Below are 48,208 nucleotides of genomic sequence, written 5' to 3' on the forward strand. Positions count from 1 at the left end.
GAAGATATGGTAAACGGTTATGGTTCGTATTTCTCTCATGAAAATGAAGTAAGCAAACCGGGATATTACAGCGTTTTATTGGATAAATATAAAGTTAAAGCAGAATTAACGGCAAGTGAAAGAGTTGGTTTTCATAAATATACCTTCAATTCAACGACAGATAATCATGTTTTATTAGATCTTGCCGATGGTGTGGGTTGGGATAAACCGGTTAAAACCTTCATCAAAAAAATAAACGAAAACACACTTGTCGGATATCGTTTTTCTGCAGGTTGGGCTGCTGATCAGCGTGTTTATTTTGCTATCGAATTTTCTGAACCAATTTCAAATATTGCATTATATGATGATAAAACTGCAGTTACAGGAAACGAAGGCGAGGGTTTAAAAATGAAAGCTGTTTTAGATTTTACAACTTTAAAAAATAAACAAGTTTTAGTAAAAGTCGGAATTTCTCCGGTAAGTTATGAGAATGCTTCAGCAAACATAAAGGCCGAAATTCCGAATTGGGATTTTGATCAAACAGTAAAAACTGCGACTTCAAAATGGAACAAGGAATTAAATAAAATTCAAATTAAAGCAAACGATAAAACAATGAAAGTTTTTTATACTTCATTGTATCATACGATGTTTGCACCATCTATTTTTAATGATGCAAACGGAGATTATCTGGGAACAGATAAAAAAGTGTATAAAAAAGCAAACTTTACAAACTACACAACTTTCTCACTTTGGGATACGTATCGCGGTTTACATCCTTTGTACACGATAACGCAGCCCGAGAAAATTAATGATATTGTAAAATCATTTTTAGCAATTTACGAACAACAAGGCAGATTACCGGTTTGGCATCTAATGGGTAATGAAACCAATACGATGAACGGAAATCATTCAATTGCCGTAATTGTTGACGCTTATTTAAAAGGATATAGAGATTACGATACAGCATTAGCTTACGAAGCGATCAAAAAAACAGCAATGCAAACCCGCGACGGAATGGATTATGTTCAGAAATTTGAATATATTCCTGCAGATAAAATGCTGGAAACCGTTGGTAACGCTTTAGAATACGCCATTGATGATTATTGTGTAGCCCAAATGGCAAAAGCATTAAACAAAACTGAAGATTATACTTATTTCACGAAAAGAGCCAATTTATATAAACTTTATTTTGATAAAGAAACCACTTTTATGCGTGGTAAATTAACCGATGGAAATTGGAGAACACCATTTAATCCGCTTTCATCAGCACATCGCAAAGACGATTATGTAGAAGGAAATGCATGGCAATATACATGGTTAGTGCCACAAGATCCGTACGGTTTAATTGATTTATTTGGAAGCGAAAAGAAATTTACAGACAAATTAGATTCTCTTTTCTTACTAACAGATAAAGTTGAAGGCGAAGAAATTTCACCGGACATTAGCGGTTTAATCGGACAATATGCACAAGGAAACGAGCCAAATCATCATATTCCATATTTATACGCCTTTGCAGGACAACCTTGGAAAACAGCAAAATTAATCCGTGAAATTGACGATAAATTTTATTCTACAAAACCGGACGGATTATGTGGAAATGAAGATTTAGGTCAAATGTCAGCTTGGTATGTATTGTCTTCAATGGGATTTTATTCTGTAAATCCTGCTAACGGCGTTTATGTATTAGGAAGTCCGTTAGTAAATACAGCTACGATTCATCACAAAAAAGACGTTTCATTTACCTTAAATGCAATAGACAACAGCGCAACAAATATCTATATTCAAAAAGCTGAATATAACGGAAAACCTTATACAAAATCATATATCACACAAGATATGATTGTAAAAGGCGGAGAGTTAAAATTGTTTATGGGAAGCAAACCATCGACAACTTTTGGAGTAAAGAAAGAAGACAGACCTCAATGATTTTAGATTTAAAATTGTTGATTTTAGATTTAAGAAATTAGAATTCAGTTTTCGATTTCCTGCAAGGTTTTCAAAACCTTGTAGGTATTATTATCAATACGAAATACCTAACAGGTTTTTAAAACCTGTTAGGATAACAACACAGAAGATGAAATTAAAAAGTTTAATTTTTTTAGGAGTATTACAATTTTGCATTTTTGTAAATGCACAAGTTAAAACTTTAGATCCGGCAGATTATGTAAACCCGTTAATGGGAACACAATCGCTGCACAGTCTTTCTAACGGAAATACATATCCGGCGATTTGCAGACCTTGGGGAATGAATTTCTGGACGCCGCAAACCGGTAAAATGGGAGATGGATGGGCATATATTTATACTGCCGAAAAAATTAGAGGATTTAAGCAAACGCATCAGCCTTCGCCGTGGATGAATGATTACGGACAGTTTTCGATTATGCCGGTAACAGGAAAATTGGTTTTTGACGAAGCTGAAAGAGCAAGTTGGTTCAGTCATAAAGCAGAGGTTTCAAAACCATATTATTACAGCGTATATCTGGCAGATTATGATGTTACAACAGAAATTACGGCGACAGAAAGAGCTGCACATTTTCAAATTACATTTCCTGAAAACGAGAAATCTTCAATAGTTGTCGATGCTTTTGATAAAGGATCATATATCAAAATTATTCCATCAGAAAATAAAATTATAGGTTATACAACCCGAAATAGTGGTGGAGTTCCAAGTAATTTCAAAAACTATTTTGTTTTAGTGTTCGATAAACCATTTTCATCAAATCATACGTGGCATGATAAAACTTTAGAAAAAGATAAATTAGAAAAAACAAATAGCCATGTTGGTGCAGTAGTTGGTTTTAAAACTAAAAAAGGAGAAATAATAAATGTAAAAGTAGCATCGTCATTTATTAGCGCAGAACAAGCTGAATTGAATTTAAAAAACGAATTAGGAACAGCAACTTTTCAGGAAACTGTAGAAGCTTCTAAAAAAGAATGGAATAAAGTTTTAGGAAAAGTAACTGCTGAAGGCGGAAGTGAAGAACAGCTAAAAACATTCTATTCTTGTTTATATCGCGCAACTTGTTTTCCCCAAAAACAATATGAAATAAATGCTAACGGAGATATTGTACATTACAGTCCGTACAACGGCAAAACTTTGCCGGGTTATATGTACGCCGGAACAGGTTTTTGGGACACTTTTCGTGCTTTATATCCGTTGCTAAATTTGGTTTATCCTTCTATAAACAAAGAAATGCAGGAAGGTTTAATCAACGATTATAAAGAAGGCGGATTCTTGCCGGAATGGTCAAGCCCTGGTTTTAGAGATGTAATGGTTGGAAATAATTCAGCATCAGTAGTTTCTGATGCTTATGCAAAAGGATTACGCGGTTACGATATCAATACATTATACGAAGCTTTACTTCACGGAGCCAATAACGAAGGACCTTTAGAGGCCGTTGGAAGGAAAGGAGTTTCCTATTACAACACTTTAGGTTATGTTCCTTATGATGTGAGCATCAACGAAAATGCTGCAAGAACACTAGAATATGCTTACGATGATTTTGCCATTTGGAAATTAGCAAAAGCTTTAGATCGTCCAAATAAAGAAATCAAATTATTCGAAAAAAGAATGATGAATTATAAAAACCTTTATAATTCGGAAATTGGTTTTATGAGCGGTCGAAATAAAGACGGAAGTTTTCCGAAAAATTTTAATCCGTTAAAATGGGGAGATGCTTTTACAGAAGGAAATGCCATGCATTATAGCTGGAGCGTTTTTCATGACATACAAGGTTTGATTGATTTAATGGGCGGAGAGAAAAATTTTACGGCAAAATTAGATGCTGTTTTTACAACACCTCCGGTTTTTGATGACAGTTATTACGGATCTGTAATACATGAAATCCGCGAAATGCAAATTATGAATATGGGGCAATATGCACACGGAAACCAGCCAATTCAGCATATGATTTACTTGTATAATTATGCAGGAGAACCTTGGAAAACACAATATTGGTCAAGAGAAGTTATGAACCGTTTGTACAAACCAACTCCGGATGGTTATTGTGGAGATGAAGATAACGGACAAACTTCGGCCTGGTATATTTTCTCTGCAATGGGATTTTATCCTGTTTGTCCCGCAACAGACGAATATGTTTTGGGTGCGCCGTTATTTAAAAAAGTAACACTACAATTAGAAAACGGAAAACAGTTTATAATCAACGCTCCGGATAATTCAGAAATAAATAAATATGTTCAGGAATTAAAATGGGATAATTCAAAATATTCAAACAATTACATTAATCATTTTGACATCTTAAAAGGCGGTGAATTAAATTTTGATATGACCAGTTCGCCAAATTTACAAAGAGGAACTTCAAAAAAAGATTATCCATATTCTTACTCAACTTCAAAATAATAGTATGCAGTCACGTAGAAAATTCATAAAAAATACAGGCATTTTTTCAGCCGGATTATTAGCGCTTCAAACTGATGTTTTTGCCATGCAATCTGATACTTTTAATTTTGCATTAAAAGATTTTATCAGCAAAAGACCTCCGTTAGCCGAAAGAAAATTTACAAGTCCGGCAATTGAAGCCGCAATTGTCAGAATCAAAAAACAAATTGCAAATCCTGAACTGGCTTGGTTATTCGAAAACTGTTTTCCAAACACATTAGATACAACTGTAGATTTTGAAATTATTGACGGAAAACCGGATACGTATGTCATTACAGGTGATATCGATGCTATGTGGCTTCGCGATAGTACAGCTCAGATCTGGCCATATATTCCGTTTGTAAAAGAAGATAAAAAACTGGCAGAACTCGTAAAAGGCGTTATAAACCGTCAGGCAAAATGTATTTTACTGGATCCTTATGCAAATGCTTTTTATAAGGATTTTACAAAAGAAAGCGAGTGGAAAAATGATTTAACCAAAATGCAGCCCGGTATTCACGAACGCAAATGGGAAATAGACAGTTTATGTTACCCGGTTAGATTAGCGCACGGATATTGGAAGGAAACCGGAGATATTAGCTTATTTGACAGTAAATGGAAAGAAGCCATGCTTTTGGTGTTACAAACTTTTAAAGAACAACAACGCTGGACAGATAAAGGGCCTTATAGTTTTCAAAGACAAACTGCCTGGGCAACAGACGGAGTTCCTTTAGGCGGTTATGGATATCCTGTAAAACCTTGCGGATTAATTGTTTCGACTTTTAGACCAAGTGACGACAGTACTTTATTTGGCTATTTAATTCCGAGTAATATGTTTGCGATTGAAGTTTTGGGTTATTTGATCGAAATCTTCTCTTTGCCGGCTTTATTAGATAAAGATTTGGTAGCTAAAGCCAAAGAACTAAAAGAACAAGTTGAAAAAGGTTTAAAAGAAAACGGAATCATCGAACATCCAAAATTCGGAAAAATCATTGCTTTTGAAGTAAACGGATACGGCAGTTTCCACATGATGGATGATGCCAATGTGCCTTCACTATTATCGTTACCATATTTAGGTGCTATTGAACCAGATAATCAACTTTATCTGAATACAAGAAAAGTAGTGCTTTCAGAAAATAATCCATTTTTCTATAAAGGAAAAGCAGGCGAAGGAATTGGCGGTCCGCACACCGGAGTTGATACAATCTGGCCAATGAGTATTGTTTTGAGAGCCATTACAAGTGTAGATGAAAAAGAAATAAAAGCGTGTATTAGCAATTTGATTAAAACAAATGCAGATACCGGTTTTATGCACGAATCATTCCATAAAGATGACGTAGCGAAGTTTACCAGAAAATGGTTTGCATGGGCGAATACACTTTTTGGAGAAATGATTGTTCATACAAGCATTCATTATCCTCAAATATTAAAAGATAAAAACATTTAGATAAAAAATATTAACCATTAAGAGATTAAGTCTCCTAACAGGTTTTCAAAACCTGTTAGGTATGAATTTAAGTATCAAAAATTAAATCCAATTTAATCCTTAATGATTCAAAATATAAAAGAATGAATAAAGAATATGCCGTAGGAATAGACATTGGAGGAACACATATTACTGCAGCGATTATAGATGTAATAGACATGAAAGTGATTGATCTTTCGTTGCATAAGGAATCTTTTGATTCTAATTTGCCTGTTGCAGCTGTTATGTCTATTTGGGAAAAAGCGATTCGTATTTCGATCGAAAATTCAAAAGTAGAAAAAGTAAAAGGTTTGGCAATTTGTATGCCGGGTCCGTTTGATTATGAAAACGGAATCTGCTGGATCAAAGATCAATCAAAATATGAGCATTTTTACAGTCTTAATGTTCGTTATTTATTTCAGGGAACACTAGAACTTTCAAGCGATTTTCCGATTCTTTTTGAAAATGATGCGGTTTGTTTCGGAAAAGGAGAAGTGTTTAAAAACGCTGGTAATCTTTCTAAAAAAGTAATGGCAGTTACACTGGGAACGGGACTTGGAGCCTGTTTTATTGACAGGGGAGTTTCTGTTTCTTCAGGCGAATTGGTTCCGCAAGACGGAGAAATCTGGAACCTTCCTTATAAAGACGGAATAGCCGAAGATTATGTTTCGGTTCGTGGACTTTTAAATCGTTATAAAACCTTAACAGAAAAAAATCTTGCCAACGGATTAGAGCTTTATAATTTGGCTGTCGCCGAAGATAAAATGGCTGTAAAAGTATTCGAGGAAATGGGAGAAGATTTAGCCGAAATTGTAATTCCGTGGTTAGAAAAATTTGACGCCAATGGTTTTATTATTGGAGGAAAGATTGCAAATGCAAGCGAGTTTTTCCTTTCTGGTTTCAATAAAAAAATTAAAGAAACGGGAGTTGAAGTTGAGGTTTCGGTTTCTACAGATAATGAAGTTGCGGCTTTATTAGGCGCAGCAAGTTTACTTTATAACTCGTGATTTTTCTTTAAATTTACTTTGTAATAAATTTTTGCCACAGATTAAAAGATTTTCACAGATTTTCAAAAATAATTTAAATCCTTATATTTATGGCTAATGAAAGAATTATAATGGAAAAAACTGAGAAACCACGTAAAGAAAAAAATTGGCTCAAAATAATTGTTAATTTTTTGTTTGATATTTTCTTACACTGGAAATAGTATATATGCTTGCAAGCGAAAAATTCTTCTAATTTATATCGTAAATAAATTTCGGTACAGATTAAAGGATTTCTATAGATTAAAAAAAATCAGTTTAAATCTTTAATCTGTAGCTAAAAAAATAACAACCATGACAAATCGTAGAAATTTTTTAAAAACAACCGCCATAGCTTCAGTAGCTGTTGCGTTACAATCTTTTCAGACAAATTCTGAAGAAGAAAAAGTTGAGGTTTCAAAAAAAGTAAAGAAACCAATTGTACTTTCAACCTGGAGATTTGGAATTGGAGCAAATGAAGCCGCCTGGGAAGTTTTAAAAAAGAACGGACGCGCTTTGGACGCCGTAGAAGCCGGAGTTAAAATTCCGGAAGCAGATCCAAAAGAAAGAAGCGTTGGTTATGGCGGACGTCCGGATAGAGATGGCCGTGTAACGTTAGACGCCTGTATTATGGATGAAAATGCCAATATTGGTTCTGTGGCTTGTCTGGAATTTATTAAACATCCCATTTCTGTAGCCAGAGCCGTGATGGAAAAAACGCCTCACGTAATGTTGGTTGGCGATGGAGCTTTACAATTTGCCTTAGAACAAGGATTTAAAAAGGAGAATTTACTACTTGAAGAATCAGAAAAAGAGTGGAAGGAATGGCTAAAAACAAGCCAATATAAACCGATTGCCAATATCGAAAATCACGATACCATTGGAATGATTGCTTTAGATGCAAACGGAAATCTTTCGGGTGCGTGTACCACAAGCGGAATGGCGTTTAAAATGCACGGACGTGTTGGTGATTCTCCAATTATTGGAGCAGGATTATATGTTGATAACGAAATTGGAGCCGCAACTGCAACAGGTCATGGCGAAGAAGTAATCAGAATTTCTGGTTGTCATTTGGTTGTAGAATTAATGCGTCAGGGAAAATCGCCTCAAAAAGCCTGCGAAGAAGCTGTTGCAAGAATTGTGAAATTAACTAAGAATAGAAATAAAGATTTAAAAGATATTCAGGTTGGTTTTATTGCTTTAAATAAAAACGGAGAATACGGTTCTTACTGTGTTCAGGGCGGTTTTAATTATGCTGTTTATGATGAAACGGGGAATAAATTAATTGATGCGGATTATTTTTTGAAGTGATATAATATTGGCTCTACAGAGAGTTAATTGTTTTTGAAATGCGTATTTGGTCCTTTTGATCTTTGCGCATTTTTTTTCAAATAAAGCTTAAAATTGACTGTTAAATCAATTAGGATAATAAGTATAATAGGACTAAATTAGCAATCGAAAAAAATCAATATTTCAAATTTTTACCTAAAATTAAACTTTAAAAAGCTATTGAATGAAAAGAACTTTACTCATTTTTGGCACGTTAGTGCTTTCATTATTATTTTCAAATACAGCATTTTCTCAGGCAGGAACACTTGATACAACATTCGGAAGCGGAGGTAAAGTGACCACATTTACCGGAATTCCGGGAGCTCCTGGAAATAATCTGGTAAATGATTCGGTTTTACAATCTGACGGAAAAATTATACTAGCAGGTAACAGCAATTCTTATGCTGACGGTTCTGCTTTTTTACTTGCCAGATATTTACCTAACGGAGCTTTAGATACCACATTTGGTACTGGCGGATATGTAACAACTTTAGTAGGAAATCACTGTACAGGACAAAGTGTGTCTTTGCAAACAGATGGCAAAATTGTTGTTGCAGGGAGTACTTATATTCCATCACAATTGGGAGTTCGATCTGATATCATGATTGTAAGATATAATGAAAACGGAAGTTTAGACACAACTTTTGATACTGATGGTATTAAAGTCGAAACTGTAGATTATTCACAATTTGTAAATGCATTATTAATTCAGGCAGATGGTAAAATGGTTGTTGGTGGTACATTTGAATCTATAGATAAGCCTGGATATAATACCTTTGGTTTAGCCCGATTTAATACAAACGGAAGTTTGGATCAAACATATGGAGTTAATGGATTTGTATTTACTCCTAATCTTTCGGGCGGAGAAATACTTGATATGAAATTCACGGACAATGAAAGTATTATAGCCGTAGGAAGAAATAATTACGGACTTGATTGTGTCGTAGGAAAATATAATGCTAATGGTGAAATCGTAAAGAGTTTTGGATCAAATGGAACTGGACTTATTGAAGAAGATTTTGGAAAAATTGCGCTATTGTACAAATGTGTAATTTCAAAAAACAATGATATTTATATTGGTGGTGCATCTTTTGACGGAGTAAAATATTCTGCTTTTATATCAAAATATAATGCAAGTGGTATTGCAGATAATTCATTTGGAGTAAAAGGTAAAATTTTAAGAGATTTTGGTACTAATATAGCAAGTTTTGCAAACGATATTACAATCGATCACAATAATAATTTGCTTGTAGGATATGGCGTAGGATTAACAAGTGACTATAATTTTGGTATAGAATCGTATAGTCTGAGCGGGGTTTTAAACACTTCATTTGGTACAAATGGTTATTTTACAACTAATTTTGGATCAGGACATGATTACTTTGAAACGATGCTTGTTCAACCGGATAATAAAATAGTTATGGCTGGAAATAAAGGCAGTTTTGTTATGACAAGAATAAATAATACAAAAGTATTATCAACAATTGATTTTGCTAAGACAGCAAATGAAATCAATATTAGTCCAAATCCTGTAAATGATTATCCAACTTTAAGTTTAGAATTAAAAGAATCAGCTGATTTGAGTGTTGATTTATATGATACTAAAGGAGTTTTAGTTTCTAATTTGGTTAAAAATAAAAATTATAACGAAGGATCTAATATTGAACAGTTAGATTTATCCAATATAAATTTATCAAAAGGAATTTACTTTCTAAAAATAAATGGCAACGGAAAGGCTGCTAAAACAATAAAAATTATAAAATAAAAATTAGATTTTATTCAAATTAATCAATGCCAATTATTTCCTGAAATAATATATTAATGGCTTTGTAAAGAGTTAAATTATTTTCAAAATGCGCAAGGTCTTTGGATCATTGCGTATTTTTTTTGTTCTTAGAAACTATAAATCGAATAAAAGCCTTTTGATTTTTTCAAATTCAATCTTGAGGAGTGTTTGGCAAAATATTATTTAAGCTATAGAAATTGCAATATGTTTTTAATTTATATTTGGATAAAAGACGGAGATTTTATTATGTATTCATTTTTTATAGTGTAAAGAGTGTTCAAATAATCACAAATAATTATTACCATCAATATTATTAGAAAATGAAAAAGATAATCTTAGTAACTCTTATTATAATTGCTATTCTCTGTTATTTTTATTTTAAAGATGTTAAAGCTCTTGAGATAGAAAAAAAATATAATATTGTAAATGAAGCTAATGAGAAAATACCAGCTACTCTATATTACAGAAATATAGATGTAAAAGTAGGAGACAAAATAGAAAATGTATATGAGATAGTAATTTTTTTTGACAAGGAGCTTAAAATGAAATTTAATCCTATTGTAGTTGTTCCAAAATATAAGTTGATCGGATTGATTGAAGATGGAGAAAGAGGATTTGTGAAATTTGGAAATAAAGTTTTTCAACTATCAGATGATTCAAATAAGTTTACTCTTTTAAATAACAGCGCTTTTTTTGATGATCCTCCAATAAAGAAAATAAATTTTGAGGAGAAATCGATCACTTTTAATAGTTTTGAAGGACTGAAAAAATATGGAAAAACTATAGTAATCAAAAATATGATCTCCAATTTTTCTGCTAATAGAATAAAAATAAGAGTTTTCAATTTTGGTACAGATAGAGAAGAGTTTTTAAACTCAAAAAAACTCAAAAAAAGAGATAATGAAAAAAGCACCTATATCTATGATTTTGGCCATCACAAAGACACTTTATTGTTTCTAAACGGTAATTGTTATTTTAATAGCCAGATTTTAAAGAAAATTGACAGTAAACAAATTAGGTATAAGGAAAAAACTCTAATAGTTTCCAAATATATGTTTAAAGGGATAAGAGACTTTAGATCTGATAAGTATTTATATCTCAATAATGAAGTAGGTTTGCTTTTTGCGGAGAATCAGTTTACCGGAGACATGTATGAATTTGATACAGATCAATATCATATAATACATAAAAGTATAGCATTAAATAAATTGAATTTTAAGGAAGGCCCTTTTGAACTAAAATATGCAAAAAAAGAGTATAGAGAATTTTAAATCACTCGTAAATAGTTGAAGAACTAAATCTTATCAAATTAAGCCAGAAAAGGCTGTCTTGGCAAAGACAACCTTTAATGACTAATAAAATAAAAATGTATTCAAGTAACTATTTCGCCAATGGATTCTCTGGGCTCATAATTACTTCGACACTATTTGAACTATCCAGTATTTGTTTACTTAGTTGCTGAATTGTTTTTTGATCAATTTTTGCAATTAAACTTTTATAATCAGAGTCTTGCATAAAGGGCATGTTATTCATACTTATGTTATAAAGTATGCCACTCCAAAATGAATTCGTCTTCATCGATTCTTCTCTGTTTTTTACAAGTGCTTTTTTAATGTCTTCCAAGTCATTAATATTGACTGGTTTTGACTTAAGATCATTTATTTCCTTCCAAACGATTTGCATTAATTTTTCCTGTTTTTCAGGATTGCAATCAAAACTTAGGGCAAGATCAAAAGTTGGTTTAGGAATAAGCGGCAGATTTCCGGCAACGGTTACACCATAACTTCCGCCTTCTTCTTCGCGAATGGTTTGTAAAAAACGTTTTGATAATAATTCACCAATAACATACATACCAATTGCATTTTCCTTACTGTAATCAATTTTTCCGGTTAAATGCAGATAAGCAGTTGTTTTAGGAATTTCCATTTTGCGTTTAAAATGAACAACTGTTTTACCTTTTTTCGGCTCTAAATTATGATCGACAAAACTCGCTGCAGAACCAGAGCTAGATTTTAAATTGCCAATATATTTCTGAATCAGTTCAAGAGCTGTTTCGGGAATATTTCCAACAAAAACAAAAGTAAGATCAGCAGCATTATTAATTCGGTCTTTATAAACTTGTTCTGCTTTTTGCAAATCAATATTTTGAAGAAATTTTTCATCAAAAACAAATGTTCGCGGATTGTGATTTGAATTAGCCAATGTTACTGTATCCTTAAAAGCACTTCCGTTATCTTTTTTAAGATTCTCTAAACGATTCTCATACTGCGTTTTTAAAATGCCATAAATATTAGGATCAAAACGTGGAGATTCAAAAGAAAGATAAAGCAATTGCAGCATCGTTTCTAAATCCTGTTTATTAGAACTTCCCTGAAAACCTTGCGTATTATCAGCAATAAAAGGTGCAACTTGGGCAACTTTACCGGTAAGTTTTTCTTTTAATCCCGTTGTATCAAAATTACCAAGTCCGGACGATCTTGCTAAAGAAGTCGCAATTTCTGCAGACGCTAAATTTTCTTGTTTCACTAAAGATTTTCCTCCTTTGGCAAAAGCCGAAAATACGATTTGATCTTGCGAATGTGTCGTTGGCAAAATAATAATATTCGCCCCATTTTCAAGCGTATATCCTTTTGCTTCGGTTATTCCGGCAACTTCAAATGTTTTTTTAACGGCAACTGGTTTTAATTCTTTTTCGATTAATGGAGCATTATTTTCTTTTTTTGTGTAAGGTTCCAAAGGCATCGTTTCTACCTTTTTCATAACATCAACAACGGCTTCTTTTTTCGGAAATTCACTTTGATCTTTATCTGAACCCGTTATTAAAACAACCTGATTGGTCGTTTTTTGTATGGTTTTGGCATGTGCATTTAACTCTTCTAAAGAAAGGGTTTTTATGATTCCAACAATTAAATCATAATCTTCTTGTGGGGCAAGAAAGGGTTTCGCTTTTAAAAAGTAGTTGGTTAGTTTATCTGCCCAACTGTCATTATCCACTTTGTCTTTATTTTTAATAAAATCATCATAAGAACTAATGAAATCTTTTTTGGTTCGGTCTAATTCTGCCTGAATCGCACCAAAACGTTTCAATCGTTCAGCTTCGGTATAAACTTCCTGAAAAGCTTCTAAGGTTTTTCCTTTTTTGGCTAAAGCCGAAATATTAAAGGAAGTATTTAATCTTGAAACAGGCTCAAAATAAGCTTTTAAACTTAAACTGGAACTTTGATTTTTTAATATTAATTCTCTCAAACGATTGTTAAGTATACTAGTATAAAAAGAGTTCATTACGTTGTTGCGCGTAACAGAAACATCTTTTACCAATGGTTCATCAAGCACATATTGTAAAGTTATAGCTGTAGAAGCGGCTTCTTTATCAGTAGCAACTCCAAAATACAAATCATTATGTTTTGGAATATCGTTGTACTTGCGCACGGCTGCTTTTTTAGCAAGCGGAATACTGGAGAATATGGTTTTAACCTTTTGTTCGATGCCTTTAACGTCAATATCTCCAACAATAATTACAGCTTGCAAATCCGGACGATACCATTTTTTATAATAGTTTCGTAATTCCTGATATTTGAAGTTATTGATGATGTTTAAGTCACCAATAACATCGCGTTTGCTGTATTTAGATCCTTTGTATAAAACCTGATCGGTTTGCATTTTTAAACGGAAACCGCTTGTTCTTCTGGTTCTCCATTCTTCACGGATAACGCCTCTTTCTGCATCAATTTCTTCATTGGTTAACGAAAGCGATCCTGACCAGTCGTGCAATACCCAAAGTGTAGAATCTATCAAAGTTTCATTACTTACGGGAACGCCGCTAATGTTATAAACGGTTTCATCTTGTGCGGTATAAGCATTGATGTCTTTTCCGAAACTAACACCGTGTTTTTCGAGCATTTTAATAATTCCTTTGCCTTTAAAATGTTCTGTTCCGTTAAAAGCCATGTGCTCTAAAAAGTGCGCTAATCCGTTTTGGTTGTCATCTTCTAAAATAGCGCCCACATTTTGAACAAAGTAAAAACTTGCACGATCTTTTGGTTCTTCGTTATGCAGAATATAATACGTCAATCCGTTTGGAAGCTTGCCTGTCGTGACATTTTTATCTAACGGAATCGTGGTTTTGAATTGCGAAAACATAACGTGACAAGATAAAATCATTATCACGTTTAGAATTTGCTTTTTAAGTGTGTTATACATGTGTTGTATTTTTATCTTCTGTTTCTTCTAATTAATATAAAAGCGCCTGATAGAATAATCAATAATGGAAATAATCCTATGAAAACAATTTTACTGATGAAAACCTGATTTGCACTTACTGTTATTTTGTTATCAGTACTTTCAGGTCGTGTGGTATCAATTGGAAACTGGTAATCGCTAAACCATGTAAAAATATCGGTTACGAATTGAAATGTTCCTGAACCACCACGGCTTAACTCGGCATTGCCCATAAAATCGGCATCTCCGGCAACAATTATTTTTTGCGATTTACCATTTACGTTTCGGGTTAATGCGACTACAAGTGGAATTGCTGAAACAGAAGGTTGTTTTTTCAAATCGGCAGGAATAGAGCTTATTCCTGTAGGAGATTCCCAAGCCGGCTGACTATTTGTTTTTAATAATGGTGTTACTTTAAATTCGGCATCTTTAGTCGTTTTAATTCCGCTGCTTCCTAAAATCGGAATAGGGAATTCACTTTTGTGTAATTTAATAACCGTACTGTCTATTTCTTTTGAAAATTCGGTAACTAAAAAGTCCGGGGAGTTGGTTTCACTTTCCTGAACCAATGCTTGTTTTGTGTAGCTTAAACCTAATTTATCTGTAATAGATGCCAATGCTGAATTGGTTTCAGGTTCTGTTAAAAGCATTAGGTTTTTTCCCTGATCGATATATTTAGTAATGCGGTCAACTGCGCCCTGGCTTAGCTGTGTTTTAGGATCGGCAATAATTAAAATTGCCGTTTGTTCCGGAATATTTTGTGCATTGATATCTACAGAAGCTACATCAAATCCCTGATTGATTAACGAGTTTCTGAAGGTAATTTCATTAAATCCTGTTTTATAATTTTTATCACCGTTTTTCTCGATACTGCGTTCCATATTTCCCGTAGCAAATACAATTTTAGGTGCAGATGTAACCAAACGTTTTAATGAAGCTGAAATTTCTTTTTCAAAAGGAACTTTAAACAAATCATCAAACATTCTTAAAAAAGTTTTTTTACCGTTGTATTCTACAGTTCTTACAACTCTGTTTTGTTCTGCTTTTAAATTGATAATTTTACTTATTTCGGCAGGAGAATATAATTTCTTCAACTTTAAGTTTTGCGTTTCCAGCATTTTGTCGGCAAGTTGTTTGTCATTCAAGCCTGGATTTTGAGCATATAAAGCCGTATTTGTCGAGGTATCATAGTAATAAACATACTCCATTTCTATTTGAGGCAAAAAGCGGGAATATTTGTCAAAACTGGCAATATCACTATTTTGAGAATAAGGCATTCCCATATAATAATTAATATCTAACAAGTTAACGTATGTAGTAATTTTAATTGGTCCGTCGATCTTTTTTACAATTTCCTGACTCGCCTTAGTAAGCGTTTTGTCTTTAGTATGCGTCATATCTTTGTAAAAAGTAAGAGGCGCTCTTGAAGTAATATATCCGAGTGACAAAACTATCGCAACTAAACCAACGTATTTTAAAGTTCTTTTTGATGTTGTCTGAGCATCTCTTCCGGTTTGTAAATTAAAAATACTTATGCCAATAAAAAGCACGCTAACCAAAATAAAATACAAAACATCTTTGCTTACAATAAGTCCTTCAATCATTGAATTTGCACGTCCTGAAATAGAAAGGAAATAGGTAATATCTTTTACATAATCAATAGCTTGCCATAGTTTGCCAATGTAATTTAAACCTGCTAAAACTACTAAAGTGCTTATCGCGGCTACAACCTGATAAGAGGTAAGACATGACATAAAAAGACCAATAGCAGCATAAGTACATACTAATAAGTACAAACCAAAAATACCCGATAAAACAAAACTAACGTCTAAATTATCTATAGAAAAATACGCTACAATACCAATTACACCTAATATTCCCATAAATAATAAGCAATAACTTGCGATGGCCAGAAATTTTCCCAGAACAATATCTTTAATATGAATTGGTGAAGAAAGTAAAAGTTTGATTGAACCGCTGTTAATTTCACGGCTTATTAAACCCATTGTTAATAGCGGAACATATAAGTACAAATAATTTTGCATTTCTGTAAAAAGGCCGCTAAAACCTGAAAATACAACTTGTGACAAATTATGAATACTTTGTCCCATTTTTTGTGCTTTTTCAAATCGCTCGAGTGTGTCAAAGAATTTCCAGCTTGACTGGATCGAAAATATTACTAAAACAACCCACGCTACTGGCGAGTAAAACATGGTATTGAGTTCTGTTTTAGCTATTCTGTATATTGTTTTCATTTTTTTGTTTTTTAAGAAGGAGTAGAGTTTTTAGAAGGCGCTTTTTTAGATAATTGTGCAAAGATTTCATCGAGAGATACTTTCTCAAATTGAATTTCACGTAATTTCCAATTGTTATAAACGCTTAATGCTACAATTTTTTCAGCAATTTCCTGCGTTCCGGTAAACGTAATTTGTACTTTTTTTGGAGACAGAAAAACAGTATTTGTAACTTCAGGAATATCATTTAATGTTTCAATGGCCGGCGGATTTTCAAAACTTGCCGTTAATTTATCTGCTTCGATATGATTGTTGAAAGCTTCGAGTGAATCAGCAAAAACCATGTGTCCGTTTTCAATCATTCTTATTTCCTGACACGTTGCCTGTACTTCAGATAAAATGTGTGAAGAGAAGATTACGGCTTTGTCTTTAGAGATTTTCTTGATTAGGTTTCTAACTTCTAAAATTTGGTTTGGATCCAGTCCGTTTGTTGGTTCATCTAAAACTACTAATTTTGGTTCGTGAATAATAGCTTGAGCAATACCCACACGTTGTCTGTATCCACCAGATAAGTTTCGAATTAATCGATTGCTAAAATGAGAAATTCCGCATTGTTCTTTAGCTCTTTCTACAGCATTTTTTAAATCTTCTTTTTTTACAAGACGTAATTCTGCACAATGCGTTAAGTATTCATTTACAGTTAAATCCAGATGCAAAGGCGGCGTTTGTGGCAAAAAGCCAATTAGTTTTTTAGCCTCAACCGGGTTTTCTTTTAAATTGATTCCGTCAATAAAAATATTTCCGCTGGTTTGGTTCAAAACCCCACAAAGAATATTCATCGTGGTCGATTTTCCGGCTCCGTTAGAACCTAATAATCCCAGAATTTTATTTTCTTTAATTTCAAAACTTATATTTTGTATTGCCCAATCCTTACTGTATTGATGTGACAAATCCTCAACTCTTACAATTGTTGTTGTTTCCATAGTGATTTTTAAAATTGCAGGAATATATTTTTACTGAAAATACATTCCTGCATCATTTTTATTATTTAGTGTATCCTTCGTTTTGAGTTAAGAAAGGATTAGAACGAGTAGCAGTTTCCGGTATTGGATAAAGGCTATCTGTAGTATTCCAAATTTTTGAAGAGATTATTCCAAGTACGGCATCAGCTTTTCCGGTTCTTTTAAGATCGAACCATCTGTGGCCAAATTCTCCAAAAAATTCACGCTCTCTTTCTACAGCAATTAAGTCTAACAACTGATTTGGGTCTGTTAAAGTAGTTGATCCCAATAAAGCTCTGTTTCTAATTACGTTAATATCTTCCTGAGCTCCCGTAATATTATTTAGTTTTACTCTGGCTTCTGCTCTAATTAAATAAAGTTCTGCGAGTCTCAATACTGTAGAGCGTTCTACAGGAGTTGTCAGATATGAGTTTTTGTATTTTCTGGGACCAATTCCGATATATACTCCGGCTGATGATTTAATATCAACAGTCCAGTTTGTTTTTCTTGCGTCACCGGTTTCAAATAGTGTAGCACTTTTTCTAAGGATAAATGTTCCTCCTATTTGTGTTAACGGATTTGGTCCGGGAAATGTAGCCCCACCTTCATACGTATAAGCCGTATTAAAGTAAGGTATTTGCCAAATAGCCTCGGTATTATCTGCAATAAACGGGCTGTTAGTTGCAGTTAATCCGTTTATCATTTTATAAGTTCCACTTTGGCTAATTACGTCACTTGCATAAGTAGAAGCTTCGGTCCATTTTCCTAAATAAAGATTTACTCTGGCCAATAAACTTTCTGCAGCCCATTTTGTAGCTCTGATACGTTGATTACTGGTGTAATTACTGTAATTAACCGGAAGGTTGTTTGCAGCTTCTTCAAGATCAAGATTAATTTGATTGTAAACTTCAGCTTGTGTATTACGTGGTGCTAAAGCAGACTGATCAACATTTGTAGTTAAAACTAAAGGAACATCTCCATATAAATTAGTCAGATAAAAATAAGAGAAAGCTCTTAAAAATTTGGCTTCAGCAAGAAAGCGTGTACTTTTGGCCTCTGTAAGTGTTTTACTGCCAGATATACCTTCTATAACAGCATTAGAATTGTAGATAGTCTTATACAATTCTGTCCACATACTACCAATTGTACCGTCAGTAAATGGAATTTCATTTGTAGTATAAACATTTTCAATTAACGAAACCGGAAGAAGTTCATCAGAAGTTTGTCCGGGAATTGTATGCAATGAGCTATAGTAAGTACTCGCTACCATACTTTGATAGATTCCGTTTACGGCAGCTTCGGCAGTAGCATCAGATGTGTATACAGTAGTAGATGATAAATCGTTAATAGGAAGATCAACTTCAAGTAAACTTTCGCAACTCGTTAGTCCTATTAAAAGAAAAAACGAAAATATATACGTGTATTTTATAGAATTATTTTTCATGTTTTTTAGATTTAAAATGTAAACTGAGTTCCAAGAGTTATGGTACGTAATGGAGGTAAAGCTAAACCTTGAGTTTCCGGATCAAATCCTTTGAATTTAGTAAAAGTTACCAGGTTTTGTCCTTGTAATGAAAGACGAATATTCTGAATGAACTTTTTTGTAGCCTGATCTAACGGAATATTATAAGTTGCGCTTACATTTTTAAGTTTGATGTAAGAAGCATCTACAATAGTAGCCGTAGAACCTGCATAATTCAAGAAACTAGGTTGGTAAGCAGTACTTAAAGTATTTCCCTGAGCGATGTAATCATTGTATTCATCAACCTGATAATTGGCTAAACCATAAGGATAACCCGGTTGAACAGCAGTAGATGATAATAAGCTTCTTCCGTCTTGTTTTACAAATTGAAATAAAAAGTCTAATGAAAATGCTTTGTAACTAATAGAGTTTAAAATTCCCCCATAATATTTAGGAGCCGTAGATCCGTAATATTTTCTGTCTCCGGCACCTGTCTGAGCAAAACCGGTACTAATTTTTCCATCTCCGTTAGCATCTTCAAACTGGGCAATACCATTTACTACTCCGGTATAATTATATAAATATCTTGCTGTTATTGCATTTCCGATAACATATTGAGAATAATAAGCCGTATTTTGTAAATTGTCAAATTCTAAAAGTTTATTAGAGTTTGTCGAAAAATTAAATGATGTAGACCAGTTTAAGTTTTTAGTATGAACGTTGGTTGATGCCAGCGTAAATTCCCATCCTTTATTTTCAACCAATGCACCTAAATTTGCTGTGTATCCTGTAAAACCAGCCTGAGGGCTAAGTGTTGCCGTTACTAATTGGTTTCCGGAAGTGTTTCTGTAAAAAGCAGCAGTAAAAGATAAACGATCATTGAAAAAACCAAGATCTAAGGCAGCCTCAAACTTCTTTGTAGTTTCCCATCTGTAATTAGGATTTGCAATTCTGGTTGTTGTCATTGCTGCATATCCAGTACCGTAAGTACCAGAACTATAAGTGTCTGCATATCCATAATCACTTGGTGGATCATTACCAACTTCACCATAACTTGTACGAAGTTTACCAAAACTAAGTACTGAATTGTCTTTTAAGAAATCTTCTTCTGTAAAAATCCAGGCAGCACCAAGAGAACCAAAATTTCCATATTTTTTATTGGCACCAAAACGAGACGATCCGTCTCTTCTAAAATTGGCATTCAATATATATTTATTTTGAATATTATAGTTTACCCTGCTAAAAAGAGAAGCATATCTATATTCAGATGAACCATTGTATGAAGTTACATTTGTTGCAGAACCTGTAATACCAATTAAGTTATCAGCACTATAACCTGATGTACTTACGTAAGATGGCATTTCTGATTTTCTGTTTTGCCATGAACCACCAACTAAAACAGAAAGATTACCTTTCCATAAAGCAGTTGTATAGTTTAATTGCGGATCTATAGTAAAGTTGTTGGTATTATTATTAGAAACCGTGTAAGATCTTGAAAGGTTAAGTGAAAGATTACTAGCAGTATAATACACATTATTCATTCCTGATGCCGGCAAAATCTGCTCCGTAATCATTTCTGCTTTACCATAACCTAAGTCCGTTTTAAAAGATAATCCTTTTGCAATTTCTAATTGAAAATTAAAACTTGTAATTAAATTATTCCCTTTATCTTCAACTCTTCTGTCTAAAGCAGCGATTGGGTTTACATCACTAAAATAAGTTGGCGACCAATAATAAGAACCATCCGGATTGTAGATCGTGTGATTAGGTGCCGTTACTACTGCATAATTGGTAATGTCGTAGAATGGCAGTTTATTTTTATCTGTAGAATATAAAACTGTAGCTCCAACCTTTAGTTTTTTATTCAATGTAGTATGCGTAACATTAAAATTGGTAGAGAATTTATTATAACCAAAATCTCCCGGCAAAACAGTAGTTTCTTTGTGATACGTACTGCTTAGTAAGAAATTAGTATTATCATCTCCACCTTTTAAACTTGCAGAAAAATCATTAAAATTAGCCGTACCGCCAATTAATTTTTTTTGCCAGTCTGTATAAGCATTTTGGTCAAATGCTGTTAATGCAATACCGTTACTAAATCCTGTAGGAGTAGTATTTGTAGTGTTTAATGCCGTACGCAACATGTTTAGATAAGTAGGTGTATCTAAGGTTTTTATCATGTGCGCAACCTCAGAAACTCCAGAATTTGTATTAACCGTAAATACGGTTTTTCCTGATACTCCTTTTTTAGTTGTAATAAGTACCACACCATTTGCAGCTCTTGAACCGTAAATAGCAGTAGCATCTGCATCTTTAAGAATTTCGATACTTTCGATATCATTTGGGTTAATGATATTTAAAGGACTTGTTGATTTTTGAGCTCCTCTGATAATAAGATTTGCCTGAGATTGCTCTTTTATATCATTTGAGATATAAGGAATTCCATCAATTACATAAAGAGGCAAATTACTTGATTGAAGCGAATTTGTACCACGAATATTGATATTGATGTTACTTCCTGCATAACCGGATGTTTGAGAAACAAAAACTCCCGGAGTTCTTCCCTGCAAAGTTTGCAAAATGTTAGTTACAGGCTGTTTTTCAATATCTTCAGAAGTTATTTTTACAACAGATCCTGTTGCGGTTCTTTTAGTAGTAGTTCCATAACCAATAACGACAACTTCATCCAGTTTTGCTAAATCGGGTTGCATTTTAATGGTTATAGTTAATTGATTTTCAACTGTAATATCTTGTGTTTTATAGCCAAGATAAGATACTCTCAAAACATGTTTTCCAGCTGGTAATTCGATAAAAAATTGACCATCAAAATCAGATATACCGTGTTTATTTCCTCCAACTAATAAAACGGAAACGCCGGGTAAAGGCAAACCATTTTCATCTAAAATTTTTCCTGTCAGATTATAAGTAACATCCTCTTTTTCTTTTATAACAACAGGAACTTCTTTTTTATAAATCACGACATTTTTATCGACCTGTTTATAAACTAAATTACTACCCTGAAGCACAGAATTTAAAATATCGCTTACAGAACGCCTTCCTCCGGATGTAGTAATCTTAGGGAAATTATTAATAAGCTGTGGTTGGTATGCAAACAGTAATCCTGTTTTATTTTCGATACTTTTAAACAAGGTTTTTATATCCTGATTATGCAGTTCGATATCAACAGAAATTGATTCTAAAGATTGACCGTTCATTTTATTTGCAAGAACCATGTGGGTTCCGCAGGTCAGTAAGAAAATGTGGAATAAACTGATTCGCATGATCTTGAGTGTTTTTTTTGAAAGGTTAAATAAAGATGTGTTCTTTTCCCTTTCAAACGTGGTTGTTTTACAGCGTAATTTCATAAATTTGCATGTTTTTTAATGGTTACTGGAATTAATTATTAAGAATCGTTGCCATCTGGTGTAGGAGCTAGATGGCTTTTTTTTGGTTTTAATTCTATAGGCTAGTTATTTTTAAGGTTAATTATTTATAGATTTATTTTTACTCGCAACCCTTTCCTTCCAGAACAATTGCGCCATTTTTAGTGTAATGATATTCCGTTTCAATTACGCTGCAGACTACTTTTAGAATATGATCTAAATCTTCTTCATTTAAGAAACTCGCAGTAATTCGGCACTTTTTAATATTCTCGTTAGAAAGCGTAATAGGCACTTTATATTTTTGAGAAATAAGTGCAATCGCTTCTTCCATATTAATATTATCAAGAATCAGGTAATTGCTTTTCCATTCAACGACAACAGCCGAATTCACATTATTTTGTTCGTGGACCAAAGTAGTTTTGTTTACTTTAATTTGCTGATTTGGAGTAATAATACCGTATACATTATCCAAGTCTCCAACCTGAACTTTTCCGCGCGTTACCGTAACTTCAATTTTATCAGAATTACTGTAAGCGTTTATATTAAAAGCCGTTCCCAAAACTTTGGTCTGAACTTTTCCCGTATGCACGATAAATGGTTTTGTTTCGTTTCTTTTAATATCAAAATAAGCTTCTCCGGTTAAAGTAACTTCTCTCGTTTTATCATCGAAACTTACCTGATTGTATTCAACAGTACTATTTTCGTTTAAAAGAATAGTACTTCCGTCAGGTAAATGAATAAGTTGTTTTCCGCTAAAAGCCAACATAGGATTTGTTTCTTCAACTTTTTCTTCAGAATCAGTTTTTACAGGATTTGGAGTATTCTTGAAAAAGAAAACAGTACTAATAGCAAATAATATTGTAATGGCCGCAGCAATCGACAATAAAGTCCGCACTGTTTTTTTAGTTGATTTTTCTCTAAGCGGAATAACTTTCGTTGAAGAACTGGAAAGAATATAGTTTAAGATATTTTCTCCTTTTTGTGTTTCCAGTATTTCAACATTGTTGCTGTTTTTTAGCAACACATTAATTTTCTCTTTTAAGAAATCATCATGTACGCCATTTCGAATAACTTCCATGAGTTGTTCTTGTTCTGCTTCAGATAATGTGTTGTGCAGATAGCCTTCAAATAATTCTTCAAATACTTTTTGTTGCATTTGTTTGTAATTGTGAGTTAGTAATTAATTTTTGGTAAACTTGGGTATCGTTTGTTTTTGTTTTTTGTTTTTAAATCAGAGGCTTAAAATCTAATTATTTAAATAAACTCCAGATTGAAAATTTGGAATTTAAATACTTGGAATTTCTTTTAATAGAAGCTCTTTATTATAAAGACGATTGAAAAATAGGGAAGGAGTAGTCGAAAGTTAAAAAAATGTAAAAAAAACGTAAAAAATAAACTTTAGCCTTATTTTATACTGTAAATTATGAAAACAGACATCATAGAAAACAATAAAATCGACATGAACATATTCATGTAAGGCGAAATTTTAAAGCGGACAAATTTTAAGGCTTGCGACATGTGTTTTTTAACAGTCTCTGTAGAAATGCCTAAATCTTCTCCAATTTTTTGATGACTCATGCCATCCCATTTTGCCATTTTGTAAATTTTTTGTTGCTGAGGTGGCAACTGATCTACAATTTGATTTAAAATAACACTGTACTGATCATCTTTTATAGCAGTGTCAGTATCTTCTGCAGTTGTATTTTTATAATTAATATCAACTGATAAAGTAGTTTCTCTCGCAATTTTTTTAATCATATCAAAAATATGATTGCGGGAAATAATGAAAAGATAATTTTCAAGATTATTTATTTCGCCTAAATTCTGATGGTTGATCCAGATTTTCAAAAAAACATCCTGAACGACTTCTTCGGCTAAAATTTTTGATTTGGTTATTTTTAAAGCTGTAGAATAAACAACATTTTTATATTGATTATATAAACTAGTAAAAGCCAGTTCACTCCCCTGAGATAATTCTCGAAGAAGTTTATTTTCGTCAGAACTGGAATTAAGAGACATGATACTTTTGGCTTTTTATTGAATTTAGCAATATTATTTATTTTTTTTGAGACTTGTATATTCCATTTTCATAATACACCGTAGAATTGCTATTTTGATAATTATCAGGTATCAATTTTGTAAAATCAAAAAAATATACATCCTTCTTTTACCGATGAAGCGAATATTGGTGAAGTAATTGTTTGAATAATTGTAGGTTAAGTCTTTATATTATTGCGAAAGAGAACAAATTTATCGTTGAAATAAATTGTTTTTTGCGAGATATTTATAAAGTTATTATAGATTTGAATTTAAATCGAAAAAATAAATAGTTGTTATTAACAAGAATACCACAATAATTTTAGGTTAATTTTTTTGTCATAATTGCTAAGTTTGAATTTAAATTAAAACGTATGAAAAATAAAATTGTATTAATTTTTCTTGCCTGTAGCGGATTGGTTTTTTCGCAGGCAATTAAAAAGCCATTAGTTTCAGCCATTACCGTAAAAGACCTTAAAACAGATATGTACGAAATGGCCGGCGATCATTTTAATGGTCGTGAAGCCGGAACTTTAGACGAATTAAAAGTATCGATGTGGCTCGCAAACAAAGCAAAAGAAGCAGGCATGATTCCGGCAGGAGATGATGGTACTTTTTTTCAGTTTTTTGATTTATACAGACATCAGGTTACCTCAAATACCAAGTTTAGAATAGGGCAAAAAACATATAAATTGTGGAGCGAAGTTTTAGTCGCTGAAACTGCAAACATAAAAGTTGAGGCACCATTATTTTATCTTGAAACTACAAAAGAGGCGATTGAAAAAGCTGATGTAAAAGGAAAAGCAGTTGTTATTGTAGCTTCCAAAGAAGGAATTTCTGAAGACATTTCTCTTTTTGACAGACGTTATCCGGGACTTTTTAAACAAAAATATTATGAGCAATTAGCCGCAAAAGGAGCTGCAGCATTAATTATCGTTGCAGACGAATTAGGCGAAAAAAGCTGGTCGCAAGTTGAACCTCAAATGACAAGAGGTGTTTACGGAATTGAAGGTTATCGTGATAAAATACCTGTGCCTTCAAGAATGCCAACATTTTGGCTGCATAGCGATCAGTTAGAGTTTTTAAAAACTACAAAAGATAATTTATCGACAGAAGTAGTTTCAGAAACCTATAAATATCCATCGGTAAATGTTGTGGGGAAAATTGAAGGTACTGATGCCAAATTAAAAAACGAATATGTATTATTTAGCGGACATCAGGATCATGATGGCGTAAGACAAAAATACGGTCAGGATTCTATTTATAACGGAGCCGATGATAATGCGAGCACTTGCGTGGCGATGCTTGCCATTGCAAGAGCCTATAAAAAACAACCCGGAAAAAGAACCGCATTATTTGTGTTTCACGGTGCAGAAGAACGTGGGTTATTAGGATCAAGCTGGTACGCATCGCACCCAACAGTTCCTCAAAAAGATATTATTGCTGTACTAAACGGAGATATGATTGGAAGAAATGATGTAAACCAGGCAGCACTTTTAGGATCCAGCGCTCCTCATGAAAACTCTTCTGACTTAGTTAGTGTTGCCCAAAAAGCAAATGACGAAGGCCCGAAATTTGAGTTGGATAAACTTTGGGACAGACCAGAACATCCGGAATATTTTTTCTTCCGTTCAGATCATATTCCTTATGTTCGAAAAGGAATTCCATCTGTATTTTTCACCAGTGTTTTGCACAGCCAATATCACACTCCAATGGATGAATCTGAAAATATAGATTACGTAAAATTGCATAAAATGACAGAATGGATCTATCGCACAGGATGGATTTTATCTAATGATGCAAACAGACCTAAACTTTTGCCAGATGCAAAGTTTGAACGCTAAAAAAATGATGATTTTAATAACGAAAAGAGATAGTTATTACTATCTCTTTTTTTTTACAAAAACAGAAAAATATTAAAAAAACATATAAAAAAAATAACCTTTATTTTGTTAATTAATTGATTTTTAAGTTTTTATTTCTGGATTAAGAAATTCTAATGTTATTTTAATGTTGCGCTTTTGATTTAGTTCTAAATTGCGTCCGTATGAAGATTTTGTAAAAAAAAATCACTTTAAATCAGACTTTACTTGATCTTAAAAATGATTTTCTGAAACGGTTTTCATGATGATGTAACTTTTTATTTTTTAAGTAAATGTTGAATAAAATTAAAAATAGTTTTTTATGTAAATGCCTTCAGGTGTTACTAATCGGCTACTTTTTAATGAGCAGCATGAACATATCGAATAACCTTAGCCAAATCATAAAAGAGAATACAGAACAAGATTCCATTAAAGGAATTGCCTGTAATTTTTTCAAAAAAATATTTAAATGTGACGGTATTACAGAAGAAAAAAATGATTTTGAATCAAAGGATGCCAAAACCACAAAAGTTGCCAAAGGTATTCCGTCATTAGATTATTTAATTCCCTTGCACCCTTCATTGCCGGGTTTGTATTTTAAAACCGAAACCAAAGGAAAAAATCATATCGATAACCCGATTTTTTCGTTCGGTTTTCATGGTAAAATACATTTACGACCTCCTCAAAATACAATATAAATATGTAGTTTTTTTCGGATTAGAAGCAATTCTAAAACCCTTAATATGGCTTTTGCCGTATATATTATCTATCTATTAATCTTGTATTTATATTTAAATGACACCATTCAAACGTTTTTATAATTTACTTAAACTAGACAAACGCGACGTATATCAAATTATATTCTATGCAGCCTTTGCCGGTTTAGTAAACCTTTCATTGCCTTTAGGAATTCAGGCTATTATTAATTTTATTCAGAGTGGGCAACTTAGCGTTTCCTGGATAGTTCTTGTGTTTTTGGTTACCGTTGGAGTTGGTTTTGGCGGAGTTCTTACCATTCTTCAACTTCGCATTGTAGAAAATCTTCAACAGCGAATTTTTGTACGCTCCTCATTTGAATTCGCTTACAGAATGCCTTTAATTAAATTTAAAGAAATGTATTCTGAATATGCTCCAGAAAAAGCAAACCGTTTTTTTGATACGTTAATGGTTCAAAAAGGGACAGCAAAACTTTTACTTGACTTTTGTACCGCTTTTCTGCAAGTAGGTCTTGGTATTATATTATTGGTTTTATACCATTCTTTCTTTACCGTAATTGGACTTTTCTTTATTGCTATTTTATATATAATTTTTAAATTTTCGTATAAAGATGGTCTCGAAACAAGCCTTAACGAATCTAAGTTTAAATATAAAGTCGCAGCCTGGATTCAGGAAATAGCGCGCAACCGCGAAAGTTTCCGTAAAAAAGTAAGTTTCGAATATGCATTAAACCGAAATGACGGCTATGTAAGCGAATATGTAAATTATCGTGAAAAACACTTTCAGGTAATGAAAAAACAATATATACAACTTACGATTTTTAAAGTTCTTGTTACGGCTGCCTTATTGTCGATTGGTGGTTTTTTGGTAATTCATCATCAAATGAACATTGGGCAGTTTGTAGCAGCAGAAATTGTAATTGTATTGCTAATCAATTCGGTAGAAAAAATAATCTTCGGACTTGAATCTTTTTATGATGTTCTGACTTCAGTAGAGAAAATCGGTCAGGTTACAGATATGGAAATTTCATGTATCCCAAAAACTTCAGACGTAACCGAAACCGGAATAAATATCGAAACAGATAGTATCGCTTATAATTATCCGGGATATAGTAAAAAATCCCTTAAAAATATCAACCTGAAAATAGCGCAGGGAGAAAAAATATTATTAAGAGGAACAAATGGCGCTGGAAAAAGCACATTATTACGTTTACTTTCAGGCCTGCTTGAGCCAGAAAGCGGTGCAATGTATGTAACAGACAATTATATGAACCGCCTCGATGAAGATGCGTACAGAGCACAAGCCGGTACTCTTTTTCAGGGTGATACACTTTTTGCAGGAACAATCAGAGAAAATGTTCTTTTTGGAAACAACGCTATTAATAACGACGATCTAAAATGGGCGCTGGATAATGTTTGCCTTACGCCGTATATTAAAACATTTCCAAACGGACTTGAAAATCAAATTCACCCGGGAGGAAGCGAACTTTCTGCATCTGATCTTCAAAAAATTCTGTTGGCAAGAAGTATCGTTCACAAACCTAATATATTGTTCCTGGAAGATCCTGTCGACAAAATGGACGATTTGACTTCAGGTAAAATCATTGATTTTTTACTTTCTGAAGAAAATGATTGGACGGTAATTGTAACTTCCAATAATGATATTTGGATGGACAAATGTACCCGTATGATTACGATTGATGATGGAAAAATTAGTAACGACATAAAGCTTTAATCATGCTCAATATATCTAAAGATAACAATATACTTATAACGCCGGGAAAGTACAAATCGATTACCAGCGTTGCCCGCAGACCGCATTATAAAATTTTAAACAGAGTCATAATCGGATTTTTACTGTTTGCTGTTATGTGCCTTTTTCTTCCGTGGACACAAAATATTTCGGGAAGCGGTTCAGTAACGACTTTAAAACCGGACCAAAGACCGCAAACCGTTCACAATGCGATTGCCGGAAGAATCGAAAAATGGTTTGTGCAAGAAGGTGATTATGTGAAAAAAGGAGATACAATTCTTTTTATTTCAGAAACAAAAGAAGATTATTTAGATCCAAATCTGGTAGGGAATACTAAAGATCAGGTTGATGCTAAAAAAATGGCAGTAGAATCGTATGGTGATAAAGTAAACTCTCTTGATGTTCAGGCGCATTCGCTTAATACTGAAAGAGAATTGAAATTGCAACAGGCACAAAATAAAATAAAACAGGCTCATCTGAAAATAAAAAGTGACAGTATGGATCTTGAGGCAGTTAAAACGCAATTAAGAATCGCGAATACGCAATTTGATCGTTCGACAGCTTTAAATAAAGAAGGATTAAAACCACTTTCAGATGTAGAACAAAAAAGATTGAAACTTCAGGAATCTGAAGCCTATATTATTACACAGCAAAACAAGCTTTTAAGCAGTAAGAACGAACTTATCAATGCAAAAGTAGAGATCAACCGAATCACGGCTGAATATTCTGAAAAAATATCAAAATCAAGAAGTGATAAATTTACAGCTTTAAGCACGCAATATGATACAAAAGCGCAGGTAAATAAGCTGCATAATCAATATGTGAATTACAGTTTAAGAAATGGTTTGTATTACATCACGGCTCCTCAAAGCGGTTATGTAAACCGTGCTTTATTGGCCGGTCTTGGAGAAACTATTAAAGAAGGAACTCCAATTATAAGTATTATGCCGGCAAGTTATGATATTGCTGTCGAAACCTATGTAGATCCTATCGATCTTCCGTTGGTGCATCGCGGTGCAAAAGTACGTGTCTGGTTTGATGGCTGGCCAAGAATTGTATTTTCCGGCTGGCCGGGATTATCGTACGGAACTTTTGGCGGAAGAATAGTGGCAATAGAAAATTTTATCAGCGCTAACGGAAAATACAGAGTTCTTATTTCGCCTGACGGAAAAGATCATAAATGGCCAAAAGAACTTAGCATTGGAGCAGGAGCACAAAGCATTGCATTACTCGAAACGGTTTCGGTATGGTATGAAATATGGCGTAATCTGAATGGTTTTCCGCCCAATTATTATAAATCGGATGTGAAAGAAGAAAAAGGAAAGGAGAAAAAATAAAATGAAAAACATAGTAAAATTGTTTTCTTTTTTATTTCTATTTGGATTTTCTGTAGCATACAGCCAGGATTTTAATAAAGAAGAATTAAGTTACAGCGAATTTTTAGGATATGTAAAAAAGTACCATCCATTAGTAAAACAAGCCAATCTTGAATTGAGTAATGCTCAGGCTGCCCTTATGGTGGCACGTGGAGGTTTTGATCCGAAAATAGAAGTAGATTACAGTAAAAAAGAATTTAAAGGAACAGAATATTATTCGTTGTTGAACAGCAGTTTCAAAATTCCAACTTGGTACGGAATCGAAATAAAAGCCGGATTTGACGATACCGACGGTCAATATTACAATCCGCAAAATCGAACGCCGGATGCAGGATTAACTTCTTTGGGAATAAGTGTTGCTTTAGGACAGGGAATGTTTATAAACCAAAGAATGGCTGATGTCAGAGAAGGAAAATTGCAGTTGAAACTAAGTGATGCACAGCGAAAACTGAAAGCAATCGAGGTTTTGTACAAGGCGAGCGAAGCTTATTTTGAATGGAGAAAAACGTATAACGAAGCTGAACTTTATAAAAGATATCTGGGTTTCGCCAGTACACGTTTTACAGGTGTAAAAAAGTTGATAGAACTTGGAGATTCTCCTGCAATTGATAGTGTCGAAGCAGGAATTACGGTTAGAAACAGAGAATTGAATGTAGAAAATGGAAATCTAAAATTAGCGAAAGCAAAACTGTATTTGTCTAATTATTTATGGATAGAAAATGTTCCTGTTGAAGTAGGTGATCTCGTAAAACCAGAAGAAAATTTGATTTTAACGTTAGAAGAAACACTAAAAACAGCTTCGATGCTGGTAGATGTTGAAACACTCGATTCGCATCCAAAAATACAGGCTTTAGAAACCAAAATGTCGATGCTGGAAGTAAACAGGCAGCTAAAGGCGAATTCTTTGCTTCCGAAGCTAAATGTTGGTTACAACTATATTTCTGAACCTTCTTATTTCGATTCTTTTAATGCTGATGATTATAAGTTTAATGTTGATTTTAGCATTCCGATTTTTTTGAGAAAAGAACGCGGAAGTCTTAAATTGGCTAAGCTTAAAATTCAGGATTTAAAGTTTGATATTGATCAGCAAAGACTCGAACTTAAAAACAAAATAAAAGCGCAACAAACGGAAATCGCCTCTTTAAAAAGACAAAAAAATGTAATTGATAATCTGGTAAAAGATTATTTAACGATGTTGAATTCAGAAGAGAAATTGTTTTCTTTTGGCGAAAGTTCCATATTCCTGATCAATTCAAGAGAAAATAATTTAGTAAGTGCAAAATTATCTCAAATTGGTATAGAGAATCAGTTTTATATTTCGAATGCCGAGTTGTATAAAATATTGGCAAATCCCGATTGATCTATAAATTTAAAAATATAAAACCTGTAAAATGAATATTTTACAGGTTTTTATTTATACTTAAAGGAGCAATTTTAAATCTCTTTCACCATAGTTAAAATTAAGCGGTATTCTTCTTTTATTGTCGGATAATCCAAATAGTTTTTATCAGTTTGAATAAACCCATTTTTTTCATAAAAATATTTGGCCATACTGTTTTCCATAACTTTAAGGCACAATACAGAACAGTCTTGTTTTTTAGAGAAAGAAAATATAAAATCCATAACAATTTTTCCAATTCCTTTACCGGCAGAACCTTTTAGAAGATACAATTTATCTATTTCAATGCAATTTTGTGCAGGATAAGCAGCTAATGAACTGTTTTTTAGTTTAAAAAAACCTATTAATTTGTCCGCATCGTAAACTAAGAAGTAAAAAATATCAGATTGGGAAAGTTCCTTCTTAAAACTTTCTTTTTTGTAAAATTCATCAAGATACCATTTTCCTTTATCTGACCAAAGATATTGATAGGTACCGTTATAGGTTTGAATTGCAATTTTATGTAATAAATCAAGCTGATCCTCTTGGCATTTTTTTATAGTAATCAATTGTTTTATTTAATTTGGGGAGGTTAATAAAGAACGTAAATTTAAGTTATTATTACTTATTTAGTACAATATTGATTTACTATGTTATGAATAAAATCGCTCCATTCAATTACCATAATAAGCGATCGAATAGAGCGATTTTATTTCTTTAATAGTATATCGAGGCTATTTTTGAATTTATTTACGTACAGATTTAAAAGATGCTCTTAATTCTTTTGTAAAAGTTTCAGGTTGTTCCCAGGCTGCAAAATGCCCACCTTTTTGTAATGTATTGAAGTAAAGAAGATTTGGATACGCTTTTTCTGCCCATGAACGTGGTGTAGAATAAATTTCATCCGGATAAACGCTCACAGCTACAGGAATCTTAACATTTTTAGGAGCAAAGAATGCCAGTTTATTTTCCCAATACAAACGAGATGATGATACAGCAGTATTGGTTAACCAGTAAAGCGTTATGTTATCAAGAATATCATCTTTTGTTAAACCTTCTTTTTTTCCTGCAAATGTACGTGAGATAAGTTCTAAGCTTCTTGCATCGTGATCTAAAATCCATGAGGCTAAACCAATTGGTGAATCTTCAATAGCATATAATGTTTGTGGACGATTTCCCATTTCCTGGGCATAAGCCAGACCATGTTTGTAAAAGAATGAAAGTTGTCCGTAAGCCTTTTTTTCATCAGTTGAAAGATTTGCAGGTTCAGGAGCACCGGTAAAAGCAGCTGCATCAATTGCTGGCGGAACAGCTCCGGCCATATTGGTATGTATGGCAATAAGTTCAGGAGCAGCTTGTACGCCCATCATATCAGTAATAAGCGCGCCCCAATCGCCACCTTGAGCTACAAATTTAGTGTAGCCAAGACGTTTCATCAATGTTACCCAGGTTTTTCCGATACGTTCAGGACCCCATCCTAATTCAGTTGGTTTGCCTGAAAATCCATATCCGGGAATCGAAGGAATAATAACATCAAATGCATCTTCGGCTTTTCCTCCATAAGCAGTAGGATCTGTTAATGGACCAATAATTTTAAGTTGTTCGATAATAGAACCAGGCCATCCGTGAGTAATGATAATCGGTAATGCATTTTTATGTTTAGATTTTACCTGAATAAAATGAATATCAACCCCATCAATAGTGGTGATGAAATTAGGGTACGAATTAATTTTAGTTTCTATTTTGCGCCAGTCATAATCGTTTTCCCAATATTTAGCAAGTGCCTGAATAGTGGTTTGAGGAACTCCTTGCGTATTATCAATAACAAGTTCTTTTTCAGGCCATTTTGTGTTTTGAATTCGGTGTTTCAAATCATCAAGCTGGGCTTGTGTAGCATGATATTGAAAAGGACGAATGGATTCTGAAGTATTATTTGCCGCTTGTTTTTTCTGAGCAAAACCAGCTGTTATCATGAAAATAAGTGCTATGGCAATTATAATACCGGAAAATTTCCCGTTATGTTGTTTAATTGTTTTCATTATTTTAATATTTAATTTTGTGATTATTTTAATTTCCTGCAACAAAGGTATTTTGATAGTACAGGGCGCACAATCAGAATATAGGTTAAACAGGCGAAGCAGGTATTGAACCAGACAATTTGAAACCTGAAATGTTATCTGTTTTAATATTGATCTATATTTTATTTTCTACTGATTTCTCTCAGGTCAATTGATACCAACAAAGGTTCAGGAAACAACGGCGTATTATCTTCTTGTCTGATATAGACATTTCTTTTAGTTGCTATTTTAATTCCCTGTACGTCGATATAATCAGATAAATAATGTGCTGCAGTGGCACCTCCGGCAATATCTACATTGTAATCATGTCTTTTAATAAGGCCGTTTTTATCAATATAAAAAGTTTGAACGGGACTATGTGTAGCCACCTGCTCAGGAAAAGTTACCTGTAGTCTATGAAATACTTCTCCATTTTCTTCCCAAGGGGCTAATTCTTCTACTTTATAACCAGCATCTCCAAAATTGAAAGGAGCATTAAAATAAGTCCACATAGCATATCCTGTAAAATAAGCAAGCTGAAGTTGGCTCCAAGGTGTTTCCGTAGTATATCCGGCAAACGAATCACGAGGATTTGAGAGTTCCTCAATAATTTCTCCTTTACTGTTTTTAATGGCAACATGTTGAGAAGTAAATGCTGTATGCCAGTCTTTATTGAGGAAGGGGCGATGTGAAGTAAATTGTTTGTTTGTGTGAGAAGTGACATAAATATCATCAACTGATCCCGGATGTCCGACCATTGACCAAAGTACGCCATCGCAAATAAGTCTTGCTGAGACAGTTTCGAATTTGTTGAAGTTTTCTAAGCCGCCATGGGCATTTATCGTAAAATCTAATAAATTTTTCATCGTGTTTAATTTTAAATTATGATTGTTCTAAATTTCTGTGGCAAAGGTATTTTGACAGTACAGCCAGTACAATCAGAATTTAGGTTAAACAGATGAAGTGGAGATTGAACCAGACAATTCGTAACCTGAATTGTTTTGTCCTGAATAAATTATAATACTATAGAATCAGTTATATTGATGGTAAAAGAAAAGCGCAAAGCTTTTATCATGCAGATCAGGAAAACCTTTTAAAGATATTTAGGTTTATAGTATAAAGATATTCTATTCTGTTTAAATAAGATATTGGTATTCAGTTTATTAGTTGTTTAAGTTGCGATATATTTGAAAGCGGTAACATAACAGGGTAATACAATAAAAACAGTGAAAAATAATAACAAGAAAATACATTTATAAAGTTCAGAAAGGCTTTGTTTTTGAATCTGTTTTTTTAAACCTCAATTTTAGTATATAAAAAAACCTGTAAATTACTAGTTTACAGGTTTCTTATGAATTATGTTATAAATCAGTTTCCTTTCAATAAATTGATACTTACTGTTGCAATATCAGCGTCTGGAAATCGTCTGAAAATGGCTGGATCCGGAAATAATCCGGCTTCTGCGGCAACACTATTAAAAACATCTGTTTCGATAATATATTGATCAGAAAAACCATGAGTTGCATCATAAGCCGTTGCGGGAGTTTTTCCTAAATTATTGGCTGTAAGTTTTGGATTTACAGTATGCAATTCAATCAAAAGCAAACCAAATTTAGAAACATAAGGTGACCATTTCTGCAAATGTTCCAACAGGTTATCTTCTACCAAATTGTTGCTGATTCTTTTTCCTCTATAAGCAAATGCTCCTGTAGATTTACTGATTCTATTTTTGTCGATATGTTTCGGATTTTCCCAAATTCGATTGTGATCCAAAAAGGTTCTCACATTAAGCAAATCCTTCAAATCGATATTATAATTTTCTTTTAAATCATCCGAAAGCACATTTGGGTTTCCAATATCTCCCCAAATTACCTTTGCCCAAATATCTGCTTTTATGAGGTTGGCTCTGGTTACTTTCAAAGCAGTTTGATTATAATCTGCCCCAACCAGAAACAAAGGATATTCATTGAGCATTTTTCCTCTTAATGTCTGCCTGTCAATTACTTCAAAAATATGCTGCAAAAAAGCGCCATTACCACAACCCATATCTAAGATACCTTTTGGCTGTTCTTCAATTGGCAGGTTAAAAAGCTTAACAAGAATTTCATCAACAACTTTAAAATAAGTGTCGTGAGCACCTCCGCTTCCCCATACATTCATTTCGCGATCAACATGAATTTCGTTTTCACCATCGGCAATCATTCTTAAAACAGCCGGATCACCAAAAATCAGATCTTCAATTTTGGCAAATGTTGGCAAATATGAAACCGTAACTCCATAAGCGCTGGCTCTTTTTGCATAAAAGAGTCCAACTTCGGTAAATTGATAATTGCCGTTTTTTTCCAGAAACCATCCAAGATGAACAAAGAAATCTAATATTTTTTTAAAGTTTTCAGGAGATTTATGAAACTCTTCGGGTCTGAAAGAAGTCTCCATAAAATATTTGTGAAACATTCCGTTCATTGCCAAACGCACTACAGTTGGTCCAATTAAATAACCTTCTATATGTTTTAGAATCTGATCCTGAATACTATTGGTCAGATTATCTTCGGACTTTTCAATTCCGTAGTTTTTTTTATATTTTTCAAAAATAAGGTTGAGTTTTTCAAACGGCGCATCTTCAAATATACGTGGATGAAATTGTGTAGAAAACTTAAGTAAATCAACAACATCTTCATAAAGATGAAACAATGAAAACGCTGTTTCTGTTTTTTCATTTACTGAGATTACAATTTCCTGCGAACCGTTATCGACTTCATAATCTAAAAAGCCCTGAGAAGCCAAAATTCTCAAGCCCACATTCAGATAGCCTTCATTTGCTTTAAAAGCAGTTGTAAGCTCCGCTAATTGTATCTGCTTTTTGTTTAAGATAAACTCTAAAACTCCATTGTTCTTGAGTGCTATTGCAACTGGGGCAACCGCTAAGCCGTCGAGATGTCTAAAAATTGAACTTCGGAGTTGTGATTTATCTGTCATAGTAAAATAATCATGGTTTATTCAAAAATAGTGATTTTTAAACTAAAGTCCTACAAATTACATTTTGTAAACTATAAATTTTCCTGTAAGTAAAAACGTGGAGCGGGTGTAAAAAAGGATTAATAAAAAAGCTCAAAACCAATTGATTTTGAGCTTTTTTATGACTTGATTTTACCAATACTTTATTCTAGAAATTGATCGAAATATAAAAACATTTTGAAAAAAAATATTAAACTGACAATAAGAAAAATAAAAGAAAAAATTAGATAAAATTTATTTTTAAAAATTTTAAGAGATGCAAAAAACGTGCATCCAAAAATAAGAATCGTGAGAGCATATAATGTTTTCAGGAATGCTACAACATCACCATCAATTACTATAAGATTTTCATCATGAATAGTGTATGGATCAATAAAATAGCTCAAAATAAGAAGCAAAAGACCAATAAAAAATAATATTCGGATTATGATTTTCATAGTATTAACTAACGGTTGTAATTATAGTAAAAAATATAAATTATGCGTTTTTTGAGATTATTATCTAATCACAATTTGGCTTATTAGTAGCAAAAGCTTTTCCGGAACTATCCAGCCAAATTCTTAATTCTGTAGATCCCTCATCTCCACTGCCCACGTGCGTTATTTTATAGATGCTGTTAGGATAAAATATCCGGGTTTCTGTGTATTTATAAATTGTAGTAATAGAATCTAACCTTAAGGATGCAGGAGCATATTTTGAATATAAATCAATGATACAATCATTTTCTTTACGATTCGTACTGTCGCATTCGATTATAATTCTCCTTAACGGCCTATCATTACAGCTAATTATGGACTGTTTATGAATATCAAAATAAATATCTGTTGATCGACAAGAAACGAATAAAAAAAGGGTCAAAAAGAAAGTTATCTGAAACGTCAGAGTAATCAATTTTTTCATGTTTTTTGTTTTTGTATTCATTCGCAAAATCATTTATTTTTTACTTATAAGTATAAAATATTAGCACAATATAAAATATATATTCAAATTGAAACTTTATTTTAGCCTAAAAAAAATGAAAAAAATATTTAAGATATTGATTTTTTTAGTTGTGGTAAGTTGTGCCAGGAATCAAGATCAAAAGAAAGGAAGTGTTCCTCAAAAAATAAATAATGATGATGAATTAAGTAAATATGATATAGTTGAAGAAAAAGAAACTAAGGATACGATAAAAAATTATTGGAGTATAGATCTTGATACCATAAAAAGCTCTGAAATAGTAAAAAATGATAGTAAAGATTTTGCTTTAAATATATTTAATTATAGTCTTAACGATAGTTCTATTGTAAAAAGCGTTGATGAAGATTCATATCATATTAATTTTGATATTTACCATGATCGAATATCTGAGATTGTTATTAGAGAAGGAAATAAAAAGAGCATCAAAAAAATTGACAAAGCTAGTTTTAAGATTAAAAATAAAGAGTTTAATCAATATTCAGTTATAAAATATACAAAGTTCATAAGTCACAAAAATGGAGAATTATTTTTCATATCTACTTTAAATATTCCCGATACTGATTGGGTTGAGGAAATTAAATTTTCAATACAAAAAGATAATCCTGAAAAAATTAAATTATTCGAAAAGAAATGATTTATGAATAAGAGTTAATAAAAAAATCCTGTAAACAATGTCTACAGGATTTTTTTGTGGAGTCGCCGGGTATTGAGCTAGTTATATTTTATTTGGTTGTTGATAAGTGATTTTAAGTAAAAAAGCACTGTTTTACTGGAATTGTTATATTTGTTAATATTGAGTTTTTATAACTAATTATAACATTATTGTCAACTAAATTGTCAACTGAATGAAATGCACTTTCAATCTTAAAGAACCTAAAAGCGAAAAGGAAACATTGATTCTATTTTCATGCTATTTCAAAAATGAAAACAGAAAATTTGTTTTTTCGACTGGAGAAAAAATCCTTCCTGAAAATTGGGATTTTGAAAACAGATTCCCATTTGTAAGTGGTAAAAAGAAATCAAAGTTTGTTCAAAGTATAAAACTTCAGTTGAACCGTTATTCAGATTTGTTTCTAGAAACAGAAAGTTTATATAAAAGAATAAATGAATCCTTTACCTCAAAGAATTTGAAAAAGGTTTTTGAGGAGGAGTTTAAAAAAGCTCCTGCAGGGAAAAATGTATTCTTTGATGCGTATGATCAATTTCGAGAAGAAAAAGAAAAAGGTAAAGAATGGTCACAAGCAACAATTAAGCGGTATAAAAACATCAAGAACATTCTTGAAAACTTCGAAAAAGCTAGAAAATTTAAATTAACATTCAGTAAGATTGATGAAGTTTTCCATAGAGAATTTACTTCTTATTGTATGGATGATCTGAAGCATATAAATAATACTTATGCTAGAAATTTGGGTCTTTTTAAAACTTTTATGTTTTGGGCGAAGAAAAATAAATTTACTTACAATGATACTTTTATAGAGTTTAAAAAAGTTGAGAGAGTAATTACGAATCAAATTGCATTAACTATCGAGGATTTAAATAAATTGATGCAACATGAATTTAAGAGTGTAAAACATGAAAAAGTTCGTGATGTCTTTGTATTTGCATGCGTTACAGGCATGCGTTTTGGGGAACTTTCTTTAGTGAAAAGAAGCACTGTAACTAACGATTTTATCCTATTAAAAGAGGATAAAGACGAAACAAAAGAAACTAGAGAAATACCTTTAACTAGTATTTCGAGATATATTTTAACCAAATATGATTATAAGCTTCCATTAATAGCAAATCAAAAACAAAATAAGTATATAAAAGAAGTTTTTGAAGTAATGGAATACAACAATAAGGTACAAAAAGTAACAACCAAAGGGAAAGAAAACATTAAGGAAGAAATGTTTTTTTATGACCGAATAAGTACACATACCGCAAGAAGAACTTTCATAACTATGATGAAAAGACAAGGCAAAAGCGACAAATTGATTGCATCAATAACGGGGCATAATGATATGAAGACTTTGAATCAGTATTATCAAATAAGTGAGCCTGAGAAAAAGGAAGCAATGGATCAAGTTTTTGATATTGAAATACCACTTAAAATAGTTGGAGAGAACTAGTTTACGATATTATGAAAAAACACCCAATCTTATATCTACAAGGATTTAAAGAACAATTTGACGAGACATTTATATTTGTTCGATCATTAGCAGAAAACAAGCAATTTAGCTTCTTTATATTGAGTTTTGCATTGTTTTTCGCTTCATTCTTTTTCATATATCTAGGATTTACTGATAAATCGAATTCACTTCAAATATTCTATTTTACTGTTGGTGTCTTACTGTTTTTCTTTGCACTAATATTTATTGTGATTGCTTATTCAGATAAATTTCCAGAATTAAATACAGGAAAAGTTTTGAATACAACAGTTAGGAATATTAATGCTAATGAAGAATCAAATGTTTTTGATGTTGAATTTCTTGAAAAACTTTTCACTGTTATTGAAAAACATAGTATATATGGCAAACATAAAGAACGATTTGGTTTGCAAGGTTATAGATTTAAAAGTAAAACACAATTAGCAGTTTTGCTAAACTTGATAATGTTTGATTCACATAGTAAAAAGTTTTCGAATGTAAATCAAAAGGTTTTTTTAAAAAGTTTTAAAGAACATTTTAAAAAGCATTATTGCTTAAATGATCAACAATTTAAAGAAGAAATAGATTTTTCCGATGCATATTTTTCTTCAAATATTAAAATAAATTTATTCAAATTTGATAAAATGAACATTAGAAAGATTATTGGATTGAACAATCAATCTGAATATTTTGAATTGTATAATGAATTTTCAAAGATTCTTATAGCTGAAAATATTTCATAATTAATAAGTATCTGCTTTATCTAACTTTATTACACTTTATTAAGTAAATCAAGGGGTAAGGAGCTATAACATTGCTCGAAATTTAAATCGACAACGTTATGATGCAAAATCCATTTGAAACAATTCAATCTGAATTGAAGGAGCTAAAAGGTTTAGTTACTCAACTTTTATCTAAGCCTGAAAAAGACTTATCTAATAATATTTATACTATCAAAGAAGCTGCAGAACTTTTGCATGTGGATAGTCAGACTATTAGAAACCATATTGAAAGAGGTAATATAAAAGCTTCTTTCATTGGAAGAAGAATTTTAATTAATCATGAGGAGTTATTCGATTCTCTTAATGAAGTTAAATCCTTAAAATATAAAAGACAAGCATAGAAAGTGCAATTTCTATGTTTGTCTTTTTTTATTAATCTATTGTATATGGCAAATATACAATTAAATCTCTATTGTATAAATGAACGACCAATATGTTAGAGTAGGAACGAGCTACTATAAAAAATCGTTGTACCCCACACTTTTTGGAGATCCTATTGAGATTTTAGTCCCGTGGAGTCCAGAATTAATTCGTCAAGATCACGGAAAAAATTTTCTTTCTAATATTGAAAAATATGATGGCTTTGTTTGCATTCCTGAACATCGCTCAAATCATTATAAAAAGAGAGTTCAGGACTATTACAATATCTACCATGCTATAAGTAAAGAGCCAAAAGAGGGAACTATAACAAATACCTTAAAATTTATATCTCACATATTTGGCGATCAAGCAGAAATGGGATTGGATTACATTCAGCTTTTATATTTAAAACCGGCTCAAATACTGCCTATTCTTTGTGTGGTAAGTAAACAAAGATCGACAGGTAAAACGACTTTGCTAAAATGGTTAAAAGAGTTGTTTGAATACAATATGACATTTCTAACAAACAATGACTTTACATCACAATTTAATAGCGATTGGACAAATCGTTTAGTTATAGCAATTGATGAAGTGCTTTTTAAGACAGATGAGTTAACAGAAAGGATAAAGTATTTGTCTACTACAAATACATATAAAACGGAGGCAAAAGGAAAGGATAAAAAAGAAGGTTACTTCTTTGGCAAATTTATTTTGGCTTCAAATAATGAGACTTCATTTATAAAGATAGATTCTGAAGAAATTAGATTTTGGGTGCGTAAACTTCACCCATTTGAAAATGAAGATGTAAATCTTTTGAATAAGCTAATAGCTGAAATTCCAGCTTTTCTTCATTTTTTATCTACTCGCAAATTGTCTACTGATAATAAGTCAAGAATGTGGTTTACTCCGCAACAGATACATACAAAGGCTCTACAGAATTTAATTAAGCATAACAGTAGCAAAAATGAAATAGTCGTAGCAAATGTCCTAATTAATATAATGGATAGCGTTGATTTAGATGAAGTTCAATTTTGTTTTTCTGATCTACTTAATTTTTTAAATAAGTACAAAATAAAATACGATGCTTCAGAAATTAAAAAGATAATTAAGCAAAACTGGAAGTTAAAACAACAATCTAATTCAAATCAATATCAGAAAATCACTGTAACTAATGATTTAGATTTCTATCAGAACCTAGCAAAAGGAAGATATTATTCAATTTCAAGAAAATTTTTAGAACAAAATTTTGATGAATTGATGACAAGATAGTTTAATGCTTTATTTTTTAGTGATTTAACATGTCATCATTTTGTCATCAAAAATAAAAGTGATGAATAATAAAGATGAGAGTCAAAATAAAATTGATGAATTGATGACTATTTGATGATTCAATAATTACTGTGTTTAAAAGGACTTGAATAGATTTGTCATCAATTCATCAGTTTTAGAGACATTTTTACTTCTCTTGTAAAAAGCTTAAATAAGTAGATAAAAGTTGCACCTTTTTTCCCTTTGGTTCATTGTATAAAGTCAAAAGTAAACCAAAGGGAAATAAAAACTTTTTTTAATGTAGGTTAATCAGCAAGGTGTGTTATGATACGTATAAAAACTTAAAATCGAAGATTAGAAGTTTCTACGTTTCACAACTTTCTTGCCCTTTGGGAAGTAAATACTCCAAAGTCGTATTTTAACTTAAAAACAATTTATTGAGTACCATTCTAAAATTATGAGTAGACCAAAAAAAGATTTAAAGAAGATATTTAGAAAAGAAATTCTTTTTACTGAAAATGAATTTGAGAAATTGAATTTGTTGCTTACAGATTCAGATTACCAAAATATGAATGAAATGATTAGAGATGTTTTATTAAATAAACAATATCGTGTTGTTTCATTCGATACAGAATCTATTGTTAAGCAATCAATTTTGATAGAACAAGTTAGAAGAATTGGTAACAACTTCAATCAACTAATTAAGAGTTTTCATCAAAAAAAACTTGACAATTTTTCGCAAGAAGAGAGAAAACTTTTAATGAAGAATATTCTTGAAATAAAGGAAGTGTATATAAAAATTGAAGAATCTGCAAGAGAACATAATTCAAGGCCAGTTTATGAGAATACAATCAAATAATTATATACAGTAAAAGTTGTTTATTATGCATTATTACTTGAATCATAGCTTTTTTGTAATCTCATAAAATGGTCTGCATTACCTCCATAACTAGAAGCAATGTTAATTGCAATTTCAGAAGAAATAGGGATGAGCTCTTTAAATAAGTTTTCAACAGCTTGAGGAGCTATTTTTATAGCTTCTGCAATTTGTTCAATAGATAAATTGCGACCATCAATTAATTCCTTACGAAGAATTTTTCCAGGATGAACAGCTTTCATTTTTCGGTTTAAATCAGTCATATCTATTTTAAGTTTTTTAAGGACAAATCTAAAAGATTTTATTAGATTTATATTTCCAAAATTACGATTATTATCTCTTATTAACATAATTCATTTATTTAGTAATTAATCAATTAGTGAATTTATAAATTAATAAATATAAAAGTATAATTGTATGTTTTTTATTTAAATCAATTCATTAATCTATTTAAATCTTTACTATGTACACATATAAAATTCTAATGGAGCAACATTCTAATACAGAACTATTCAAAGAAATTATTCATTTTATGGATATTTCATTTCCTGAATGGAAGACTAATAAAGGATTGGGAACAACCGCTACAGAATTTATATCCGATTGTATAGATTTTTTAAGCCAATGCAATTTAGAGAAACGAAATGATCAGTTGAATATACAATCTTTAACTCAAATATACTTAAGTGTAGCTGAAGATTATGAACGTTATAAGATGCAATATCAATCTATATTTTTAGAAAATACTTTAGAAAAGTTTGAAGTTGAATTTGAGAAAGAACTCGAAGATGAATATCTGACAGATTTTAGGTATAATGATTTGTATGATACTTTTTTAAATCAGGAACTGGAAAAAGTTATATATGATTTTAAAATACAGTAAACTTTACTTAAAATATATGAAAAACATTTTAATTAAAGTTTATTATGACTATAAAATCCTGCTTTTGCGGGATTTTTTATTAATTAAAGTTATATAACTCATTATATTTTGAAAGCTTAATATGGTTTTAAAGCCGGCAGATTAAAAATCACAGAAAATATTGATGTATATATAATTTGCACTCATATTTTAAACGAAAAAAATTGACGCATTCAAAATCTTAACTATATTTGCCATATATTGGCAAGTGTAATTTTAGCAAGTACTAATTATGGCAACATTTGGAGAGTTTTTGAGAGGAGAGAGAAATAAGAAAGGTTTGAACCAGAGTGAATTTGGACAACCTTTCGGTATTATAATGACAGAGATTTCTAAAATAGAAACAGGAAAGAAGAAATTTCCATTTGCGAGCCTTGAAGCACTTGCTGAATTTTTAGGCAAAGATTACTTAGAGCTAAAAAACTTATATGTTGCTGACAAGTTGGTTGAAGAAGCTCATAAATACAACTGTTCTGATGCTGTTTTTGCTGTCGCAGAGAACCAATCAAAATATTTGAAAAATAAGAATGTTAAACAAGGGGAACTAAAATTCTAATAACTATGGATAATAAGAAACTCATACTCTCATTAGGATTTACACCTAAAGAAAATACCGTTGGAATTTTTCAAAAAAAATATTCGAACTTAAATAATTATACTATTGAAATTGATTTTGAAAAAGAAATTATCAATTTTGGAAATAAAATAAAAGGAGAAAGTAAAACCACTCAAAATTTCTCTCAAGCTGAAAACTGGGTTGTTGTAGAATGTGTTAACAGATTACTGGATAAGGGGTATCAGCCTCAGAATATAACTTTAGAAAAAACTTGGAAAACTGGACACGGTACAAGTGGAAGATTAGATATTTTGATTTCTAAAGAAGATAATTCTGCCTATTTAATGATTGAATGCAAGACTTGGGGAACCGAGTTTGAAAAAGAACTTAAAAATTTAGAAAAAAACGGAGGACAACTATTTACTTATTTTCAGCAAGACAAAAATGCTGATGTTCTAATGCTATATGCTTCAAAATTAGACGGTAAAAAGGTTGAATATAAAAATACAATTGTAAAAATTGAAGAGGATTATCGTCAAGCGGGAAATGTAAAAGATTTCTTTGAGCGTTGGAATAAATTACCAAAGACAAATGGCGTTTTTGATACTTGGGTATCACCTTATGAATTTCAAAGTAAGGCATTAACCAAAAATGATTTAAAAGTATTAAGACAAGAAGATAGTAGTTTTATTTTCAATCGTTTCTTGGAAATATTGAGACATAATGTAGTTTCTGATAAGCCTAACGCTTTCAATAAAATATTTACACTTTTCCTGTGTAAAATTGTTGATGAAAATAGAAATGCAAGTGATCAATTGCATTTTCAATGGCTTGAAGGAGAAGATGATCATGTTTCATTTCAAAAAAGACTAACTGATCTCTATAATAGAGGAATGCTTGAGCTTTTAGAAAAGAAGGTTACAGATGTAAGTGACAGCGAATTTGATAAGCAATTTTTACAAGTTGAATCTCAGTACAAAGATAAATTCAAAGAAATTTTAACAGAAATACGTCTTAAAAAGAACAATGAATTTGCCATTAAGGAAGTATATGATGATGCTTCTTTTGAGGAAAATGCAAAGGTGGTAAAAGAAGTAGTGGAATTACTTCAAGTGTATCAAATACGCTATAATTATCGACAACAGTTCTTAAGTGACTTTTTTGAATTGCTTTTGACGACAGGATTAAAACAAGAATCTGGACAGTTTTTTACACCAGTTCCTATTGCTCGATTTATAATTAAAAGTTTGCCATTTCAAGAAATTACAACACAAAAAATTGAGGTTGGAAATAAAAATGACTTGCTACCTACTATAATTGATTATGCTGCAGGGAGCGGTCATTTTATTACAGAATCAATGGAAGTAGTTCAAAAGCATATTGATATTTTGGACGAAAGTAAATTTAACCCAACAACTCAAAGAGCAATAAAAAAATGGAAAGAAGACCAGTTTGATTGGGCGGAGTCTTATGTTTATGGTATAGAAAAAGATTATCGTCTTGTAAAAACAGCTAAAGTAAGTTGTTATTTGCATGGTGACGGTTTGGCAAAGGTCATTCACGGTGATGGTTTGGGCGATTTTGGAACTTCAACAGAATTTAAGGATTTGTTGAAAGAAACTGACAAAAGCTATCCACAAGACAACAAACAATTTGATGTGATTATTTCAAACCCTCCTTACTCTGTTTCGGCTTTCAAAGGATTGATGGATGAAGAAAAATCTAAGCTTGCATTTGATTTATACAGCAGATTAACAGACCAAAGTTCTGAAATAGAATGTTTATTTATTGAACGTACGAAGCAATTATTGAAAGATGGAGGGGTTGCAGGTATCATTTTGCCAAGTAGTATTTTGAGTAATACAGGTATTTATACCCAAACAAGAGAAATTCTTTTGAAGTATTTTGAAATTTTAGGTATTGCTGAATTAGGGTCTAATACTTTTATGGCAACTGGAACTAATACTGTTACATTGTTTTTAAGACGAAGAAATAATGCGGATTCTTATAATGTTGAAGAAGCTATTAAAAAGTGTTTTGTGAATTTGCAAGATATTACTATAAACGGCATTGAAAAACCGCTTAATAAATATGTTGCTCATGTTTGGGGTACTATTTCCTTTGACGATTATAAAACACTTTTGCAGAAATCACCTAACAAAAATATCGTACAACATGAGATTTATAAAGAGTATATCAAAAAAATAAAAGCAAAAGATAAAGAAGGACTTTGGAATAATATTCTAACCATTGAACAAGATAAATTACTTTATTTTATTTTAGCTTATCCTCAAAAATTGGTGTTAGTAAAAACAGGTGAAAAGAACGAAGAAAAACGTTTTTTGGGATATGAATTTAGTAATCGCAGAGGAAGTGAAGGAATACACGCTATACAGCGAAGCAAAAGTATAGACGATTGTACCCAACTTTATGATGCAGAGAGCTTCACTAATCCTGACAAGGCAAGCACTTATATTTATAAAGCATTTTTGGGAGAGTTTGATCTAGACATTTCAGAAAACTTACAACAAAATCTTAGCTACCACAATTTAGTGGATATGTTCACTTTTGACCGTGTAGACTTTGAAAAAAACATTTCACTTTCTGCTAAAAAAAAAGTAAAATTTGATGATGTTTGGAATACATCTGATTTAGTTTTTTTAAGCGAAATAACTGACATTCAAAAAGGAAGAACAATTACGGAAGCGAAAACTGTTAAAGGTAATGTTCCTGTAATTGCCGGAGGACAAAGTCCTGCATACTTTCATAATGAATCAAATAGAGATGGAAACATTATAACTGTTAGTGCTTCGGGGGCTTATGCAGGTTTTGTAAACTACTTTGAAACGCCAATTTTTGCTTCTGACTGCAACACCATCAAATCAAAGGACGAAAAAATTATCTCTACAAAATTGATTTTTAATTTTTTGAAATCAATTCAAATGGAAGTATATAAATTACAAAGAGGACAAGCACAACCTCACGTTTATGCGGATGATTTATCGAAAATAAAAATCCCTCTCCCACCAATAAGTATACAGAAAAAAATAGTTGCTGAAATTGAGGTCTTGGAAATGCAAAAGCATAAAGTGGTTGATGAGGTTGAAAATCTACGGACAGAAATTCAAAGTAATTTTAAAAATATTAGAGGTCAACTAAAACGTTTGGATGAGGTTTGCGATTTGAAAGCGGGGAATTTTGTAAAAGTAGGTGATATAGATAAAACATTTAGTTCAGAACTTTACCCTTGTTATGGAGGAAATGGGCTTAGAGGTTATACTAAAACATATACTAATGATGGGAAATTTTCTTTAGTAGGACGACAAGGTGCTTTATGTGGGAATGTTCATCTAGTTTCAGGGAAATTTCATGCTACAGAACATGCATTAGTTGCTTATCCTAAAGAAGGAGTAGATCTTATTTGGTTACACTATCAATTAGTATTTATGAATTTAAATCAGCATGCAACAGGAACTGCTCAACCAGGGCTTTCTGTTATGAATTTAAATCCTATAGAAATTCCTTTACCTACAATTGAAGAACAAAAAAAGATAGTTTTGGAAATTGAAGATATAGAGAGTAAAATATTAGTATTGGAAAAACAAATAGCCGATATTCCAAAAAAGAGAGAAGTCATTTTAAAAAAGTATTTGCAGTAAATTTATAAAGGAGAGGTGTCTAATTTAGGATTAAGGAAAATAAATTTATTAAAAAAGATGTTTCTATATATTGAATTTAACTTAGGAAGCTTGCTAATTTAGCAGGCTTTTTTTTATTTTAGATATGTTCAGTGCTAAAAAAAAGTTGTCAGCAACTAAAAAATGTAGCTGTAAAAACCAGTGATATTGATCATCTGATTCCAATTTAAATTGACCACCAAGTTTTGGTTTAAATTGACCACCTAA

At 32.0% G+C, this 48,208-nt stretch carries 33 protein-coding genes (1 of these 33 running past the window's edge); 21 read left to right on the top strand and 12 right to left on the bottom strand.

Annotated elements, in window-relative coordinates:
* From GKZ86_RS22460 to GKZ86_RS22490, 7 genes are all read left to right on the top strand, one after another.
* A protein-coding gene (locus GKZ86_RS22460; RefSeq protein ID WP_154785282.1) for a GH92 family glycosyl hydrolase crosses the window boundary here: on the top strand, positions 1-1,905 show its 3' portion. It extends 360 nt beyond the left edge of the window; 1,905 of the gene's 2,265 nt are visible here — the last part of the coding sequence; the start codon falls outside the window, past its left edge; its stop codon occupies positions 1,903-1,905.
* Between the two features lie 148 nt (positions 1,906-2,053).
* On the top strand, positions 2,054-4,339 hold the full coding sequence (locus GKZ86_RS22465) for a GH92 family glycosyl hydrolase (RefSeq protein WP_154785283.1): 2,286 nt from the start codon (positions 2,054-2,056) through the stop codon (positions 4,337-4,339).
* A gap of 4 nt (positions 4,340-4,343) precedes the next feature.
* Entirely contained in the window at positions 4,344-5,804 is a 1,461-nt protein-coding gene (locus tag GKZ86_RS22470) for a glycoside hydrolase family 125 protein (RefSeq protein ID WP_154785284.1), read from the top strand.
* A 122-nt stretch (positions 5,805-5,926) separates the two neighbouring features.
* On the top strand, positions 5,927-6,829 hold the full coding sequence (locus GKZ86_RS22475) for an ROK family protein (RefSeq protein ID WP_154785285.1): 903 nt from the start codon (positions 5,927-5,929) through the stop codon (positions 6,827-6,829).
* Positions 6,830-7,159: 330 nt separating this feature from the next.
* On the top strand, positions 7,160-8,155 hold the full coding sequence (locus GKZ86_RS22480) for an isoaspartyl peptidase/L-asparaginase family protein (protein ID WP_154785286.1): 996 nt from the start codon (positions 7,160-7,162) through the stop codon (positions 8,153-8,155).
* 202 nt (positions 8,156-8,357) lie between these two features.
* Entirely contained in the window at positions 8,358-9,938 is a 1,581-nt protein-coding gene (locus GKZ86_RS22485) for a T9SS type A sorting domain-containing protein (protein WP_154785287.1), read from the top strand.
* A gap of 341 nt (positions 9,939-10,279) precedes the next feature.
* Positions 10,280-11,230 carry a hypothetical protein gene (locus tag GKZ86_RS22490; protein WP_154785288.1) on the top strand — a complete coding sequence of 317 codons (951 nt, stop codon included), beginning with the start codon at positions 10,280-10,282 and terminating at the stop codon, positions 11,228-11,230.
* Between the two features lie 109 nt (positions 11,231-11,339).
* On the opposite strand, the gene GKZ86_RS22495 is transcribed toward GKZ86_RS22490, so the two are convergent.
* The 7 genes from GKZ86_RS22495 to GKZ86_RS22525 form a co-directional block, all read right to left on the bottom strand.
* The gene (locus GKZ86_RS22495) at positions 11,340-14,159 is read right to left on the bottom strand and encodes a pitrilysin family protein (RefSeq protein WP_154785289.1); all 2,820 of its coding nucleotides are present in this window, start codon (positions 14,157-14,159) and stop codon (positions 11,340-11,342) included.
* 11 nt (positions 14,160-14,170) lie between these two features.
* Complete coding sequence (locus GKZ86_RS22500) at positions 14,171-16,432, bottom strand: Gldg family protein (protein ID WP_154785290.1); 2,262 nt, start codon at positions 16,430-16,432, stop codon at positions 14,171-14,173.
* A gap of 11 nt (positions 16,433-16,443) precedes the next feature.
* Positions 16,444-17,394, bottom strand: a complete 951-nt coding sequence (locus GKZ86_RS22505) for an ABC transporter ATP-binding protein (protein WP_154785291.1) — start codon at positions 17,392-17,394, stop codon at positions 16,444-16,446.
* Between the two features lie 61 nt (positions 17,395-17,455).
* Positions 17,456-18,856, bottom strand: coding sequence for a RagB/SusD family nutrient uptake outer membrane protein (locus tag GKZ86_RS22510; protein WP_154785292.1), 1,401 nt, complete (start codon positions 18,854-18,856; stop codon positions 17,456-17,458).
* Between the two features lie 11 nt (positions 18,857-18,867).
* Entirely contained in the window at positions 18,868-22,155 is a 3,288-nt protein-coding gene (locus GKZ86_RS22515; RefSeq protein ID WP_194632544.1) for a TonB-dependent receptor, read from the bottom strand.
* A gap of 223 nt (positions 22,156-22,378) precedes the next feature.
* Complete coding sequence (locus tag GKZ86_RS22520; protein ID WP_154785294.1) at positions 22,379-23,413, bottom strand: FecR family protein; 1,035 nt, start codon at positions 23,411-23,413, stop codon at positions 22,379-22,381.
* 248 nt (positions 23,414-23,661) lie between these two features.
* Positions 23,662-24,276, bottom strand: a complete 615-nt coding sequence (locus GKZ86_RS22525) for an RNA polymerase sigma factor (protein ID WP_154785295.1) — start codon at positions 24,274-24,276, stop codon at positions 23,662-23,664.
* A 392-nt stretch (positions 24,277-24,668) separates the two neighbouring features.
* Here GKZ86_RS22525 and GKZ86_RS22530 point away from each other — a divergent pair, with 392 nt between their 5' ends.
* The 5 genes from GKZ86_RS22530 to GKZ86_RS22550 all read left to right on the top strand — a co-directional run bounded on the left by GKZ86_RS22530 (position 24,669) and on the right by GKZ86_RS22550 (position 31,361).
* Positions 24,669-26,138 (top strand): M28 family peptidase, encoded by a 1,470-nt coding sequence (locus GKZ86_RS22530; protein WP_154785296.1) that lies wholly within the window; start codon positions 24,669-24,671, stop codon positions 26,136-26,138.
* Between the two features lie 389 nt (positions 26,139-26,527).
* Positions 26,528-26,854: a hypothetical protein gene (locus tag GKZ86_RS22535; RefSeq protein ID WP_228526595.1), complete on the top strand. Its 327-nt coding sequence runs from the start codon at positions 26,528-26,530 to the stop codon at positions 26,852-26,854.
* A gap of 97 nt (positions 26,855-26,951) precedes the next feature.
* Entirely contained in the window at positions 26,952-28,607 is a 1,656-nt protein-coding gene (locus tag GKZ86_RS22540; protein ID WP_154785298.1) for a peptidase domain-containing ABC transporter, read from the top strand.
* 2 nt (positions 28,608-28,609) lie between these two features.
* The gene (locus GKZ86_RS22545) at positions 28,610-29,962 is read left to right on the top strand and encodes an HlyD family secretion protein (RefSeq protein ID WP_154785299.1); all 1,353 of its coding nucleotides are present in this window, start codon (positions 28,610-28,612) and stop codon (positions 29,960-29,962) included.
* A 1-nt stretch (position 29,963) separates the two neighbouring features.
* The gene (locus GKZ86_RS22550) at positions 29,964-31,361 is read left to right on the top strand and encodes a TolC family protein (RefSeq protein ID WP_154785300.1); all 1,398 of its coding nucleotides are present in this window, start codon (positions 29,964-29,966) and stop codon (positions 31,359-31,361) included.
* 74 nt (positions 31,362-31,435) lie between these two features.
* Here GKZ86_RS22550 and GKZ86_RS22555 read toward each other — a convergent pair whose 3' ends face one another.
* From GKZ86_RS22555 to GKZ86_RS22570, 4 genes are all read right to left on the bottom strand, one after another.
* Positions 31,436-31,948 (bottom strand): GNAT family N-acetyltransferase, encoded by a 513-nt coding sequence (locus tag GKZ86_RS22555; protein WP_154785301.1) that lies wholly within the window; start codon positions 31,946-31,948, stop codon positions 31,436-31,438.
* A gap of 177 nt (positions 31,949-32,125) precedes the next feature.
* The gene (locus tag GKZ86_RS22560; RefSeq protein WP_154785302.1) at positions 32,126-33,418 is read right to left on the bottom strand and encodes an epoxide hydrolase family protein; all 1,293 of its coding nucleotides are present in this window, start codon (positions 33,416-33,418) and stop codon (positions 32,126-32,128) included.
* Between the two features lie 161 nt (positions 33,419-33,579).
* Positions 33,580-34,302 (bottom strand): hypothetical protein, encoded by a 723-nt coding sequence (locus GKZ86_RS22565; RefSeq protein WP_154785303.1) that lies wholly within the window; start codon positions 34,300-34,302, stop codon positions 33,580-33,582.
* 502 nt (positions 34,303-34,804) lie between these two features.
* Positions 34,805-36,412 carry a class I SAM-dependent methyltransferase gene (locus GKZ86_RS22570; RefSeq protein WP_154785304.1) on the bottom strand — a complete coding sequence of 536 codons (1,608 nt, stop codon included), beginning with the start codon at positions 36,410-36,412 and terminating at the stop codon, positions 34,805-34,807.
* A 1,054-nt stretch (positions 36,413-37,466) separates the two neighbouring features.
* Here GKZ86_RS22570 and GKZ86_RS22575 point away from each other — a divergent pair.
* From GKZ86_RS22575 to GKZ86_RS22600, 6 genes are all read left to right on the top strand, one after another.
* A complete protein-coding gene (locus GKZ86_RS22575; protein ID WP_154785305.1) occupies positions 37,467-38,045 on the top strand; it encodes a hypothetical protein in 579 nt (192 codons plus the stop codon).
* A gap of 259 nt (positions 38,046-38,304) precedes the next feature.
* On the top strand, positions 38,305-39,519 hold the full coding sequence (locus GKZ86_RS22580; RefSeq protein ID WP_228526594.1) for a tyrosine-type recombinase/integrase: 1,215 nt from the start codon (positions 38,305-38,307) through the stop codon (positions 39,517-39,519).
* Positions 39,520-39,530: 11 nt separating this feature from the next.
* Positions 39,531-40,280, top strand: a complete 750-nt coding sequence (locus GKZ86_RS22585; RefSeq protein ID WP_154785307.1) for a hypothetical protein — start codon at positions 39,531-39,533, stop codon at positions 40,278-40,280.
* Positions 40,281-40,378: 98 nt separating this feature from the next.
* The gene (locus GKZ86_RS22590; RefSeq protein ID WP_154785308.1) at positions 40,379-40,660 is read left to right on the top strand and encodes a helix-turn-helix domain-containing protein; all 282 of its coding nucleotides are present in this window, start codon (positions 40,379-40,381) and stop codon (positions 40,658-40,660) included.
* A 79-nt stretch (positions 40,661-40,739) separates the two neighbouring features.
* Positions 40,740-41,948, top strand: coding sequence for a primase-helicase family protein (locus GKZ86_RS22595; protein WP_154785309.1), 1,209 nt, complete (start codon positions 40,740-40,742; stop codon positions 41,946-41,948).
* A 457-nt stretch (positions 41,949-42,405) separates the two neighbouring features.
* The gene (locus tag GKZ86_RS22600; RefSeq protein ID WP_154785310.1) at positions 42,406-42,807 is read left to right on the top strand and encodes a hypothetical protein; all 402 of its coding nucleotides are present in this window, start codon (positions 42,406-42,408) and stop codon (positions 42,805-42,807) included.
* Between the two features lie 23 nt (positions 42,808-42,830).
* Here GKZ86_RS22600 and GKZ86_RS22605 read toward each other — a convergent pair whose 3' ends face one another.
* The gene (locus GKZ86_RS22605) at positions 42,831-43,175 is read right to left on the bottom strand and encodes a HigA family addiction module antitoxin (RefSeq protein WP_154785311.1); all 345 of its coding nucleotides are present in this window, start codon (positions 43,173-43,175) and stop codon (positions 42,831-42,833) included.
* A gap of 113 nt (positions 43,176-43,288) precedes the next feature.
* Between GKZ86_RS22605 and GKZ86_RS22610 the strand changes: the two genes are divergently transcribed.
* The 3 genes from GKZ86_RS22610 to GKZ86_RS22620 all read left to right on the top strand — a co-directional run bounded on the left by GKZ86_RS22610 (position 43,289) and on the right by GKZ86_RS22620 (position 47,962).
* Positions 43,289-43,708 carry a hypothetical protein gene (locus tag GKZ86_RS22610; protein WP_154785312.1) on the top strand — a complete coding sequence of 140 codons (420 nt, stop codon included), beginning with the start codon at positions 43,289-43,291 and terminating at the stop codon, positions 43,706-43,708.
* Positions 43,709-43,979: 271 nt separating this feature from the next.
* Complete coding sequence (locus GKZ86_RS22615) at positions 43,980-44,303, top strand: helix-turn-helix domain-containing protein (RefSeq protein WP_154785313.1); 324 nt, start codon at positions 43,980-43,982, stop codon at positions 44,301-44,303.
* A gap of 5 nt (positions 44,304-44,308) precedes the next feature.
* Entirely contained in the window at positions 44,309-47,962 is a 3,654-nt protein-coding gene (locus GKZ86_RS22620) for a restriction endonuclease subunit S (RefSeq protein ID WP_154785314.1), read from the top strand.
* Positions 47,963-48,208 lie beyond the last annotated feature (246 nt).

Source organism: Flavobacterium sp. LC2016-13 (genome assembly GCF_009707955.1).
In the GTDB taxonomy this organism is placed as follows: domain Bacteria; phylum Bacteroidota; class Bacteroidia; order Flavobacteriales; family Flavobacteriaceae; genus Flavobacterium.

Bases quoted from the DNA above. Each gene is read 5' to 3' on its own strand.
- GKZ86_RS22465 (WP_154785283.1), top strand. From the start codon at position 2,054: ATGAAATTAAAAAGTTTAATTTTTTTAGGAGTATTACAATTTTGCATT.
- GKZ86_RS22470 (WP_154785284.1), top strand. From the start codon at position 4,344: ATGCAGTCACGTAGAAAATTCATAAAAAATACAGGCATTTTTTCAGCC.
- GKZ86_RS22475 (WP_154785285.1), top strand. From the start codon at position 5,927: ATGAATAAAGAATATGCCGTAGGAATAGACATTGGAGGAACACATATT.
- GKZ86_RS22480 (WP_154785286.1), top strand. From the start codon at position 7,160: ATGACAAATCGTAGAAATTTTTTAAAAACAACCGCCATAGCTTCAGTA.
- GKZ86_RS22485 (WP_154785287.1), top strand. From the start codon at position 8,358: ATGAAAAGAACTTTACTCATTTTTGGCACGTTAGTGCTTTCATTATTA.
- GKZ86_RS22490 (WP_154785288.1), top strand. From the start codon at position 10,280: ATGAAAAAGATAATCTTAGTAACTCTTATTATAATTGCTATTCTCTGT.
- GKZ86_RS22495 (WP_154785289.1), bottom strand. From the start codon at position 14,159: ATGTATAACACACTTAAAAAGCAAATTCTAAACGTGATAATGATTTTA.
- GKZ86_RS22500 (WP_154785290.1), bottom strand. From the start codon at position 16,432: ATGAAAACAATATACAGAATAGCTAAAACAGAACTCAATACCATGTTT.
- GKZ86_RS22505 (WP_154785291.1), bottom strand. From the start codon at position 17,394: ATGGAAACAACAACAATTGTAAGAGTTGAGGATTTGTCACATCAATAC.
- GKZ86_RS22510 (WP_154785292.1), bottom strand. From the start codon at position 18,856: ATGAAAAATAATTCTATAAAATACACGTATATATTTTCGTTTTTTCTT.
- GKZ86_RS22515 (WP_194632544.1), bottom strand. From the start codon at position 22,155: ATGCGAATCAGTTTATTCCACATTTTCTTACTGACCTGCGGAACCCAC.
- GKZ86_RS22520 (WP_154785294.1), bottom strand. From the start codon at position 23,413: ATGCAACAAAAAGTATTTGAAGAATTATTTGAAGGCTATCTGCACAAC.
- GKZ86_RS22525 (WP_154785295.1), bottom strand. From the start codon at position 24,276: ATGTCTCTTAATTCCAGTTCTGACGAAAATAAACTTCTTCGAGAATTA.
- GKZ86_RS22530 (WP_154785296.1), top strand. From the start codon at position 24,669: ATGAAAAATAAAATTGTATTAATTTTTCTTGCCTGTAGCGGATTGGTT.
- GKZ86_RS22535 (WP_228526595.1), top strand. From the start codon at position 26,528: ATGAACATATCGAATAACCTTAGCCAAATCATAAAAGAGAATACAGAA.
- GKZ86_RS22540 (WP_154785298.1), top strand. From the start codon at position 26,952: ATGACACCATTCAAACGTTTTTATAATTTACTTAAACTAGACAAACGC.
- GKZ86_RS22545 (WP_154785299.1), top strand. From the start codon at position 28,610: ATGCTCAATATATCTAAAGATAACAATATACTTATAACGCCGGGAAAG.
- GKZ86_RS22550 (WP_154785300.1), top strand. From the start codon at position 29,964: ATGAAAAACATAGTAAAATTGTTTTCTTTTTTATTTCTATTTGGATTT.
- GKZ86_RS22560 (WP_154785302.1), bottom strand. From the start codon at position 33,418: ATGAAAACAATTAAACAACATAACGGGAAATTTTCCGGTATTATAATT.
- GKZ86_RS22565 (WP_154785303.1), bottom strand. From the start codon at position 34,302: ATGAAAAATTTATTAGATTTTACGATAAATGCCCATGGCGGCTTAGAA.
- GKZ86_RS22570 (WP_154785304.1), bottom strand. From the start codon at position 36,412: ATGACAGATAAATCACAACTCCGAAGTTCAATTTTTAGACATCTCGAC.
- GKZ86_RS22575 (WP_154785305.1), top strand. From the start codon at position 37,467: ATGAAAAAAATATTTAAGATATTGATTTTTTTAGTTGTGGTAAGTTGT.
- GKZ86_RS22585 (WP_154785307.1), top strand. From the start codon at position 39,531: ATGAAAAAACACCCAATCTTATATCTACAAGGATTTAAAGAACAATTT.
- GKZ86_RS22590 (WP_154785308.1), top strand. From the start codon at position 40,379: ATGATGCAAAATCCATTTGAAACAATTCAATCTGAATTGAAGGAGCTA.
- GKZ86_RS22595 (WP_154785309.1), top strand. From the start codon at position 40,740: ATGAACGACCAATATGTTAGAGTAGGAACGAGCTACTATAAAAAATCG.
- GKZ86_RS22600 (WP_154785310.1), top strand. From the start codon at position 42,406: ATGAGTAGACCAAAAAAAGATTTAAAGAAGATATTTAGAAAAGAAATT.
- GKZ86_RS22605 (WP_154785311.1), bottom strand. From the start codon at position 43,175: ATGTTAATAAGAGATAATAATCGTAATTTTGGAAATATAAATCTAATA.
- GKZ86_RS22610 (WP_154785312.1), top strand. From the start codon at position 43,289: ATGTACACATATAAAATTCTAATGGAGCAACATTCTAATACAGAACTA.
- GKZ86_RS22615 (WP_154785313.1), top strand. From the start codon at position 43,980: ATGGCAACATTTGGAGAGTTTTTGAGAGGAGAGAGAAATAAGAAAGGT.
- GKZ86_RS22620 (WP_154785314.1), top strand. From the start codon at position 44,309: ATGGATAATAAGAAACTCATACTCTCATTAGGATTTACACCTAAAGAA.